The 44,633-nt window shown below is 71.4% G+C and carries 34 protein-coding genes and 1 pseudogene (1 of these 35 running past the window's edge); 23 read left to right on the forward strand and 12 right to left on the reverse strand.

All coding sequences use genetic code 11. The features are described 5' to 3' along the window. From ACTJI1_RS18630 to ACTJI1_RS18645, 4 genes and pseudogenes are all read left to right on the forward strand, one after another. A protein-coding gene (locus ACTJI1_RS18630) for a carbohydrate ABC transporter permease (protein ID WP_440743773.1) crosses the window boundary here: on the forward strand, positions 1-462 show its 3' portion. Its footprint begins 468 nt before the window's first position; the window shows 462 of its 930 coding nt (coding positions 469-930); the start codon falls outside the window, past its left edge; it ends in the stop codon at positions 460-462. Then, a pseudogene (locus tag ACTJI1_RS18635) lies at positions 459-1,458 on the forward strand (carbohydrate ABC transporter permease). Before ACTJI1_RS18630 ends, ACTJI1_RS18635 begins: the two are co-directional and overlap by 4 nt. Before the next feature lie 16 nt (positions 1,459-1,474). After that, positions 1,475-2,674 (forward strand): glycoside hydrolase family 3 N-terminal domain-containing protein, encoded by a 1,200-nt coding sequence (locus ACTJI1_RS18640; protein WP_440743774.1) that lies wholly within the window; start codon positions 1,475-1,477, stop codon positions 2,672-2,674. Between the two features lie 108 nt (positions 2,675-2,782). Next, entirely contained in the window at positions 2,783-3,334 is a 552-nt protein-coding gene (locus tag ACTJI1_RS18645) for a YceI family protein (protein ID WP_310129072.1), read from the forward strand. A 123-nt stretch (positions 3,335-3,457) separates the two neighbouring features. On the opposite strand, the gene ACTJI1_RS18650 is transcribed toward ACTJI1_RS18645, so the two are convergent. The 3 genes from ACTJI1_RS18650 to ACTJI1_RS18660 all read right to left on the reverse strand — a co-directional run bounded on the left by ACTJI1_RS18650 (position 3,458) and on the right by ACTJI1_RS18660 (position 6,816). Then, positions 3,458-4,846, reverse strand: coding sequence for an NAD(P)/FAD-dependent oxidoreductase (locus ACTJI1_RS18650; protein WP_440743775.1), 1,389 nt, complete (start codon positions 4,844-4,846; stop codon positions 3,458-3,460). Between the two features lie 69 nt (positions 4,847-4,915). Beyond that, entirely contained in the window at positions 4,916-6,331 is a 1,416-nt protein-coding gene (locus tag ACTJI1_RS18655; protein WP_310129074.1) for an aspartate aminotransferase family protein, read from the reverse strand. 2 nt (positions 6,332-6,333) lie between these two features. Beyond that, positions 6,334-6,816 (reverse strand): Lrp/AsnC family transcriptional regulator, encoded by a 483-nt coding sequence (locus ACTJI1_RS18660; protein ID WP_310129075.1) that lies wholly within the window; start codon positions 6,814-6,816, stop codon positions 6,334-6,336. 88 nt (positions 6,817-6,904) lie between these two features. Here ACTJI1_RS18660 and ACTJI1_RS18665 point away from each other — a divergent pair, with 88 nt between their 5' ends. Together ACTJI1_RS18665 and ACTJI1_RS18670 are read left to right on the forward strand one after the other, a co-directional pair. After that, complete coding sequence (locus tag ACTJI1_RS18665; RefSeq protein ID WP_440743776.1) at positions 6,905-8,341, forward strand: gamma-aminobutyraldehyde dehydrogenase; 1,437 nt, start codon at positions 6,905-6,907, stop codon at positions 8,339-8,341. 89 nt (positions 8,342-8,430) lie between these two features. Beyond that, the gene (locus ACTJI1_RS18670; RefSeq protein WP_440743777.1) at positions 8,431-9,969 is read left to right on the forward strand and encodes an APC family permease; all 1,539 of its coding nucleotides are present in this window, start codon (positions 8,431-8,433) and stop codon (positions 9,967-9,969) included. Positions 9,970-10,042: 73 nt separating this feature from the next. Here the strand turns inward: ACTJI1_RS18670 and ACTJI1_RS18675 are convergent, their stop codons facing one another. From ACTJI1_RS18675 to ACTJI1_RS18685, 3 genes are read right to left on the reverse strand one after another with little or no spacing between them, the layout of a single operon-like run. Continuing rightward, entirely contained in the window at positions 10,043-11,455 is a 1,413-nt protein-coding gene (locus tag ACTJI1_RS18675; RefSeq protein WP_440743778.1) for an aldehyde dehydrogenase family protein, read from the reverse strand. Beyond that, a complete protein-coding gene (locus tag ACTJI1_RS18680) occupies positions 11,452-12,615 on the reverse strand; it encodes an acyl-CoA dehydrogenase family protein (protein ID WP_440743779.1) in 1,164 nt (387 codons plus the stop codon). Before ACTJI1_RS18680 ends, ACTJI1_RS18675 begins: the two co-directional genes overlap by 4 nt. Positions 12,616-12,636: 21 nt before the next feature. Further along, the gene (locus ACTJI1_RS18685) at positions 12,637-13,803 is read right to left on the reverse strand and encodes a CaiB/BaiF CoA transferase family protein (RefSeq protein WP_440743780.1); all 1,167 of its coding nucleotides are present in this window, start codon (positions 13,801-13,803) and stop codon (positions 12,637-12,639) included. Positions 13,804-13,869: 66 nt separating this feature from the next. Between ACTJI1_RS18685 and ACTJI1_RS18690 the strand changes: the two genes are divergently transcribed. The 10 genes from ACTJI1_RS18690 (at position 13,870) to ACTJI1_RS18735 (ending at position 30,272) form a co-directional block, all read left to right on the forward strand. Next, positions 13,870-14,655, forward strand: a complete 786-nt coding sequence (locus ACTJI1_RS18690) for a FadR/GntR family transcriptional regulator (protein WP_440743781.1) — start codon at positions 13,870-13,872, stop codon at positions 14,653-14,655. Next, complete coding sequence (locus tag ACTJI1_RS18695) at positions 14,648-15,361, forward strand: cache domain-containing protein (RefSeq protein WP_440743782.1); 714 nt, start codon at positions 14,648-14,650, stop codon at positions 15,359-15,361. Before ACTJI1_RS18690 ends, ACTJI1_RS18695 begins: the two co-directional genes overlap by 8 nt. 49 nt (positions 15,362-15,410) lie before the next feature. Further along, positions 15,411-16,646, forward strand: coding sequence for an FHA domain-containing protein (locus ACTJI1_RS18700; RefSeq protein WP_440743783.1), 1,236 nt, complete (start codon positions 15,411-15,413; stop codon positions 16,644-16,646). After that, positions 16,643-17,479 (forward strand): PP2C family protein-serine/threonine phosphatase, encoded by an 837-nt coding sequence (locus ACTJI1_RS18705; protein WP_310129085.1) that lies wholly within the window; start codon positions 16,643-16,645, stop codon positions 17,477-17,479. The genes ACTJI1_RS18700 and ACTJI1_RS18705 overlap by 4 nt, the downstream gene beginning before the upstream one ends. 136 nt (positions 17,480-17,615) lie before the next feature. Beyond that, positions 17,616-19,046, forward strand: a complete 1,431-nt coding sequence (locus ACTJI1_RS18710) for a serine/threonine-protein kinase (protein ID WP_310129086.1) — start codon at positions 17,616-17,618, stop codon at positions 19,044-19,046. After that, positions 19,043-24,952, forward strand: coding sequence for an Ig-like domain-containing protein (locus ACTJI1_RS18715; RefSeq protein WP_440743784.1), 5,910 nt, complete (start codon positions 19,043-19,045; stop codon positions 24,950-24,952). Before ACTJI1_RS18710 ends, ACTJI1_RS18715 begins: the two co-directional genes overlap by 4 nt. Positions 24,953-25,049: 97 nt before the next feature. Beyond that, positions 25,050-26,021, forward strand: a complete 972-nt coding sequence (locus ACTJI1_RS18720) for an AAA family ATPase (protein ID WP_310129088.1) — start codon at positions 25,050-25,052, stop codon at positions 26,019-26,021. After that, a complete protein-coding gene (locus ACTJI1_RS18725) occupies positions 26,018-27,358 on the forward strand; it encodes a DUF58 domain-containing protein (protein ID WP_440743785.1) in 1,341 nt (446 codons plus the stop codon). The genes ACTJI1_RS18720 and ACTJI1_RS18725 overlap by 4 nt, the downstream gene beginning before the upstream one ends. Next, positions 27,358-29,667 carry a transglutaminaseTgpA domain-containing protein gene (locus ACTJI1_RS18730; RefSeq protein ID WP_440743786.1) on the forward strand — a complete coding sequence of 770 codons (2,310 nt, stop codon included), beginning with the start codon at positions 27,358-27,360 and terminating at the stop codon, positions 29,665-29,667. The genes ACTJI1_RS18725 and ACTJI1_RS18730 overlap by 1 nt, the downstream gene beginning before the upstream one ends. Further along, complete coding sequence (locus ACTJI1_RS18735) at positions 29,664-30,272, forward strand: zinc-ribbon domain-containing protein (RefSeq protein ID WP_440743787.1); 609 nt, start codon at positions 29,664-29,666, stop codon at positions 30,270-30,272. Before ACTJI1_RS18730 ends, ACTJI1_RS18735 begins: the two co-directional genes overlap by 4 nt. A gap of 35 nt (positions 30,273-30,307) precedes the next feature. Here the strand turns inward: ACTJI1_RS18735 and ald are convergent, their stop codons facing one another. Continuing rightward, positions 30,308-31,423 (reverse strand): alanine dehydrogenase, encoded by a 1,116-nt coding sequence (ald, locus tag ACTJI1_RS18740; protein ID WP_440743788.1) that lies wholly within the window; start codon positions 31,421-31,423, stop codon positions 30,308-30,310. A gap of 381 nt (positions 31,424-31,804) precedes the next feature. On the opposite strand from ald, the gene ACTJI1_RS18745 reads away from it, so the two are divergent. The 4 genes from ACTJI1_RS18745 to ACTJI1_RS18760 are packed head-to-tail and all read left to right on the forward strand — an operon-like array spanning position 31,805 to position 35,986. Then, positions 31,805-33,019, forward strand: coding sequence for an ABC transporter substrate-binding protein (locus ACTJI1_RS18745; protein ID WP_440743789.1), 1,215 nt, complete (start codon positions 31,805-31,807; stop codon positions 33,017-33,019). Beyond that, positions 33,019-34,218, forward strand: a complete 1,200-nt coding sequence (locus tag ACTJI1_RS18750; RefSeq protein ID WP_310129095.1) for an ABC transporter ATP-binding protein — start codon at positions 33,019-33,021, stop codon at positions 34,216-34,218. The genes ACTJI1_RS18745 and ACTJI1_RS18750 overlap by 1 nt, the downstream gene beginning before the upstream one ends. Beyond that, entirely contained in the window at positions 34,218-35,138 is a 921-nt protein-coding gene (locus tag ACTJI1_RS18755; protein WP_310129096.1) for an ABC transporter permease, read from the forward strand. The genes ACTJI1_RS18750 and ACTJI1_RS18755 overlap by 1 nt, the downstream gene beginning before the upstream one ends. Next, positions 35,135-35,986 carry an ABC transporter permease gene (locus ACTJI1_RS18760; RefSeq protein WP_310129097.1) on the forward strand — a complete coding sequence of 284 codons (852 nt, stop codon included), beginning with the start codon at positions 35,135-35,137 and terminating at the stop codon, positions 35,984-35,986. The genes ACTJI1_RS18755 and ACTJI1_RS18760 overlap by 4 nt, the downstream gene beginning before the upstream one ends. 107 nt (positions 35,987-36,093) lie before the next feature. Here ACTJI1_RS18760 and ACTJI1_RS18765 read toward each other — a convergent pair whose 3' ends face one another. Both ACTJI1_RS18765 and gabT read right to left on the reverse strand, forming a co-directional pair. Beyond that, complete coding sequence (locus ACTJI1_RS18765; RefSeq protein WP_440743790.1) at positions 36,094-37,107, reverse strand: asparaginase; 1,014 nt, start codon at positions 37,105-37,107, stop codon at positions 36,094-36,096. Beyond that, the gene (gene gabT / locus ACTJI1_RS18770; RefSeq protein ID WP_440743791.1) at positions 37,104-38,465 is read right to left on the reverse strand and encodes a 4-aminobutyrate--2-oxoglutarate transaminase; all 1,362 of its coding nucleotides are present in this window, start codon (positions 38,463-38,465) and stop codon (positions 37,104-37,106) included. The genes ACTJI1_RS18765 and gabT overlap by 4 nt, the downstream gene beginning before the upstream one ends. Positions 38,466-38,502: 37 nt before the next feature. Between gabT and ACTJI1_RS18775 the strand changes: the two genes are divergently transcribed. Beyond that, complete coding sequence (locus tag ACTJI1_RS18775; protein ID WP_440743792.1) at positions 38,503-38,976, forward strand: OsmC family protein; 474 nt, start codon at positions 38,503-38,505, stop codon at positions 38,974-38,976. Between the two features lie 23 nt (positions 38,977-38,999). Here the strand turns inward: ACTJI1_RS18775 and ACTJI1_RS18780 are convergent, their stop codons facing one another. Genes ACTJI1_RS18780 through ACTJI1_RS18790 form a run of 3 tightly spaced genes read right to left on the reverse strand, consistent with a single transcriptional unit; the run spans position 39,000 to position 41,662 of the window. Continuing rightward, on the reverse strand, positions 39,000-39,758 hold the full coding sequence (locus ACTJI1_RS18780) for a lysophospholipid acyltransferase family protein (protein WP_440743793.1): 759 nt from the start codon (positions 39,756-39,758) through the stop codon (positions 39,000-39,002). A 58-nt stretch (positions 39,759-39,816) separates the two neighbouring features. After that, positions 39,817-40,671, reverse strand: a complete 855-nt coding sequence (locus ACTJI1_RS18785) for a hypothetical protein (RefSeq protein ID WP_310129103.1) — start codon at positions 40,669-40,671, stop codon at positions 39,817-39,819. A gap of 10 nt (positions 40,672-40,681) precedes the next feature. Next, positions 40,682-41,662, reverse strand: a complete 981-nt coding sequence (locus tag ACTJI1_RS18790) for an FKBP-type peptidyl-prolyl cis-trans isomerase (protein ID WP_440743794.1) — start codon at positions 41,660-41,662, stop codon at positions 40,682-40,684. An 83-nt stretch (positions 41,663-41,745) separates the two neighbouring features. Here ACTJI1_RS18790 and ACTJI1_RS18795 point away from each other — a divergent pair, with 83 nt between their 5' ends. Next, on the forward strand, positions 41,746-43,083 hold the full coding sequence (locus ACTJI1_RS18795; RefSeq protein ID WP_440743795.1) for an aminotransferase class III-fold pyridoxal phosphate-dependent enzyme: 1,338 nt from the start codon (positions 41,746-41,748) through the stop codon (positions 43,081-43,083). Positions 43,084-43,121: 38 nt separating this feature from the next. Next, a complete protein-coding gene (locus ACTJI1_RS18800; RefSeq protein ID WP_440743796.1) occupies positions 43,122-44,204 on the forward strand; it encodes a 1-deoxy-D-xylulose-5-phosphate reductoisomerase in 1,083 nt (360 codons plus the stop codon). The last annotated feature ends 429 nt before the right edge of the window (positions 44,205-44,633 follow it).

A 44,633-nucleotide genomic window follows, 5' to 3' on the forward strand; every position in this document is an offset into this window, starting at 1 on the left:
GGCATCCCGCCGCAGCCGTGGATCCAGTCGGCGGCGCAGGCGATGCCGTCCCTCGTCGTCGAGGCGACCTGGGCGGCCGCGGGCGGGACCATCATCATCTACCTGGCCGCGATCACCGGTGTGGCGCCCGAGCTCTACGACGCGGCGGAGGTGGACGGCGCGGGCATCTGGCACAAGATCTGGCACGTCACCCTGCCCCAGCTGCGCAGCATCCTGCTCATCACGCTCATCCTGCAGATCATCGGCACGGCGCAGGTGTTCCTCGAGCCGTTCCTCTTCACCGGCGGCGGGCCGGTCGACTCGACGGTGACCATCCTGCTGCTGATCTACCGCTACGCGTTCCAGAACTCGCTCGGCGGCGACTACGGCGCGGCGACGGCGCTCAGCCTGATGCTCGCCGCCTTCCTCGCCGTGCTGTCGCTCGTGTACTTCCGTCTCACCAAGTCCTGGAGCCAGAATTGACCACCACGACGTCGCTCCCGCCCGAAGTCCGCACCGTCCTGACGGACGTCATCGAGGACGGTGCGTCGCCCGAGCCCCCGCGGCGCCGGCGGCGCGGTCGCCGGGCCGCCGAGTCGGCCGACCGCGGCATCCTCTCGGTGTCGGACCGGCGCAAGGCCGGGGTGCGCTGGANGGACCACGCGCGTGGTCCACAGCGTCCTGCTCGTGGTGCTGGTGATCGTCGGTCTCGGTCCGCTGCTGTGGCTCGCCAAGTCGGCCATCACGCCGACCGAGGACACCCTCCGGACGCCGATGGCCCTGTTCCCGCACGGGGTGGACTGGGCGAACCTGTCGACCGCGTGGTCGACCGTCCACATCGACGTGCAGTTCATGAATACGATCTGGGTCGCTGCCGGCTCGTGGGCCGCGCAGCTGATCGTGGCGACGACCGCGGGCTACGCGCTCAGCGTCCTGCGGCCGGCGTACGGGAAGGTGCTCTACGGGCTCATCCTCACGACGCTGTTCGTGCCGTCGGTGGTGCTGCTCGTGCCGCTCTACCTCACCATCCTGAACCCGCCGCTGCTCGGGCAGTCGCTGATCAACACCTTCTGGGCGGTCTGGCTGCCGGCGGGGGCGAGCGCGTTCAACGTCGTGCTGGTGAAGCGGTTCTTCGACAACCTGCCGCGCGAGGTGTTCGAGGCGGCGCGGACGGACGGCGCAGGCCCGTTCCGCCTGTTCTGGTCGATCGTGCTGCCGATGTCGAAGCCCATCCTCGGCGTCGTGTCGGTGTTCGCGATCATCGCGGCCTGGAAGGACTACCTCTGGCCCCTGCTCGTGCTGCGGGACCCGGGCATGCAGCCTCTGTCGGTGCGGCTGCCAACCCTGCAGGCGGCCATCCAGCTCGACGTCTACCTGGCGGCGCTGGCGATCTCCACGCTCATCCCGATCGCGCTGTTCCTCGTCTTCCAGGGGCTGTTCCTGCGCAGCGCGGGACTCGGAGGCGCCGTCAAGGGCTGACGGCTAGCATCGAGGGATGCGCAGAGCCGGGCGGAGGACGACCGCGATCGTGGCCGCCGCCGTGACGGCGGTGCTCGGCGCGACCCTGGCGGGGTGCGCCTCGGCGGCGCCGGCCGCGCGGCCGAGCACGAGCGGGCACACCGGTGCGGCATCCTCGTCGCCCTCCGCCCGAGCCACGGCGACGCCCGCGCCCGACCCCGTCGCCGACTACGCCCGGCAGCGGCTGGCCAACATGACGCTGCGCCAGAAGGCGGCGAGCCTGTTCATGCTGCACCTGCCCGGTACCGACCCGGCGGCGCTGCGGGGCTTCGTCGACCGCTACGGGCTCGGCGGCATGATCCTGATGGGCGACAACATCCCCGAGACGCCCGCGGCGCTGGCCGCCGAGACGGCGGCCATGGGCGCCTCGGACCCGGGCCTGCCTCCGCTGATCGGCATCGACGAGGAGGGCGGCGACGTCACCCGCCTGCCGTGGGACGACCAGCCGGGCGCGGAGGTGCTCCGCGGCGAGGCTCCCGCCGCGACCCAGGCCGCGTTCGCCCGCCGGGCGCAGCTGCTCAAGGAGGCGGGCGTCTCGGTGAACTTCGGGACCGTCGCCGACGTCACCGCCGACCCGGCCTCCTTCATCGCGGACCGGGTGCTCGGGACCGACCCGGCGGCGTCCTCCGCCCGGGTCGCCGCGTCGGTGGCGGGGGAGCGCGGTACGGTCCTCAGCACTCTCAAGCACTTCCCGGGTCACGGCGAGAGCGAGGCCGACTCGCACCACGCCATCCCCTCGACCGGCGTCAGCGAGGCCGAGTGGGCGGCACGGGATGCGCCGAGCTTCCGCGCCGGGGTGGATGCCGGCGCCGAGCTGGTGATGTTCGGGCACCTCGCCTACACGCAGGTGGATGCGGCCCCCGCATCCCTCTCCGCCGCCTGGCACCGCGTGCTCACCGACCGGCTCGGCTTCCGGGGCGCCTCCATCACCGACGACCTGCGGATGCTGCAGGACTCGGGTCTGCCGCAGTACCAGGACCCGGGTGAGAACGCCGTGCAGGCGATCGCCGCGGGCAACACGATGGTGCTGGATGTGCTGCCGGCCGGCTCCGATCCCGCGGCCCTGGTGGATGCGGTGGTCGCCGCCGTGCAGCAGGGCCGCATCCCCGCCGCCCAGCTCGACGCCGACGTGCTGAAGCTGCTCCAACTGCGGCGGTCGCTCGCGCCGAAAGAGTGACGCGTCAACATTTTTTCCGGAATCGGGAATGAAGCGGGATTCGATGCGCTTGCATGTATTCGACGCAGGGTGGAAAGGCCGCCCGCGCACGACTTCGAGGAGACATCCGTGACCATCGAGATCCCCGGCTACAAGGCAGGCACCTGGACCATCGACCCCGCCCATAGCGAGGTCGGCTTCAGCATCCGTCACCTGATGATCAGCAAGGTCAAGGGCGTGTTCGAGAACTTCGACGCCACCTTCGTGACCGCCGAGAACCCGCTCGAGTCGAAGGTCACCGCCAAGGCCGACGTCGCCTCCATCAACACCAAGGACAAGAACCGCGACGCGCACCTGCGCACCGGTGACTTCTTCCTGGCCGAGGAGCACCCGACCATCGACTTCGTGTCGACCGGCGTGCGCCACGAGGGCGGCGAGTTCCTCGTCGACGGCGACCTCACCATCAAGGGCGTCACCAAGCCCGTCACCTTCGAGTTCGACTTCGGCGGCTTCGGTCAGGACCCGTACGGCAACTACAAGGCCGGCGCGACCGCCAAGACCAAGATCAACCGCGAGGACTTCGGCCTCACCTACAACGCCGCGCTCGAGACCGGCGGCATGCTGCTCGGCGACGAGGTCACCATCACGCTGGAGCTCCAGGCCGTCCTCGCTCAGGCCTGATCGCAGCCGCCTGAGCCTCCGCGCTCCCTCGACGACGCCCCGTCGTCGAGTCCGCACTTTCTGCACGCTGATCGCCCCGCGAGCGTGCAGAAATCGTGGACTCGACGGCGGGGCGTTCGCCGTTCAGTGACCGATCAGCGGGCCGAGGGCGCGGGAGACGACGGAGGGCTGGCGGGTGACCGACTCCTCGAGGTCGGCGGACTCCATCGCCACGAGGCCCGCGTTCGCGCCGGCGAAGCGCAGCGGCTCCGGCTCCCAGCGCGGGGAGCGGTGCCCGACCCACGGCAGCGCGGTCAGCTCAGAGCGGGTGCCCGTGAGCAGGTCGGCGAGGGTGCGGCCGGCCAGGTTGGTCGTGCTCAGCCCGTCGCCGACGTAGCCGCCGGCCCAGGCCTCGCGCGCCTCCTGGTCGTAGCCGACGCTCGCGTGCCAGTCGCGGGGCACGCCGAGCGGGCCGCCCCAGTGGTGCGTCACCCGGGCGCCCGCCGCATCCGGGAACAGGTCGAACAGGGTGCGGATGAGGTGCTCGCGTACCCGCGGAGACCGGTCGTACTCCGGCCGGATGGCGCTGCCGAGGTGGTAGCGCGCGCCGCGTCCACCGAACGCGAAGCGGTTGTCGGCGGTGCGCTGCCCGTAGACGATGAGGTTCCGGAAGTCGGTGAACGTCTGACCGTGCTCGATGCCGATGCGCTCCCACGTCGCGTCGGGCAGCGGCTCCGTCGCGATCATCAGCGAGTAGAGCGGCAGGATGCGCCGTCCGATCTGGGGGAGCTGCGAGCCGTATCCCTCGGTCGCGTTCACCACGGTTCCGGCCCGGACGACGCGGTCCGCGCCTCCCGAGCGCACCCGGACGGTCCCGCCCTCCCAGGACTGCACCGTGGTGCCCTCGGCGATCGTGGCGCCCCGCCGCTCCACGACCCGGGCGAGGCCCCGCACCAGCTTCGCCGGGTGGATGCGCGCGCACGCGGGCGTGAAGGTCGCGGCCACGGCGTCCGCCGCCCGGAACCGGGCGCGCACCGTCTCGGTGCCCCACAGGGACACGTGGTCGACGCCGAAGCGCTCCGACTCCTCGAACTCGGCGCGCGCGGCGGCCACCTGCGGGGCGGACCGCGCGAAGGTCACCGTTCCGCCGCGCGTGTAGTCGATGTCGATGCCCTCGGCTTCGGCGACGCGGCCCACCTCGTCCACGGTCCCGACCATCGCGCGCCGTGTGGCCACGGCGGCGTCGAAGCCGTACCGCTGCTCGAGCTTGGACGCCGACCAGGGGAAGAGAGACGAGCACCAGCCGCCGTTGCGGCCGGAGGCGCCGAACCCGGCGACCTCCTTCTCCAGCAGCACGATCCGGAGCGCCGGGTCGCGCTCCTGCAGGTAGTACGCCGTCCACAGGCCGGTCAGGCCGGCGCCGACGATGGCGACGTCGGCCTCCAGGTCGGCGTCGAGGCCGGGGCGGGGGCGGAAGCCGTCCTCCGCCTCGGCGATGGAGTCGAACCAGAAGCCGACGCTGCGGTAGTCCATTGCGCTCCTCTTCTTTAAGAGACGAGTCCGGGACCGCGTGCGCGATCCCGGACTCGTCCCTCGGGTGGCCTACAGGTGGTTCGACGCCTCGGTGAGCACCGACTCCAGGATCTGGCGGATCTCGACGAACTCGCTCGGCCCGATGGTGAGCGGCGGGGCGAGCTGGACGACGGGGTCGCCCCGGTCGTCGGCGCGGCAGTAGAGGCCCGCGTCGAAGAGGGCCTTCGACAGGAACCCGCGGAGCAGGCGCTCCGACTCGTCGTCGTCGAACGTCTCCTTGGTGTTCTTGTCCTTCACCAGCTCGATGCCGAAGAAGTAGCCGGCGCCGCGCACGTCGCCGACGATCGGCAGGTCGAGCAGCTTCTCCAGCTCGGCGCGGAACAGCGGCGAGTTCTCGCGGACGCGCTCGTTGAGGCGCTCCTCCTCGAAGATGTCCAGGTTGTCGAGCGCCACCGCGGCCGAGACCGGGTGACCGCCGAAGGTGTAGCCGTGGTAGAACGACGTGTTGCCGTGCTTGAAGGGCTCGTAGATCCGGTCGCTGATGATCGTCGCGCCGATGGGGGAGTAGCCGCTGGTCATGCCCTTGGCGCAGGTGATCATGTCCGGCACGTAGCCGTACTCGTCGCACGCGAACATGTGGCCGATGCGGCCGAAGGCGCAGATGACCTCGTCGCTGACCATGAGCACGTCGTACTTGTCGCAGATCTCGCGCACCCGCTGGAAGTAGCCGGGGGGCGGCGGGAAGCATCCGCCGGAGTTCTGGACCGGCTCGAGGAAGATCGCGGCGACGGTCTCCGGACCCTCGAACTGGATCATCTCCTCGATGCGGTTCGCCGCCCAGACGCCGAAGGCCTCGATGTCGTCGCTCGGAGCGCCCATCTCGTCGGCGCGGTAGAAGTTGGTGTTCGGGACGCGGAACCCGCCCGGCGTCAGCGGCTCGAACATCTCCTTCATGGCGGGGATGCCGGTGATCGCGAGCGCGCCCTGCGGGGTGCCGTGGTAGGCGACGGCGCGGGAGAGCACCTTGTGCTTGGTGGGGCGCCCCTGCAGCTTCCAGTAGTACTTGGCCAGCTTGAAGGCGGTCTCGACCGCCTCGCCGCCGCCGGTGGAGAAGAAGACGCGGTTCAGATCGCCCGGAGCGTAGGAGGCCAGCCGGTCGGCCAGCTCGATCGCGTTCGGGTGGGCGTAGGACCAGATGGGGAAGAACGCGAGCTGCTCGGCCTGCTTGGCCGCGGTCTCGGCGAGGCGCTTGCGGCCGTGGCCGGCGTTCACGACGAAGAGTCCGGAGAGGCCGTCGATGTACTGCTTGCCGTGGGAGTCCCAGATGTGGTGGCCCTCGCCGCGCGTGATGATCGGGACGCCGTGGCCCTCCTCCATCACCGACTGACGGGCGAAGTGCATCCAGAGGTGATCGCGCGCTTTGGCCTGCAGCGCCGCCTCCTCGGCCGCGATGGGTTCGCCGAACGTTTCTACGGTTGTCGTCATGGTTATCGCGTTCCCCAGTTGTAGAACTGTTTGTGGAGTTTCAGATACACGAACGTCTCGGTGGAGAGCACGCCCTCCAGCGTCCGGATCTCGGAATTGAGCATCGTGATGAGGTCGAGGTCGTTCTCGCACACCACCTCCGCGAGGATGTCGAACGTGCCCGCGGTCAGCACCACGTAGTCCACGTCCGGCATGGCCGCCAGCTTGTCGGCGACCGCCCGCGTGTCGCCCGTGCAGCGCACGCCGATCATCGCCTGCCGGTAGAAGCCGAGCTGCATCGGGTCCGTCACGGCCACGATCTGCATCACACCCGACTCGGTGAGCTTCTGCACGCGCTGGCGCACAGCCGCCTCGCTGAGACCGACGGCCTTGCCGATCTCCGCGTACGACTTGCGGCCGTCCACCTGCAACTGCTCGATGATCGCCTTCGAGACGTCGTCGATCGTCGCAGCCTTCTGGCCGTTCGTTGCCCGAGGGGTACTCATGGACCGATTCTGTCAGCGGATCAGGGACCTGGCAAGCGATTCCGCACGTATCTGGCCATTCCGGTGACGAAATCAGTAGGCTGCGGGCATGAGCACACCCGAACTGCGGAACTTCGTCGACGGTGGCCACGTGGAGGCGCGCGGCTCGTCCGGCATCCCCCTGATCGACCCCGCGACCGAGGACGTGTACGGGACGGCGCCGGTCTCGACGGCGGAGGATGTGGCCGACGCCTACCGTGCGGCGGAGCGTGCTTTCGGCGTGTGGGGACAGACCACGCCGGCCGAGCGGCAGCTCGCCCTGTTCCGGATCGCCGACGCGATGGAGGCGCGGGCCGAGGAGTTCGCCGACGTCGAGTCCCAGGACACCGGCAAGCCGCGCGCCACGCTCGTCGAGGACGAGATCCTGCTCTCTGTCGACCAGATCCGCTTCTTCGCCGGGGCCGCCCGCAACCTGGAGGGCCGCTCGGCGGGGGAGTACATGCCCGACCACACGTCGTTCATCCGTCGCGAGCCGATCGGCGTCGTCGGCCAGGTGACGCCGTGGAACTACCCGCTGAACATGGCGGTGTGGAAGTTCGCCCCGGCGCTGGCGGCCGGCAACACGACCGTGCTCAAGCCGTCGGACACGACGCCGCTCTCGACCCTGCTCCTAGCGGAGGTCGCCGCCGAGTTCCTCCCGGCGGGCGTGCTGAACGTGGTGCTCGGCGACCGCACGACGGGGGCGGCGATGACCGCGGACCCGGTGCCCCAGCTGATCTCGATCACCGGCTCCGTGCGGGCGGGCATGGAGGTGGCGCGCGCCGCCTCCTTCGACCTGAAGCGCGTGCATTTGGAGCTCGGCGGCAAGGCGCCGGTGATCGTCTTCGACGACGCCGACCTCGAGAAGGCGGTGGAGGGCATCGTCGCGGCCGGGTACTTCAACGCCGGTCAGGACTGCACCGCGGCCACCCGGCTGCTGGTGCAGGACGGCATCCACGACGAGTTCGTTGCGGCGCTCGCGCAGTACGCCCGCGACAACGCCCGCACGGGAGCGCCGCGCGAGGCCGGCATCCTCTACGGTCCGCTCAACAACGCGAACCAGCTGGCTCAGGTCGAGGGATTCGTCGACCGGCTGCCCGACCACGCCCAGGTGGAGACCGGCGGCCGCCGTCAGGGCGACCGCGGCTACTTCTGGGAGGCGACGATCGTGTCCGGGCTGCGGCAGGACGACGAGGCCGTGCAGAACGAGATCTTCGGCCCGGTGCAGACGGTGCAGCGGTTCTCCGGCGAGCGGGAGGCGCTGGCGAACGCCAACGGCGTGAGCTACGGGCTCGCGTCGTCCGTCTGGACGAAGGACCACGGTCGCGCCATGCGGTTCGCCAAGGGGCTCGACTTCGGCTGCGTGTGGATCAACACGCACATCCCGATCGTGGCCGAGATGCCGCACGGCGGGTTCAAGCACTCCGGCTACGGCAAGGACCTCTCGCAGTACGGCTTCGAGGACTACACCCGCATCAAGCACGTGATGTCGTACATCGGCGAGTGAATCATCCTGTCCTATAGGTATCGAGCCGCCGTCTCCGCTACGCTGCCTCCACACACATCGTCGTGTGGAACAGAAGCGAAAGGCAGTCGATGTCTGCAGAGCACCCGTCCGAGCACCTCGGGGACGGCGAGCACCTCGCCGTCCTCGGATACGAGGACTCCTTCAACCGGTCGATGACCTTCTGGGCGAACTTCGCCCTCGGTTTCACCTATCTGTCGCCCCTGGTCGGCGTGTACTCGCTGTTCGCCGTGGCGATGGCCACCGGCGGGCCGCCCTCCATCTGGTGGATCGTGATCGTCGGCGCCGGGCAGCTCCTGGTGTCCCTCGTCTTCGGCGAGGTGGTCTCGCAGTACCCGATCCACGGCGGCATCTACCCGTGGGCGCGGCGGCTGTGGGGCCGGAGGTACGCCTGGATGGCGGCCTGGATCTACATCTGGGCGATGATCGTGACCATCACCGCGGTAGCGGGATACGGGAGCGGGTTCCTCGCCAGCCTGTTCGGGCTGGAGCCGACCAAGGAGGTCACGCTCGGGCTCACCGTGCTGCTCCTGGTGGTGGCGCTGGCCCTCAACTTCACGGGGACGAAGACGCTGGCGACCGTCGCCCGCATCGGGCTGGCCGCGGAGCTGATCGGCGTGATCGCGGTCGGGCTGTACCTGCTGATCTTCCAGCGCAAGCACCCGTTCTCGGTGTTCTTCGACACCATGGGCGTGCAGGGCGACGGGTCGTACCTCGTGGCGTTCCTCGGCGCGGCCCTGGCCGGCCTGTTCCTGTTCTACGGGTTCGAGGCGTGCGGGGACGTGGCGGAGGAGGTCGCGGACCCGGCGCGGCGCATCCCGAAGGCCATGTCGATGACGATCCTCGTCGGCGGCGTCTCGGCGCTGTTCGCATTCGGCGGCTACGTGCTCGCCGCTCCCGACCTCGAGAAGATCGTCGCGGGCAAGGACGTGGACCCGATCCCCGAGATCCTGCAGTCGGCGCTCGGCACGGTCGGCGCCAAGATCTTCCTCGTCGTCGCGGTGACCGCGTTCCTGTCCTGCGTGCTGAGCCTGCAGGCGGCGGCGAGCCGGCTGCTGTTCTCGTTCGCCCGCGACGGGATGATCCCGGCGCACCGGTGGCTGGCGAAGGTGTCGCCGCGGACGAAGGTGCCGGTCAACGCGCTGATCGTGGCGTGCAGCATCCCGGTGCTCATCACGCTGATCGTCTACGTCGGTCCTGACGGTCTGATCACGCAGGTGACCGCCTTCGCCGTGCTCGGCATCTACGTGGCGTTCCAGTCGGTCGTGCTGGCGTCGCTGCGGCAGCGGGTGAAGGGGTGGCGTCCCGCCGGGCCGTTCAGCCTGGGCGGCGCCGGTCTGGTCGTGAACATCCTGGCGCTCGCGTACGGCGTGTTCGCGATGGTGCTGCTGGCGTGGCCGACGGCGACGGGCAGCGTGTTCAACGACTGGATCGTGCTCATCGGGCTCGGGATCGTCGCCGGGGCCGGTCTGCTGTACCTGTTCATCGCGCGGCCGGACCGTCACTCGGATGCGCCGGAGGGCGACGCGATCCGCGTCGCCGAGCTGCTGCGCGCGCGGCGCGCCGCCCCCGCGACGCCCGCGGCCCCCGCTCCCGACGCCGCCGTCTGAGCGCACGATTTGTGCCAAATCGCGGTTCTCGCCTCGGTGAGACCGCGATTTGGCACAAATCTCGGGCCGCGGGTCAGGACTCGCGGCGCGGGATCCCGAGGGGGTTGCCGTCGCGGAGTTCGGGCGGGAGCACCTCCCGGGGCGCGTCCTGGTAGGCGATCGGCGTCAGCCAGCGGCGGATGGCCGTCGCCCCGACCGAGGTGTGCACGCTCGCGGTGGTGGCCGGCCAGCCGCCGCCGTGGTGCTGCGCCCAGCCGATCGCGACGCCGGTCGGCCAGCCGTCGAAGAGCAGGCGTCCCGCGATGCCCGACAGGCGGTCGGCGAGCGCGGTGACGTCCTCCCCGGATCCGCGGTGGATCGCCGCGGTGAGCGAGTGCTCCAGGGCGCTCAGGATGCGGTCGAGCTCGTCGTCGGAGTAGCTCACCACCACGGTCACCGGGCCGAAGCACTCGGCGAGGAAGGTCTCGGGATCCGCCAGGAACGCGCCGGCCGGAACCGACACGATGGTGGGCGTCGAGACACCATCGCCATCGCTGCCGCGGGTGACCGTCACCTCCGGTCGCGCGGCCAGCGCCTCGACGCCGTCCGCGAACGCCTCGGCCATCCGCGGCGTCAGCTGCCGGCTCGCGGGCGCGTCGCCGAGGGCGGCCCGCGCCGCCTCCTCGACCCCGCCGCCCGCCGGGGCGATGACGAGCCCCGGCTTGGTGCAGTACTGGCCGGCGTCGCGGGTGAACGAGCCGACGAGTCCCGTGCCGATCTCGGCCGCGCGTTCCGCCGCGGCCTGCCGGGTGACGACCACCGGGTTGATGCTGCCCAGCTCGCCGTAGAAGGGGATGGGGTCGGGGCGCGACACCGCGAGGTCGAACAGCGCGCGGCCGCCGCGGACGGAGCCGGTGAAGCCGGCGGCGCGGACGCCGGGGTGACGCACCAGCTCGACGCCCGCGTCCATCCCTTCCACCAAGCCGAACCAGCCCGCGGGCAGAACCGCCGCGGCGAGAGCAGCGGTCGCGCGCGAGAGCTCGGGATGCCCGGGGTGCGCCTTCACGATCACGGGACACCCGGCGGCCAGGGCCGACGCGGTGTCGTTGCCGAGCACGGAGAACGCGAACGGGAAGTTGGAGGCCGCGTACACGGCGACCGGGCCGAGCGGGCGCAGGATGCGGCGGAGATCCGGACGCGGCGGCACGAGCGACGGGTCGGGAGACTCGACGACGGCCTCCAGGTATCCGCCTTCCCTCGCGACGCCCGCGAAGAAGCGGAGCTGCGCCGCCGTGCGGGTCACCTCGCCGTCGAGACGCGCTGTCGAGAGGTGGGTCTCGTCGTGGGCGATGGCGACGAGGTTGGCGCGGTCGGCCTCCAGGGCGTCGGCGAGCGCCTCCAGCCGGTCGGCGCGCCCGTCCCGCGTGGTGCGCCCGATTCCGGAGCGTGAAGCGGCCGCGACCGCGTCATCCACTGCGGTCATCGTCGTCGCAGTCCCGCCGCTCATGCGAACGCCGCCAGCCCGGTGAGCGCCCGCCCGAGCACCAGGGTGTGGATCTCGTCGGTGCCCTCGTAGGTCCGCACCGACTCGAGATTCGCCATGTGCCGCATGACCGGGAACGCGTTCGTGATGCCGTCGCCGCCGAGGATGGTGCGGGCCTCGCGCGCGATCGCGAGCGCCTCGCGCACGCTGTTGAGCTTGCCGACGCTGATCTGCGTCGGCGTGAGCGTTCCCGCCTCCTTGAGGCGGCCGAGGTGCAGGGCGAGGAGCACGCCCTTCTCGTACTCGACGAGCATGTTCGCGAGCTTCTCCTGGATGAGCTGGTTGGCGCCGATCGGACGGCCGAACACCTCCCGGCTCGTCGCCCGCGCGATGGACACCTCCAGGCAGTCGCGTGCGGCGCCCATCGCTCCCCAGACGATCCCGTAGCGGGCCTCGTTGAGGCACGAGAACGGCCCCGAGAGCCCGCGCGCCCCGGGCAGCTGGGCTGAGCCGGGGACGCGAACCTCGTCGAGCACGATGTCGCACTGCACCGACGCGCGCATCGAGAGCTTGCCGTCGATCGCCGTGGCCGTGAAGCCGGGGGTCGACGTCGGGACGAGGAAGCCGCGGACGCCGTCGTCGGTCGCGGCCCACACGACGGCGATGTCGGCGAGGGCGGCGAGGCCGATCCACCGCTTGGTGCCCGTGATGAGCCAGTCGTCGCCGTCGCGCCGTGCGCGGGTGCGCATGGCCGCCGGGTCGCTGCCGCCGTCGGGCTCGGTGAGGGCGAAGCAGCCGATCTTCTCGCCGCGCGCCATCGGCGGAAGCCACTCGGCCTTCTGCTCGTCGGAGCCGAACTTCGAGATCGCGCTCATCGCGAGCGAACCCTGCACCGACACGAAGGTGCGCCAGCCGCTGTCGGCTGCCTCCAGCTCGTGGCAGACGAGACCGTAGCTGACCGCGCCCGCTCCCGCGCATCCCTCATCCTTCAGGTGCATGCCGAGCACGCCGAGCGCACCCAGCTCGGCGACCAGCTCGCGGCGGAAGTGCTTGTCCTCGAAGTCCTGCTCGATCACCGGCCGGATGCGGTCGGCGGCGAAGGCGCGCGCGCGGTCGCGCCAGCCCCGCTCCTCGTCGCTGAGCAGATGGTCGATGCTGAACGCCTCGTCGAGCGTCGTCGTCACGGTGGGTCCTCTCGCCGGTGGTCAGTCCTCGTCGGCCCAGCGCGCGTCGTGCGCGCCGAGCAGCGGGGCGGGGGTGCGGTGCACGGCCGGTGCCGTGTCCAGGTGGATGGGCGTCGCCGGCTGCCGGGAGCGGCGGCCGGTGGCGGGGTCCACGGTCTCGACGACCGGGTCAAGGCCGAGCGACGCCGCGAACACGAACGCCTCGGCCACGCCGTTGACGAGGCCCGCCGGGACCCGCTCGCGGGTCAGCGTCGCGACCCAGTCCGCGGCGGGGCGGACGGCGAGCAGCGGTTCGAGCGCCTCGCGCAACTCCGCGCGGTGGGCGACGCGCGCCTCGTTGGTCGTGAAGCGCGGGTCCGTCGCCAGTGCGGGCCGCCCGAGTGCGGCGGCGAAGGCGGCGAATTGACGGTCGTTGCCGACGGCGACGACCAGGTCGCGGTCGGCGGCCCGGAACAGCTCGTAGGGCGCGATGCTGGGATGCGCGTTCCCGAGCCGCTCGGGGGAGCGTCCCGTCGCGAGGGTGCCCGACGCCTGGTTGGTGAGGGCGGCGAGCAGCGAGCCGAGGAGGTCGACGTCGACGCGCGAGCCGCGCCCGGTCGCTTCCCGCTGCCGGAGGGCGAGCAGGACGCCGGAGAACGCGTTCAGGCCGGTGAGCACATCCACCAGGGCGACGCCGACCTTCGTGGGCTCGCCGCCGGGCGATCCCGTGATGCTCATGAGGCCGCCGACCGCCTGCACGAGCAGGTCGTAGCCGGGCAGCGCCGCGCCGGCGTCGCGGCCGAAACCGGTGATCGAGCAGTACACGAGCCGCGGGTTCGCTGCGCGGAGCGTCGCCTCGTCGAGGCCGAAGCGCTCCATGACGCCGGGGCGGAAGTTCTCGACGACGATGTCGGCGGTCTCCGCCAGCCGGCGCGCGGCGGCGAGGCCGTCGGACGTGCCGAGGTCGCAGACGACGGACCGCTTGTTCCGGTTGACCGCGCCGAAGTAGGTGGATTCGCCCGCCTCGTCGGCCGGCGGCCGCCAAGCGCGCGTGTCGTCGCCCGTCGGGCTCTCGATCTTCACCACGTCCGCGCCGAAGTCGGCGAGCATCATCGTGGCGTAGGGCCCGGCCAGGACGCGAGAGAAGTCGGCGACGCGGACACCTGCGAGGACGCCGGCCGGGAGGCCCTCCGGGGTCGGCTCCGCCATCCGCGCTCCTTTGCTCGACGTCGATTCATCCTATACCGGATGAATCGACCGGGATATCGTGGTCCCGTGACCAGCGAGCCCCGCACCGTGCCGCAGACGACGCGCGCTGTCCCCGGTGCCCGCGACGCCGTCTTCGCCCAGCTCGCCGACGCCGGCCGGGCGGAGCAGGTCGCCCGGCGGCTCGCCGACGCGATCGTGCTCGGCGTCCTCGCGCCGGGGGAGCGGCTGCCCAGCGAGGCGGAGCTCGCCCGTCGCTTCGGCGTCGCCCTGGTGACCACCCGCGAGGGCTTGGGGATGCTGCGCCAGGACGGACTCCTGGAGACTCGTCGCGGACGTGACGGAGGCAGCTTCGTCGTGCGCCCCGGCGACCCGGACGACGCCCTGCTCACCACGCGTCTCCGCGGACTCTCGCAGGTCGAACTGGGCGACCTCGCGGTGTACGTCACGGCGATCGCGGCGGGCTGCGCCGACCGCGCCGCCGAGCGTGCGACCGCCGAGGACGACGCGCGCCTGCGCGCCTGGCTCGCGGCGGCGGACTTCTCCAAGGCTCCGGAGGCGCGGCGCAGCGCCGGAGGCTTCCTGCTCGAACTCGCCGTGCTGAGCCAGTCCACCCGGCTGGTGCGCGAGCAGCTGCGGCTGCAGGCCGAGTTCGGGCCGCTGCTCTGGCTGGGGATGCGCGACGCGGCCCTGCGCATGGCGACCCGGGATGCGGTGCACGGCGTCGCCGACGCGGTCGCGGCCCGCGACGCCGAGCGCGCGCGTGCGGGTGTGAGCGCCCTCCTCGGCGCCGTCGCCCGGTGGCTGCTCGCCGCGAAGGCGCGGATCGAGACCGGGGGTGCGATCGGTGGCTGAGACGCCGGCGACGCACGGCTCGGCGGCGGTCGACGCGGCGGCGGCTCAGGTCGAGGAGCTGTTCGCACGCATCCACGCGACCCTCGACGGCTGGCGCGAGGCGCTGCCTGGCCCGGGCGACGGGACGGTGGACGAGCGTGTCGCCGCGCTGGTGCTGCCTGCACTCGACGCCGACGACCCGCTGCTCATCGGCGCGGGCTACATCGCCGCGCCGGAGGGGCCGGAGGGTGACCTGCGGTTCGCCTGGTGGCTGGGCGCGCTCGACGACAATCCCGTCTTCGGCGCCACCTCGGGGCCGTCGAAGCTCGATCTCGCGTCCCGTTCGTACTCCGAGTACCTCCGCGACCTCCGCTCGCTGGAGTGGTACCGCATCCCGCAGTCCACCCACCGCACGCACGTCACCGGCCCGTACGTCGACCATCTGTGCGCGTGCGACTACATCGTCACCGTGACCTCGCCGGTGGAGCGTTCGGGCGCGATGATCGGGGTGGTCGGGGTCGACGTGTACGTCAAGCGCCTGGAGCGCGAGCTGCTCCCCGGGATGCTCGCCGCCGGGCGTCCGCTCGCCCTGGTCAACGCGGCGGGGCGCGTCACGGTGTCCACCGACCCCGCGGTCACGGTCGGGACGGTCGTCGCGGTGCCGGACGGCGCGCGCCACTGCGCGGGGACCCCGTTCCGCCTGGTCGAGCATCCCGTCGGTCGGTGACCGTGCCGGTTCCCGGCTACACTCGCATCGACCACGAGAGGAGCCGACGATGACTGGCGGCTTCATCCGTTACGCCCCGACGGCCGGCCCCTCGCGATGGCTGCTCGTCGCCGGGCGCCGCTTCGTCGCCGCCGTCGAGAGCACCGTCTCCGACGAGATCGTCGACGCCGTGTACTGGCTCGCCGACTCGGACCTCGCGACCATCGAGTCCGTGGTGGGTGCGTTCCCGTTGGCCGGACCCGACAGCGTGCGGTCCTTCGCCGTCGCGGAGCTCGCCGAGCCCAACGCGGCGGGCGAGGTGACGGTCACGGCGGTCGTCCGCGGCTCCGCGGCGATCGACGTGTTCTCCGTCGGGGGAGCGCGCCGGTTCTCCGCCGGGGGCGTCCAGCCGTGGGTGCTGGCGGAGTTCCGCACCGTGACGGGCCTCGTGCTGCAGGGCGACGACGCGGCGACCGGACCGGTCGCGCGGCTGGCCATCGGCTCGCTGCCGCTCGGCATCGGCGTCGCCGACGGCGAGCTCCTCACCTGGACGCTGACGCCGATCGAGCGCGCCGAGCGGAGCGCCGCACCGGCCCACGCTGAGACAGCCGCCGAGGCGCCGGACGACGGGTCCGCCGGCCCGGCGGCCGAGGAGACGATCATCCGGGACCGCAACCGGAGCTCGAGCCTGTTCGGCCGGGGTGCGGGCGCGGCGGCCGACGACCCGGAGGTCGTGCCCCCTGCCGTCCACCCCGCCGCCCACGAACTGCCGGGTGCGGTCGACATCGAGGAGCCGACCGCCGCACCGGCGCCCGGACCCGCGAGCGCCGCGCCGCGCATCCCGCCGCCGCCCGCTGGGCCGTTGGAGCGCGACACGCCGTCCGCCCCGCTCACCGTCGTGCCCACGGACGAGCTGCCCATCACCGAGCCGGTCGTCGCTCCTCCGCCCCGCGCGACCTTCGCGGTGCGCCTCCCGTCGGGGGACACCATCGCGCTCGACGCCCCGGTCCTGGTGGGACGGCGCCCCACGATGCAGCGGGTGGAATCCGGCGAGACGCCGCGGCTGGCGACGGTCGCATCGCCGACGCAGGAGGTGTCGTCGACGCACGCCCGCATCGAGCAGTCGGGGGACGCCGTCGTGGTGACCGACCTCCGTTCGACGAACGGCACCGTCGTGACCGGTCCCGCGGGCGCCCGCCGGCTGCGGCCGGGGGAGTCGGTGGTCGTGCTCGCAGGAGCGAGGGTCGAGATCGGCGACGGTAATATCATCGAGATCACCGCCCGACGAGACGAAGGACGCGAGTGACCCAGATCGGTCGCAGCAGCAGACGCCACACGGTGGCCGTCCCCGGCGATCCCGACGCGCGCATCAGTCTCTCGTGGGCCGCGCTGAGCGACACGGGATACCGGCGCAGCGTCAACGAGGACAGCCTCCTCGCGCGGTCGCCGATCTTCGCCGTCGCCGACGGGATGGGCGGTCACACCGCGGGCGACTTCGCCAGCACGGCGGTGGTGACGCGCCTCGCCGAGAAGGTGAAGGCGGACTTCGTCGGCGAGGTGACGCTCACCGAGGCCCTGCGCGCGGCCGTGGACGACATGAGCCGCGGGGTCGGGCACACCGACCTCGGCACGGGGACGACGGTGACCGGGATCGCCCTGACCCTGGTCGACGGCTCGCCCTACTGGCTGGTGTTCAACATCGGCGACTCCCGGGTCTACAGCTACCGCGACGGCACGCTGGAGCAGCTGACGGTCGACCACTCGATCGTGCAGGAGCTGCTCGACGCAGGCGCCATCACGCCGGCCGAGGCCGAGGTCCACCCGCACAGCAACGTGATCACCCGCGCGGTCGGCTTCAACGAGGACCCGGTGCCGGACTACTTCCTGCTGCCGATCGTCGCCGGCTCCCGGCTGCTGGTCTGCTCGGACGGCCTGACGAAGGAGCTGACCGAGCACGGCATCCGCTACTTCCTCGGCGAGGGCTCGTCCCCGCTCGACGCGGCGCAGCAGCTGATGGATGCGGCGCTCGGCAACGGCGGCCGCGACAACGTGACCGTGGTGGTGGTGGACGTGCTGGCGACGCCGGAGTCGGGAGCGCACCGCGACGGGGAGTCCCGCAGGCCCGCCCGCAGACACTGAAACTGTCCCCCGACTTGGGGGTAATCGAGTTGTCCCCAGTGCGGGTCCGGCCCGGCTGCGGCTCAGGAGCGGCTGCCTACAATTATCAAACGCTTTTGCAGCCGCGAACGCGTTTCGTCGACGAACCGGAGGAGCCATGGCCCGGCGTTTGCCGTCCCAGCCGCCGAACCTCCCCGGATTCTCGTACGTGCGCGTGCTCGGGTCCGGCGGATTCGCCGACGTGTTCCTCTACGAGCAGAACATGCCCCGCCGCCAGGTCGCGGTCAAGGTGATGCTGGCCGAGGTGGTCACCAGCCAGGTCAAGCAGATGTTCCAGGCCGAGGCCAACCTCATGGCCCAGCTGAGCACGCACCCCTCGATCCTCACCGTCTACCAGGCGAGCGTGTCGTCGGACGGGCGTCCCTACCTGGTCATGGAGCTGTGCTCGGCGGCGATCGGTCAGCGGTACCGGTCGGAGCCGCTGTCCGTCCCCGAGGTGCTCAGCATCGGCGTCCGGATCGCCAGCGCGGTCGAGACGGCCCACCGCGCCGGGGTGCTGCACCGCGACATCAAGCCGTCCAACATCCTGAGCACGGCCTACGGCCACCCGGTGCTGAGCGACTTCGGCATCGCGGCGACGCTCAGCGAGGCCGACGTCACGGAGGCCATCGGCCTGTCGATCCCGTGGTCGGCCCCCGAAGTGCTGCTCGACGAGACGAGCGGCACGATCGCCAGCGAGGTGTGGTCGCTCGGCGCGACGATGTACTCGCTGCTCGCCGGGCGCTCCCCGTTCGAGGTGCCGGGCAAGGAGAACACCTCCGCCGAGCTCATCCAGCGCATCACCAAGAGCCGGCCGCTGCCGATCGGCCGGGCCGACGTCCCGCCGCGGCTGGAGCAGGTGCTGCTGCGGTCGATGTCGCGCAAGCCCGGGCAGCGTCAGCGCAGCGCCCTCGAGTTCATCCGCGAGCTGCAGGCGGTGGAGGCCGAGCTCGAGCTGCCGCAGACGCCGATCGAGGTCGCGATGGACGACTGGGCGCTGGCCACGGCCGGCGACCCGGAGGACCGCACCCGCGTCAAGGGCGTCGTCGCCGTCGATCCGGGCGCGCGCCGCCGCCGTCGCCGGACGGCGCCCGCCTCCGCGACGGTCACGCGGGCCGCGACGCACACGGTGGTCCGGGAGAGCGCCGGCAGCGCGCAGACGCCGCAGCAGGCGCCCCCGTCGAAGGTCTCGCGCGCCCTCGTCGCATCGCTCATCGCCTGCGCGGCGCTGGTCGTGGTGCTGGCCGTGACGGCGTCCGTCGTGCTGGTGCGCGCCGGATCGAACGGCGACATCCCCACGGTCCGCGACCTGAGCGGCCGGGTGACCGGGAGCACGATCGTGTTCAGCTGGAGCGATCCCGGACTACAGAGCGGCGACACGTACCAGGTGACCGTGCAGGACCAGCCGCCCAGCAGCCAGCACGCCACCGAGTTCCGGGTGGATGCGAAGCCCGGCGAGACGGTGTGCGTCACGGTCACCGTGAACCGCGACGGCAAGACGGGCACGCCCAGCGGCCAGAAGTGCGTCGAGAGGACGGACGGGACGTGACCCCGCTCGCGCGCCTCGGGTCCTGGCTGGCCGCTCACAAGTCCGTCGCGGCGACGGCGGTCAGCGGCACGGCCATCGCGGCGCTCGTGACCACGCTGGCGGTCGTGTCCGGGGGATACAGCGCGCAGCACCTGCACCTCGACGACGCGGCGGTGTGGGTGGCCAGCGACGCGAAGAAGTCGCTCGGCCGGGCCAACACCGAGATCGACAAGCTCAACTCGGTCGTCGCGGGCACCGGCGAGGCGCTCGACGTCGTGCAGGACGGCACCGATGTGCTGCTGATCGACCGCGAGGCCAACACGATCGCGGTCGTGGATCCCGCGAAGGCGGAGGCCGGCAAGTCGGTCGCCCTCCCTCCGCGGTCGCCGCAGGTCTCGCTCGCAGGAGGCCACGTCGCCCTCCTGTCCCAGACCACCGGGCAGCTGTGGCTGACCTCCGTGGCGCAGCTCGACCGGTTCAACTCCGGCTCGGCGGCCACCGTCGACCTGGGCGGCCGCGCCGTCTCGGCGATGGATCCGTCCGGTGTGCTCTTCGCCTACCAGCCGGGCACGCGCTCGCTGGTGCGCGCCGACCTCAACGCGGCCGAGCCGTCGACCACGACCACCCCGGTCGCGACGCGGGGCGACGGCGCGAACGTGTCCCTGACCGCGGTCGGCGGGCACTGGGCGCTGCTCGACCCCGACCAGCGCACGCTGTGGGTGGACGGACGCGCCGTCGACCTGAGCGCGCTCCTGGCCGTGGGGGCCGAGCCGGTGCTGCAGCAGCCGTCCGCGGACGGGGACGCGGTCTGGATCGCCACCGGGACCGGGCTCGTGCGGGTGCCGCTCGACGGCGGACGACCGACCCGTCCGGTCGCGCAGGTCAGCGGTACGCCGGCCGCGCCGGTGACCGTGGCAGGGTGCACCTACGCCGCCTGGAGCGCCGGGACGGCGTGGCGCTCCTGCTCGAGCACCGGCGCGGGGGAGCGCTCGACGCTCCACCAGGTCCCGGCCGGCGCCACGCTCGACTTCCGGGCCAACGGCGACCGGGTGGTGCTCAACGACGGGCGTTCGGGCGTCGCGTGGGCCGTGCAGAGCGGCAACACCCGCATCGACAACTGGGACGAGCTCGTCTCCAAGAAGACCACGCAGGAGCTCGTCAACCAGACCAAGCAGGACACGGCGCCGCAGTACGAGAAGCAGGAGCAGCCTCCCGTCGCGGTCGCGGACACCTTCGGCGCGCGCCCCGGCCGCGTCACGCCGCTCCCGGTGCTGCTCAACGACTACGACCCCAACGGCGACGTGCTGACGATCGACTCGTTCACCGCCGTGCCCGCCACGCAGGGGACGCTGCAGCTCACCAACGCGGACCAGCAGTTGCAGCTGTCGCTGCCGGACACCGCCACGGGCTCCATCGGCTTCGACTACACGATCTCGGACGGCCGCGGCGGGACCGCGACCGCCCACGTCACTGTGACCGTCCGCAGCGCCGGGGAGAACGCGCCGCCGGTCTGCGTCCGGAACGCGAAGGCGGTGGTCCAGGCCGGCGGCCGCGTGACGTCGGCGGTGCTCGGCGACTGCTACGACCCCGACGGTGACTCGTTCTACCTGTCGGCGGCGTCCATCCCGGCCCCCGACACCGTCACGTTCACCCCGCAGGGCCAGGTCGCCTACTCGGACCACGGCGACGGCACGGGCGTGAAGGATGTGGCGCTCACCCTCTCCGACGGCCGGGCCGAGTCCGCCGGGCTGCTCGCCGTGACGGTCCGTCCGCCGGGGCAGGTGCCGATCATCGCCGACCCGTTCGCCGTGCTGGCCTACCAGGGCCAGGAGGTGACGGTGTCGCCGCTCGACCACGTGCGGGGCGGCAACGGAACCGTCCGGCTCAGCACCGTGCCCACCAAGGCCGACGCGACGATCACGCCCGACTACCAGGGCGGGACGTTCCGCTTCGAGTCCGACCAGGCGGGGACGCACAACATCGAGTACTCGGTGACCGACGGCGTCATCACGTCGACCGGCGTCGTGCGCGTCGAGGTCAAGGCTCCGCCCGGGGCCAAGACGGCGCCGATCGCGGTGCCGCACACCGCGTTCATCCGCGAGCAGTCCTCGCAGGACGTCGACGTGCTCTCGACCGACATCGACCCGTCGGGCGGCGTGCTGCTCGTGACCGGGGCGACGGAGCCGGAGGCGTCGAGCGGCGTCCGCGTCCAGGTGCTCCAGCAGCGCACCCTGCGGGTCACGCTCAGCCGGCCGCTCGCGGGACCGGTCGATTTCCACTACCGGCTCAGCAACGGCCTCGCCGACACCGTCGGAACGGTCACGGTCGTCCAGCTGCCCCCGCTGACGGTCCACCAGCCGCCGATCGCCGCACCCGACTCGGTCTCGGTGCGCGTGCGCGACGTGGTCGACATCCCCGTGCTGGCCAACGACGTCCAGCCCGACGGCGACACGCTGACCCTCGATCCGACGCTCGCGACACCGCTGCCGAACGGAGCGGGCCTGCTGTTCGTCAGCGGCGACCACCTGCGCTACCTGGCGCCGTCGAAGCCCGGCAATTACACGGCGGCGTACAAGGTCTACGGCGCCGACGGCCAGTGGGCGACCGCCGAGGTCACCATCGCCGTGCGCGAGCGCGACGCCGCCACGAACAATCCGCCGGTGCCGAAGACCGTCACCGCGCGCGTGCTCGCCGGCGACACCGTCCGCATCACCGTCCCGCTCTCCGGCATCGACCCGGACGGCGACTCGGTGCAGTTCATCGGCCAGGAGACCAATCCGCAGAAGGGCGCCGTGATCGCCTCCGGGCCGGACTGGATGGACTTCCAGGCCGGCGACTACTCGGCCGGCACCGACACCTTCACCTACGCGGTGGTGGATGCGCTCGGCGCCCGGGCGACCGGGACCGTCCGCGTCGGCATCGCCGCACGCGCGGAGGGCGCCCGCAACCCGATCGCGGTCGAGGACGACGTGACCGCGCGCCCAGGCCGCACCCTCACGGTGCAGGTCCTCGCCAACGACAGCGACCCCGACGGCAGCCCGCTGAGCGTCACGGCCGTCGCTTCGCTCGACGGCAAGGCCAAGGCGAAGGTGGCCGATGACCTCGTGACGGTCACGGCCCCCAAGACGCCGGGCGCATACGGCTTCCTCTACACGATCCAGAATGAGCGCGGCGGCACGAGTCAGGCCTTCCTCCGGCTGACCGTCGACCCGAAGGCGCCGCCCGCGCGGCCGGTGGTCTCGGACACCACGCTCGGGCTGTCCGACATCCTGGGCAAGGAGCGGGTCGACGTCAACGTGCTCGCCAACGTCTTCTTCGCCGACGGTCCCGTCTCGACGCTCAAGCTGTCGCTCGTGCCCGGCTACAGCGCGGACGCGCAGGTCACCTCCTCGAAGCGGCTCCGGATCGCCATCGGGGCGAAGAGCCAGATCGTCCCGTTCCGGGTCGCCAACCCGGAGGACGAGTCCGTCGTCGCCTACGGCTTCGTCCACGTGCCCGGGTACGACGACGCCCTCCCGCAGCTCAAGCGCGGCGCCCCGAAACTGACGGTGGTGAGCGAGAAGACGCTCACCATCCACCTCAACGACTACATCGTCGCGGTCGGCGACCGGAAGGTGCGGCTCACCGACGCGGCCACCGTCCGGGCCACCCACGCGAACGGCGACGACCTGGTCGCCGGCAACGACACCCTCCAGTTCACGTCGTCGCCGCGGTACTTCGGCCCGGCGTCGATCTCGTTCCAGGTGACCGACGGCGCGAGCGCGACCGACCCGTCCGGCAACGTCGCCACGATCGTCCTGCCCATCGAGGTGACGCCGCGCGAGAACCAGCCGCCGGTGTTCACGGGTGCGCTCATCGACTTCGAGCCCGGCCAGACCAAGACGATCGACCTGACCAAGATCACGAAGTACCCCTACGCCAAGGACCAGGGCGAGCTCGTCTACTCCATCCAGAACCCGCGTCCCGAGGGCGTGAGCGCGTCGCTCGACGGGCAGAAGCTGACCGTGACCGTGGCGACCGGCACGGCGAAGGGGTCGACCCCTTCGCTCTCGATCGGTGTGAAGGATGCGGTGAACGCCGGCCAGGCCGGACGCATCGACATCTCCGTCGTGCCGTCGACGCGGCCGCTGGCGAGCCCGCAGCCCGACCGGGTGATCGCACCGCGCGGGCAGACCTCCTCCGTCGACGTGCTGGCCAACGACGGCGCCACCAACCCGTTCCCGGGCAAGCCGCTGACCGTCGTCGCGGTCCGCGGCATCGGCAGCGGGCTGCCGGACGGCCTGACCATCACCCCGAGCGCCGACAACTCGCAGCTGCAGGTGTCGGTCTCCTCGACCGCCGCGGCCGCGGACACGACGCTCCAGTACGAGGTGGCGGACGCCACGGGCGACCCGGACCGGTACACCTGGGGCACGGTCACGGTGTCGGTCCAGGACCGCCCGGCTCCCGTGTCGAACGTGCAGATCGGCACCATCGCCGACCGCAGCCTGACGCTCAGCTGGATCCCGGGCGCGTTCAACAACTCGCCGATCACCGGGTTCGAGGTGACGATGGCGAGCGCGTCGACCGGGCAGGTGCTCTCCACCACCCCGTGCGCCACCACCACCTGCGCGATCACGACGCCCGGCAACGGCCCGGCGAACGCGGTCACCCTGAGCGTGCGCGCCCGCAACGCCCTCGGGCTCTCCGATCCGACCGCCTACGCCGAGCCGGTCTGGTCCGACGTCATCCCGAACGCGCCGACGGCGCTGTCGTCGTCGCCGCTCGACCAGGGGCTGCGCATCACCTGGTCGAAGCCGGCGGACGCGCCGGGAGCCAGCCCGATCACCTCCTACGTCGTGTCGCTCGGCGGCGTGACCAACGCGCTGCAGGTCTCCGGCTCCGATCCGGTGGGGACCAGCTACGCCCTGAACATCACCGATCCGGGCATCGCGAACGGCGCCGCCATCGCCTACACGGTGTCGTCGCGGAACGAGTTCTACCAGGGCCGCACGACGTGGAACCAGAGCCAGGGGAGCGGCGTCCCGGCCGGTGCGCCCACCACGACCGGCATCGCCCCGGTGGCGACCCCGGACACCAAGGGCGGCACGAGCGCGACCCTGAGCTGGTCCAACGTCTTCGGCGACAACGGCAAGGCCATCACCGACTCCTACGTCGCGGTGTTCCAGGGCGGAAACCCGACGAGCTGCCAGGTGACGGGCGTGCAGTCCGGCCAGCCCACGCTGTCCGCCAACAATCTCCGCCGGGTGCAGGGCGGCAGCACCGTCTTCACCGGGCTGAGCCCCAACCAGAGCTACAACTTCATCGTCTACGCCTACAACGGCCAGGGCTGCACGCCGGCCGCCATCGTGAGCGCCACCCCGCGGCAGTCGCCCGGCGACGTGACCGGGATCGCGGTCGGCCCGCGGCAGCAGGACGGCACGACGGTCGACTTCCCCGTCACCATCTCCTACAACGCCGGCGGCGGATCGAACCCGCGGTTCGACTACCAGCTCCTCAGCGGCGGCGCGGTCGTCGACTCCGGGACGTTGGCGGGCACGAGCGGGGTTCTCTCCGGCTCGGGCAACCACTACGGGGTGCCGCTCACCGTGCGCATCACCCGGGTCTGCGAGGGATACCCGGACGGCTCCTCACTGTGCACCGACCAGAACGCGACGCAAGACCTGGGCGTCGCGGTGAGCCTCGCCATCGACGGCCAGCGGTACGACCCGGCGAGCCACGTGTTCACCTGGACCGGCTGGCCGACCGGCGCCTACGACGCCGTCACCTACAGCTGCGACGGCACCACGGAGCTCCCGATGCCGCCCGCCGGCCAGACCGCGTCGTGCACCGCCCCGGCGAACGATCCGTCGCCCACGCTGGTGGTCCGGGTCGTGTCCGGCGGCGACACGTACTCCGCGTCGTACCCGGGATCGGGGATGCCGTGAGCAGCGGACGCCATACTGAGGTGAGCCGCATCCCGCGGCACACCATCCCACCCCTGCGGCCCGACCGGCCGCGCCCCGAACCGAAAGAGGCCGGAGCATGACGATGACCCCCGAGCAGGCCGGCTGGTTCTCCGGAGTGTTCGAGCGCCTCGTCGCGAACATCGACCGCGTGCTGCTCGGCAAGACGCACGTGATCCGCCTGGCGCTCACGGCACTGTTCAGCGAGGGGCACCTGCTCCTCGAGGACTACCCGGGAACCGGCAAGACGTCGCTCGCCCGCGCGATCGCCGAGAGCGTGCGCGGCACGACCAACCGCGTGCAGTTCACCCCCGACCTCCTGCCCGGCGACATCACCGGTGTGAACATCTACGACCAGCGCACCGGCGCCTTCGAGTTCCACCGCGGGCCCGTCTTCGCCAACATCGTGCTTGCGGACGAGATCAACCGCGCCAGCCCGAAGACCCAGTCCGCGCTGCTGGAGGTCATGGAGGAGCAGCAGGTCACCGTGGACGGCGTCCGCCACTCGGTCGGCGCGCCCTTCATGGTCATCGCGACCCAGAACCCGATCGAGCAGGCGGGCACGTACCGGCTGCCGGAGGCGCAGCTCGACCGCTTCCTGATGAAGGCGTCGATCGGCTACCCGGACCACGAAGCGACCCTGCGCATCCTCGAGGGCTCGGAGCGGAAGGCGCACGAGGTCGTCGTCCCCGAGGTGATCTCCGCCGCGACCGTCGTCGAGATGGGCACCATGGCGCGCGGAGTCCACGTTGACCCGACGATCAACGACTACGTCTCCCGCCTGGTCGAGGCCAGCCGCACCGCCGACGAGATCCGGCTGGGCGTCAGCGTGCGCGGCGCGCTCGCCCTGCTGCGCGCCTCCAAGACGCTCGCCGCCGCATCCGGCCGGTACTACGTGACCCCGGACGACGTGAAGGCTCTCGCCGAGCCCGTGCTCGCCCACCGCCTGGTGCTCGACCCGGAGGCCGAGTTCGAGGGCGTCAGCGCGTCCAGCCTCATCGGCCAGCTCCTCATCGAGACCCCGCCGCCGAGCGATCGGGCCGCCGTGTGACCACCGTCACCCGTTCGCAGACCGAGCTGACCAACGCGCGCGCCCGGATCGTCGGCGAGCGCGAGGGGTTCCTCGCCGACGCGATCGTGTGGGTCGTGCGCAACTCCGCCGCAGCCGGCCGTGCGATCGCCGCGGTGGCGCACCGGGTCGGCGCGGTGGTGACGGCGCTCGGCTGGTCCATGCTCGTCCTCGCGGTGCTCGCGCTCACCGCCGGGTACGCGTGGGGCTGGGTGGAGGCGGTCGTCGCCGGGTGGACCGCGCTCGTGCTGCTGGTGGTCGCCTCCGGCTACCTGATCGGCCGCACGGCCTACGAGGTCGGGCTGTCGCTGCCCGCCAACCGTGTGGTCGTCGGCGACCGTGCGCCCGGCGAGGTGGCTGTCCGCAATCCGCTGCGGCGGAGGCTGCCGGGCGTCCGCGTGGAGGTGCCGGTCGGGCACGGGCTGGCGGAGTTCGCCGCTCCGTCGCTCGCGCCGTCCGAGGAGCACTCGGACGTCTTCGTCGTCCCGACCACCCGGCGCGGGATCGTGCCGATCGGCCCGGTCCGCACCGTCCGCGCGGACCCGATCGGGCTGCTCCGCCGCGAGGTCGTGTGGGCCGACTCGCTCGACCTGTTCGTGCATCCCCGCACCATCGCCATCCCGAGCATGAGCACCGGGTTCGTCCGCGACCTGGAGGGCTCGCCGACGCGCGACCTGACCTCCAGCGACATCGCCTTCCATGCGCTGCGGGAGTACGTCCCCGGCGACGAGCGCCGCTACATCCACTGGAAGTCCACGGCGAAGACCGGCAGCTACATGGTGCGCCAGTTCGAGGAGACGCGGCGCAGCCACCTGCTCGTGGCGCTCAGCCTCTCGGCAGCGGACTACGCCACCGACGAGGAGTTCGAGCTCGCCGTGAGCGTCACCGGCTCCCTGGGCGTGCGGGCCATGCTCGACTCGCGCACCGTGTCTGTGGTGGCCAGCGCCGAGACGCCCGAATTCGCCAAGCGGATGGTGTTCAGCGCCCGCCGCCTGAGCACCGTCAACCGCGGCCGGCTGCTCGACGACCTCTCCGGGGTGGAGACGGCGGACTCCGCGCTGCGGCTCGCCGAGCTCGCGCAGGTCGCGTCGGAGGACTCGGCCGGCATCTCGATCGCGTTCCTCGTCTGCGGCTCCACGCCGACGGCGGCGCAGCTGCGCGGCGCCGCCGCGCACTTCCCGCTCGGGGTGGACGTGGTGGCGATCGTGTGCGACGAGGGCGCCGTGCCGTCGCTGCGCCGCGTCGCCGACCTCAGTGTCCTCACCATCGGCTACCTGGAGGACCTGCAGCGCAGCCTCGCGAAACGGCTGGCCACCTGATGCCCGCCCGCCGCTCTCTCCGCGCGCTCGTCGACGTCGCGTTCGCCCTCGTCGCGGTCGCACTCGGCGCCTGGGCGTTCTGGCCGGTCTACCAGTCGAGCGCCTTCGTGGTCATGCTCGTCGCGACCCTGCTCCTCGGCACGGCGATCGGCGTCGTCGGATGGGCGTGGCGGCTTCCCAGCATCGCGGTCGCGGGGCTGGTGGTCCTGGTCTACCTCGGCACCGGGGTGCAGCTGGCCGTGCCGTCTGAGGCCTCCACCGGCGGCCTGCTCCCGACCCTGCCGGGCTTCGTGGACCTGGTGCAGGGCACGTGGCTCAGCTGGAAGCAGCTGGTCACCATCAGCGTGCCGGTCGGCTCGTACCAGGCCCTGCTCGTCCCGGCCTTCCTCCTGACGCTCCTGGCGACGGTGGTGACCGTCTCCACGGCGCTGCGATGCTCCCGGCCCGAGCTCGCGGCCCTGCCGCCGGTGCTGCTGCTCGTCGCGGGCATCCTGCTCGGCTCCTCGGTCGCACCGGTGCCGTTGCTACTGCTGTTCGCCCTGTTCGCCGTGCTGCTGGCGTGGCTCATCCGCTTCCGCCTGCTGCGGCGTTCGGCGGCCGTCCGCTCGCTGCGCGAGCAGAGCGGCCAGCTGGTCGAGTCGCGCAGCGAGCGGCGCTCGACCGCGCTGCTGACCGCCACCGGCGCGACCGTCATGCTCGTGGCGGCATCCGCGGGCGGCATCGCCGCGGCGGCCCTGCTCCCTCCGCCGGGGGAGCGCGAGGTCGTCCGGACCGCCGTCGAGCAGCCCTTCGACCCGCGCCACTATCCCAGCCCGCTGAGCGGCTTCCGGTCGTACCTGGAGCCTGCGGAGGCGGAGAAGACGATGCTCACGGTGGCCGGTCTCCCCGCCGACCGCCGCCTGCGCATCGCGACCCTGGACACCTACGACGGAGTCACCTACTCCGTGGGGAGCGGCGACGTCACCAGCGCGTCCGGTTCGTTCGCCCGCGTCCCGTACCGGCTCGACCAGGGCGCGACGAACGGCAAGCGGACCACGACGACCGTGGTGGTGGGCGCCTATCGCGGTCCGTGGCTGCCCGGAAGCGGTCAGCTCGAACAGGTGGAGTTCCGGGGCGCCGATGCCGGGCGCCTCGCGGACTCGTTCTTCTACAACGACGTGACCGGCACCGGCGCCGTCACCGCGCCGCTCCGCACCGGCGACATCTACACGGAGCAGTCCGTGGTGAAGCCCCTGCTGACCGCCGGCCAGCTCGAGAAGGTGCAGCCCGGGTCCGACTCCGTCCCGCGCCCGTCGGTGATCCCGGACGAGCTGCAGTCGGTGCTGCAGAAGTACACGGCGGGCGTCTCGGGCGCCGGCCCGAAGCTGGCCGCTGCACTGCGCGGGCTGGCGCAGGACGGCTACATCAGTCACGGCATCAGCCCGAAGGAGCCGGCCAGCCGGTCCGGCCACGGTGCGGACCGCATCACGGAGCTGCTGACCGACGTCCCCATGCTCGGCGACCAGGAGCAGTACGCGGTCACCGCGGCGCTGATGGCCCGGCAGCTCGGCTTCCCCGCCCGGGTGGTGATGGGGTTCGTCGCCCCGAAGGACGTGACCACTCCGATGGTCGCCTTGACCGGGTCGGACATCTCCGCCTGGATCGAGGTGCAGACCAACTCGGGCTGGGTGACCGTCGACCCCACGCCGCCGCTGCGGCCGGTGCCGCCGAAGCAGCCGGAGCAGCCCACGCAGATCTCGCGGCCTCAGACGAACGTCCAGCCGCCGGTCGACGACAACCCGCAGCGGAACGACGAACCGCCGCAGGCGCAGGTCGACCCCTCGAACCAGCCCAAGCCGAACCCGGTGCTCGAGACCCTGCTCGCGGTGCTCGTGGTGGTGGGATGGACGCTGCTGGTGCTGGCGCTCGTCGCGTCGCCGTTCCTGGCGGTGCTCGCCGCGAAGTGGCGGCGGCGCGTCCTGCGGAGGTCGGCGCCGACGGCCCGGGAGCGCATCGTCGGCGGCTGGCGCGAGTTCGCCGACGCCGCCGTCGATCACGGCTACGACCCGCCGCCCGCGGCCACCCGGGTGGAGTTCGCCGGCACCATCGGAGGCTCGCGGGCCGCGGCCCTCGCGAAGGTCGCCGACCGGGCGACGTTCAGCGGGGTCGCGCCGACCCCTGCGGAGGCGGAGTCGGTCTGGAAGGCGGTCGACGACCTGCGCGGCCAGCTCGCGAAGCGCGACACGCGCTGGAAGCGGCTGCTCGCGGCGGTCTCGCTGCGCTCGCTCGGCTACCGTGGAAGACGAAGCGGGAAAGGACGGAACCGATGAACTGTCGCGTGTGCGGAGCAGAGCTGGCCGAAGGCACGCTGTTCTGCCCGATGTGCGGCAGCTCGGTGACCTCCTCGCGGCTGCGCCCGCCGGAGATCGCCGATCAGCGTCCCTCGGACACGTCGATCATCTCCGACCGCCTCGCCGAGCGTCCGTCGGCGCCGGCGATCGCCGGACGGTTCCCGGACCAGCTCGAGCTCGACGAGGACGGGCTCCCGCCCACGCAGGCGATGACGATCATCCCCGTGGAGGAGGCGCCGCCGCTCCACCCGGTGGCGCACCGCTCCTACACGCTCAGCTTCTCCACCGGCGACGTCGTCGAGGTGTCCGGCTCCGGGCTGATCGGACGCCGCCCCATCACGCAGCCGGGGGAGCACGTGGACCAGCTCGTGGTGCTGTCCGACCCGACGCGCAGCGTCTCCAAGACGCACGTGGAGTTCGGGCTCGAGGGCGACGAGCTGTGGATCTGCGACCGCTACTCCGGCAACGGGACGGTCGCGCATCCACTCGGCGGCGTCGCCCGGCAGTGCGAGGCGGGCCGACGCTACCGCGTGACGCGCGGCACCCGCGTGGAGATCGGCGACCAGTGGTTCGACGTCTCCTGAACGCGGGCGCCGCGCGGCGCCGCTGACAGCAGCGGTTACGCCAGCGCGTCGGCCACGGCGACGGCCTCGAGGCCGTGCGCGGAGGCCACGCCCTCGTTCGTGACGCGCCCGTGGTGCACGTTGAGGCCGAGCGCGAGGGACGCGTCCGCGCGGAGCGCCTCCTGCCAGCCGCGGTTGGCGATGGCGCGCGCGTAGGGGAGCGTCGCGTTGGTCAGCGCGTAGGTGGAGGTGTGGGGGACCGCACCCGGCATGTTGGCGACGCAGTAGAACACCGACTGGTGCACCGTGAAGGTGGGGTCGGCGTGCGTGGTGGGGTGGGAGTCCTCGAAGCAGCCGCCCTGGTCCACCGCGATGTCGACGAGCACGCTGCCCGCCTTCATCCGGGACACCATCTCGTTGGTGACGAGCTTCGGCGCCTTCGCACCGGGGACGAGCACCGAGCCGATGACGAGGTCGGAGGCGACGACGGCCTTGTCGATCTCGAAGCTGTTCGACGCGATCGTCTTGATCCGTCCCGCGTACAGGGCGTCGAGCTCGCGGAGGCGCTGGATGTTCGTGTCGAGCACGGTGACCTCGGCGCCGAGTCCGACCGCGACGGAGATCGCGTTGGTGCCGGCGACGCCGCCGCCGAGCACGGTCACGACGGCCGGGTGCGTGCCGGGGACGCCCGGCACCAGCAGGCCGGGGCCGCCGTTCGGCTTCAGCATCGTGTTGGCGCCGACGATGGGCGCGAGCCGTCCGGCGACCTCGCTCATCGGGGCGAGGAGCGGCAGGGCGCGGGTCGGCAGCTGGACCGTCTCGTAGGCGATCGCGGTGACACCGCTGTCGACGAGCGCGCGGGTGAGCGCCTCGTCCGCGGCGAGGTGCAGGTAGGTGAAGAGGACGAGGCCGCGGCGGAAGTAGCCGTACTCGCTCTCGATCGGCTCCTTCACCTTCAGGACGAGGTCGCCGGCCTCCCAGGTCGATCGGGCGTCGGGCAGGATGGTCGCTCCGGCCCCGGCGTACAGCTCGTCGGGGATGGAGGAGCCGACGCCCGCCCCGGTCTCGACGAAGACCTCGTGACCCGCCCCGACCAGGTCGTGGACTCCGGCCGGCGTGATCGCCACCCGGAACTCGTTGTTCTTGATCTCGCGGGGGATCGCGACCTTCATGGGGCTCCTTCGACACTCGACATGGGGTTCGCATTCACCATAGCCGGGTTCACGGAGGATTTCGATAGGTATTACGGCACCGCGATGCTGATTTCGCGGGCCGACCGGGCCGTGGCAGACGATTTCCGCACTCGCCAGGTGCGCCCGACCGGTCCGGTCTCCCGCTGTCGCGGCAGAACGGCCGGTCTGCGGTTTCCCGGGCGATTCGACCGATCCGGCACGGATTTCGTAAAGATTGTGTTTCCGAATGGATGATCCGACCACTTTTTGCTGCGGATCGCGACGGTTGTATGTCAGGATCGGTCCACCGCGACGGCACGACGACGTGCCGCCGAAGCGCCGTCGCCCGTGGTCCGTGTTCGATCCCCGAGGAGCACCACAGTGAAACCGAGCAACCTTCCGCAAGACCCGATGATCCGCCAGCTCGTGCAGTCGGCGCGTGCCTCCCAGCTGACGCGCCGCGGCCTTCTCGCCGGTGCGGGAGCCGGCGCGGCCGCCCTCGCCCTCGCCGCGTGCTCGACCGGTGGAGCGTCCAGCAAGCCGACCGCCGCCAAGGACCAGTCCGCCTCGGACAAGACGCTGACCTGGGCCAACTGGCAGGCCTACCTCGACCAGGACGACGCCGGCAAGTACCCGACGCTGGAGGCGTTCGAAAAGCAGAGCGGCATCAAGGTCAAATACGACGTCGCCGTCGACGACAACAACACCTACTACGCGAAGGTGAAGGACCAGCTCGCCCTCGGCAAGGACATCGGCGCCGACACCGTCTGCCTGACGGACTGGATGATCGCGCGCTGGATCCGCCTCGGCTACGTCCAGCCCTTCGACGAGTCGGCCATCCCGAACAAGAAGAACCTCGTCGCCAACCTGCAGGACGTCGACTTCGACCCGGGCCGCAAGAAGTCCCTCCCGTGGCAGAGCGGTTTCGCCGGCATCTGCTGGAACAAGGAGAAGCTGCCCAGCGGCCTGAAGTCGGTCGACGACCTGTGGAAGCCGGAGCTCAAGGGCAAGGTCGGCGTTCTCAGCGAGATGCGCGACACCATGGGCCTGATCATGCTGCAGCAGGGCGTGGACATCTCCAAGGACTTCAGCGACGCCGACTACGAGAAGGCGATCGACAAGATCACCAAAGAGGTGAACGACGGCCAGATCCGCAACATCAAGGGCAACTCGTACCTCAACGACCTGAAGTCCGGCGACACCCTCGCCGCGATCTGCTGGTCGGGCGACATCACCCAGCTGAACGCCGAGGCCGGGGACAACTGGGAGTTCGCCATCCCCGAGGCCGGCGGCACCCTGTGGAGCGACAACTTCGTCATCCCCATCGGTTCGACGCGCAAGGCCAACGCCGAGAAGCTGATCGACTACTACTACCAGCCGGAGGTCGCCGCCGAGGTCGCGGCCTGGGTGAACTACATCACCCCGGTGGAGGGCGCCAAGGAGGAGGCGACGAAGATCGACCCGTCGCTCGCGGACAACCAGCTCATCTTCCCGGACGAGGAGACGCTGTCGAAGGTCAAGATCTTCCGTTCGCTGAGCCCCGCGGAGGAGCAGAAGTATCAGGCGTCGTTCCAGAAAGTGATCCTGGGGGCCTGATGCCGAAGGGAGTCTTCGCCGAATCCGGCGCCGATCTGCGGCTGGACGGCATCACCAAGCGGTTCCCGGGCTTCACCGCCATCGAGGACCTCAGCCTCACCATCCCGGCCGGCTCGTTCTTCGCCCTGCTGGGGCCGAGCGGATGCGGCAAGACCACCACCCTGCGCCTGGTGGCGGGGCTCGAGGAGCCCACCGCCGGCCGCATCATGATCGGCGGCGAGGATGTGACGCGCACCAAACCGTTCCAGCGTCCCGTCAACACGGTGTTCCAGAGCTATGCGCTCTTCCCGCACATGACGATCCTCGAGAACGTCGCGTTCGGGTTGCGCCGCCGCCGCATCGGCGACCCGGTCGCCAAGGCGCACGAGGCGCTGCGGCTGGTCGAGCTCGACCACCTGGCCGCGCGGCGGCCCGCGCAGCTCTCCGGCGGCCAGCAGCAGCGGGTGGCGCTCGCCCGCGCGATCGTCAACCGGCCGGCGCTGCTCCTGCTGGACGAGCCGCTCGGCGCGCTCGACCTGAAGCTCCGGCGGCAGATGCAGCTGGAGCTGAAGTCCATCCAGACCGAGGTCGGCCTCACCTTCGTGCACGTCACGCACGATCAGGAGGAGGCCATGACCATGGCCGACACCGTCGCGGTGATGAACAAGGGCCGGATCGAGCAGATGGGCTCGCCCGAGATCCTGTACGAGCTGCCGTCGACGGTGTTCGTCGCGAACTTCCTGGGCCAGTCGAACCTGTTCGCCGGTCCGGTCCGCGACGCGTCGGGCGAGCTGCTCGGCGTCGACGTCGGGGGAGAGCGCATCCAGGTGCCCCGGGCCCGCGCCCAGCGCACCAGCGGCTTCGTCACCGTCGGCGTGCGCCCGGAGAAGCTGACCCTGCACGAGACCCCGGAGACGATCCCGTCCGGCGCGAACCGCCTCGGGCCCGGACGGGTCACGGACGTGTCGTTCAGCGGTGTGAGCACGCAGTACCTGGTGGATGTGCCCGGTCTCGGCACCATCGTCGTGTTCGCGCAGAACACGGCCAGCGGACCGATCGCCGGTCTCGGCGCCGAGGTCTGGGTGGCCTGGGACGCCGGGCACACCTTCGTGCTCGCCGACGAGCCGCCCGCGGACGGGCGCTTCTCCGACGACGCCGACACCCAGGCGATCGCGGCCCAGGCCCGGGAGCGGATGCTCACGGAGCTGGAGGAGGCGTAATGGCCCTCGCCGCGTTCACCGGGGCGCCCCCTGTCCAGGACCAGGAGCCCGCGGTCCGCCGCAAGAGCGGGATCGCGCTCGTCCTGCTGCTGCCGGGCGTGCTCTACCTCGTGCTGTTCTTCCTCACACCGCTGATCTCCCTGATCATCACGTCGTTCCAGGCGCCGGTCGTCGACGGGGACATCGGGCAGTACCAGACGGCGTTCCAGTGGCAGAACTACGTCGACTCGTTCTCGGAGTACTGGCCGCAGATCATCCGGTCGTTCGGCTACGCGCTCATCGCGACCGCCGCGGCGCTGCTGATCAGCTACCCGCTGGCGTACTTCATCGGCGTGACGATGCGCGGACGGCCGCTGGTGCAGAACCTGCTGATGACGCTGGTGATCGCCCCGTTCTTCATCAGCTTCCTGCTGCGGACGCTGGCGTGGAAGGCGCTGCTCAGCGACGACGGCTGGATCGCCAGCTCGCTGAAGGCCCTGTCCATCCTGCCGCCGGATGCGCACATCACGGGGACGCCGTTCTCGGTGATCTTCGGGCTCACGTACAACTTCATCCCGTTCATGTGCCTGCCGCTGTACTCGACCCTGGAGCGGCTCGACACGCGGCTGCTCGAGGCCGGACAGGACCTCTACGCCAGCCCGTGGACGACCTTCCGCAAGGTCACCGTCCCGCTGTCGATGCCCGGCATCGTGTCGGGGACGCTGCTGACGTTCATCCCCGCCGCCGGCGACTACATCAACGCGTCCCAGGACTTCCTCGGGGCCGCCGACACCTCGATGATGGGCAACGTCATCGAGAGCAACTTCCTGGTGCTGCAGAACTATCCGGCGGCCGCGTCCATGTCCGTGATCCTGATGGCGGTCATCCTCGTCATCGTCGGGTTCTACGTGCGGCGGAGCGGGACGGAGGAGCTCCTGTGACCACCATGATGACGCCCACCGACACCACGACGCCGCCCAGCGCCGCGCGCGGCCGGCGGCGGTACAAGGGGCTCGGGCTCGGGGTCTACGCCTTCCTCGCCCTCGCGTTCCTGCTGATCCCGATCGTCTACACGTTCATCTTCTCGTTCAACGACGCGATCAAGAACAACATCGCCTGGCGCGGATTCACGCTGCGCAACTGGACCAACGTCTGCGACGCCGCGGGCATCTGCGACGCGTTCATGGCGAGCATCATCATCGGCATCATCTCGACGGTCTGCGCGACCGTGCTGGGCACGATGATCGCCATCGCGCTGATGCGGTACCGGTTCCGGTTCCGCTCGCAGACCAGCCTGCTGCTGTTCCTTCCCATGGCGAGCCCGGAGGTGGTGCTCGGTGCGGGTCTCGCCGCCCAGTTCCTGAGCCTCGGCGTCAACAAGGGGTTCGGCACGATCATCATCGCCCACGTGATGTTCTGCATCAGCTTCGTGGTGGTCACGGTGAAGGCGCGCGTCGCATCCCTCGACCCCGCGCTGGAGGAGGCTGGGCGCGACCTCTACGGGTCGCCGAACGCCGTCTTCTGGCGGATCACGTTCCCGCTGCTGCTGCCGGGCATCCTGTCGGCCGCGTTGCTGTCGTTCTCGCTGAGCTTCGACGACTTCATCATCACGAACTTCAACGCCGGTGCGGTGACCACGTTCCCGATGTACATCTACATCGCGGCCTCGCGCGGCATCCCCGCGCAGGCCAACGTGATCGCCTCGGCCGTCTTCATCCTGACGCTCCTCGTGGTGCTCGTCTCGCAGCTCACCGCCGCCGCCCGCGCCCGCCGCCTCGCCCGCCAGTAGTCCCGCGCGCTCGCGCCCCTCCGTCGAGTACACGAAAAGTGCACGCTTCACGGTGAGAAAGCGTGCACTTTTCGTGTACTCGACGAGGGGAGGGCTCGGGGGAGGGGTCAGGCGTAGGAGGCGCGGATGGCGCCGACGGGCTCGCCGCGGCCGAGGACCGCGAGGTCGAGCTTCGGGGCGACGCGGTCGACGTCCTCGTGGCTGAGCGCGCCGGCGTCCGCCAGCAGCCGCAGGGCGACGATCGAGGCGGCGCGCAGGCTGCCGTCGAGCACCTTGAGCGTCACCGTCGTTCCGTCGGGGGCGGCCATGACCATCACGCCCTCGGCTCCGCCCTTGGCGAAGACGCCGAGCTCGTCGATCACGACGGTGTTCGCGCGTCCCGGGCCGTCGATCGCCCAGCCGTCGGCGAGCACCGCGTTCTTGAGCAGCGCCGCGTTGCGGAACAGTGCGAACGGCGAGCCGTCCGACGCGGTGGCGATGCGCTGGATGCCGCGGGCGAGCGCGATCAGCGACATCGCGTGCACGGGAGCACCGCATCCATCGACGCCGGTCGCGACGACCTTCTCCCCGGTGAGGCGCTCGATCGTGTCGCGGATGTGCTGCTGCACGGGATGCTGCGGGTCCAGGTAGCTCTCGGTCGGCCAGCCGTTCACCCGGCAGGCCAGCAGCATGGCGGCGTGCTTGCCCGAGCAGTTCATGAACACGGGGTGCTTGTGCTCCCCGGCCCGCACCAGCTCGTCGCGCGCCGCCGTGTCGAGGGGCCAATCGGCCGGGCAGTGCAGCGCGTCCTCGGTGAGCTGGGCCTGCGCCAGCAGACCCCGCACGACGGACAGGTGCGCGGGCGTCCCGGCGTGGCTCGCGGTCGCAAGGACCGCGTTCGCGCCTTCCAGCGGCACACCGGCGCCCATCACGGCGACCGCCTGGAACGGCTTCATGCTCGACCGCGGGAAGACCGGCCGGTCCGGCGCGCCGAGGGTGCGCACGATCGTGCCGTCGGGACCGAGCACCACCGCGGAGCCGGCGTGCCGGGACTCCACGAAGCCGCTGCGCTCCACCACGGCCAGCTCGACGGACTCGTCGACGGAGAACACCTCGGCGCCCACGGAGACCTCGGGGCTCACAGGGCCGAGATGGCGTCGTCGATCACCGAGACGGCGTCGGCGATCAGCTCGTCCGAGACGGCCAGGCTGGGCAGGAAGCGCAGGACGTTGCCCCACGTCCCGGCGTTCAGGAACAGGATGCCCTGCTGCGCCGCCGCCGCGACGATCGCGTTGACCGCCTCGGGGTTCGGCTCCTTGGTGGTCTGCGCGGTGCCCGGCTTGACCAGCTCGATCGCGATCATGGCGCCGATCCCGCGGACTTCGCCGATGATGTCGTGCTTCTGCTGGAGGGCTTCGAGGGCCGGCTTCAGCGCCTTCTCGATGCGCTGCCCCTCGGCGAGGAGGTCGTTGCGCTCGATGGTCTCGAACACCGCGATCGCGGCCGCCGCGGCGACCGGGTTGCCGCCGAACGTGCCGCCGAGGCCGCCGGGCTGTGCGGAGTCCATGATCTCGGCGCGGCCCGTGACGGCCGCGAGCGGCAGGCCGCCGGCGATGCCCTTGGCGCTGAGCACGAGGTCCGGGACGACCCCGAAGTGCTCGCTGGCGTAGTACGCGCCGGTGCGCGCCATCCCGCTCTGGATCTCGTCGGCGATGAACACGACGCCGTTGGCCGTGCACCACTCCTGCAGCGCGGCCAGGTAGCCCTCGGCCGGGACGATGAAGCCGCCCTCGCCCTGGATCGGCTCGGCGACGAGGCAGGCAAGGTCGGAGGCGCCGACGACCTTCTCGAGGTACGCGATCGTCCGGGCGGCCGCCTCGGCGCCGCTCAGGCCGTCGCGGTACGGGTAGGAGTTCGGCGCGTGGTAGACGTCGCCGGCGAACGGACCGAAGCCGGTTGCGTACGGCATGGCCTTGTAGTTCATGGCCATCGTCAGGTTCGTGCGGCCGTGGTACGCGTGGTCGAGCACGGCGACCGCGCGGCGGCCCGTGTATTTGCGGGCGATCTTCACGCCGTTCTCGACGGCCTCGGCGCCCGAGTTGACGAGCACGGTCTTCTTGGCGTGGTCGCCGGGCGTGTGGGCGGCGAGCAGCTCGGCGACGCGCACGTACTCCTCGTACGGGGTGATGGTGAAGAGCGTGTGGATGACGTCCTGCAGCTGCCCGGCGGCGGCCTCGACGACCGCGGTCTCGGTGTGGCCCACCGTGGTGACGCCGATGCCGGCGCCGAAGTCGATGAACTGGTTGCCGTCCACATCCACCAGGATCGCGCCGTTGGCCCGGGCGATGTACACGGGCAGCGCAGAGGAGACGCCGGTCGGCACGACGGCCAGCCGGCGCTCGTGCAGCTCCTGCGACTTGGGGCCGGGAATGGCGGTCACGATGCGGCGTTCTTGTGGAACGGAGTAGACGGGCGCGGGGGTGCTCACGGTGTCAGTCATGGTGATCCGAGTCTAGCCGCGGTGCGAGAATCGGAGCATGAAGCTCGAGCACTCGTACGCGATCGACCTGCAGTGGACCGGCAACCGGGGGACGGGCACCAGCGGATACAAGGACTACGGCCGCGATCACGTGGTGAGCACCGAGGGGAAGCACTCGATCGAGGGCTCGGCGGACCGGGTGTTCTTCGGCGACCGCGACCGCTGGAACCCCGAGGAGCTGCTGCTCGCGGCGCTCTCGCAGTGCCACATGCTCAGCTACCTCGCGGAGGCGGCGGGGGCGGGCGTCGTCGTGGTCGGCTACACGGATGCGGCCACAGGCACCATGGTGCAGACGGGCGACGGCGGCGGACACTTCACCGAGGTCACGCTGAGGCCGCGGGTCACGGTCGCCGACCCGGCGCAGGCCGAGCTGGCCGCGTCGCTGCACGCGCCCGCCTCGCGCAAGTGCTTCATCGCGGCGAGCGTGAACTTCCCCGTCCACCACGCCCCGGAGCTCCTCACCCTCGCCTGACCGAGGGCGCAGGGCGCGACGACTCAGAGGCGCTCGGGGCGGAGGGCGCGCTTGACGCGCTCGACGGTGTTGGCGGGCGGCGCCTCGTTGTAGACGCCGGCGAGCTCCTGGCCGGTGAGCCCGTGGATGGCCGCCATGATGGCGTCCGTCGCCTGGCGCCGCGCGCGTCCCGAATCCGCCGGACCGAAGGTCGACACGTCGATCGGCTGCCCGAAACTCACCGTGATGCGGTGGATCTTCGGGATGCGCGCGCCAACGGGCTGCATCTGGTCCGTCCCGATCAACCCGACCGGGACCACGACGGCGCCGGTGGTCAGCGCGAGCCAGCCGATGCCCGTGCGACCGCGGTAGAGGCGCCCGTCGAGCGACCGCGTCCCCTCGGGGTAGATGGCGAAGGCCGCACCGGTGTCGATGATGCGCTTGGCCTGGTCGAGCGCCTCCTGCGCCGCGGCCCCGGCGCCCCGCTTGACGCCGACCGCGCCGATCGCCGTGAAGAACGCGCGCGAGACGCGTCCCTTCACACCGGTGCCCTCGAAATAGCTCGACTTCGCGAGGAACTGCACGCGCCGCGGAGCCGTCATCGGGATCACCACCGAGTCGATGAACGACAGGTGGTTGCTGGCGAGGATGACCGCGCCGTGCTTCGGGACGTTGCGCTTGCCGATCACGCGCGGCCGGTAGACCAGCTTCAGCAGCGGCGCCATGAGGATGCGGCCGGCGAAGTACAGCGCGCCGGGCCTCTTCACCTCGGCGACGCCATCGTCGGGTTCGTCGATGCTCATCCCTTCGAGGGTAGGCGCGGACGTATGCCGGAGGCGGCATGCGCGCCGGTCCGGCGCGTCACGGCTCCAGCGGTGTGCCGAGCGTGCAGCCGAATCCGCCCCGGTAGACGAGGCAGCCGTCGACGAACCCGGTGTAGCGGACCGCGAGCGGCGAGCCGAACCAGGCGCTGTAGAGCCGCGAGAAGTTGAGGTTGCCGTAGGCGGAGCACGCCCCGCCGGGACCCTTCGGCGCCTTCAGCGTCTCGCCGTTCGGCTGGTAGGGCGTGTAGTTGTACAGGTTCGCGGTCGCCTGGTTGAGGATGGTCACCGTGCTCGCCCCGCAGGCCGCATCCGGGTGGTACTGGATGGTGTTGCCGCCGATCTTGTACCGCCAGTCACGGGGGTGCACGGTGTACTCGCGGAACTGCCACGCCGCCCGGTACACCTGGTTGAAGAACCCGAAGTAGCGGGTGTCGCAGGCGGCCGTGTCGGGGCACGCGTACCCGGTGGCCCGCTGGTAGCCGGAGGCGCTGGGCGTCGTGAGCAGCGACTGCTCCTTCTGCAGCAGCACGAGCAGCACACGCGGGCTGACCGTGCAGGCGTGGGCGACTCGCGCGATGATGCTGCTCGCGCGCTCGTTGCGCTTCGGCGCGATCGCCGTGCACCGCTCGGCGGAGGCCGGCTGCGCCGGCACGTCCATCCGGAAGTCGGACAGGCAGGGTGAGTCGTCCTTCGGATGGCACGAGCGCTGCTCCAGGAAGTCCTGGATCTGCGCCGCGGTCATCGCGTCCGGGTTGAAGAAGCTGTCATCGCTGATGATGTAGCCCGGGTAGAACGGCGCCGGCGGCTCCGCGACGGCCGCCGCGGGCACCAGCGCGAGCGCCGCCGCCGCGGCGGACGCGGCGGCGATCAGCCGCAGGCGGGGGAGCCGCACCGGTCGGGCCTCAGCGCGTGGTCTTCAGGATGTCGATCACGAACACCATGGTGTCGGTGGCCTTGATCTCTCCGGAGCCGGCCGAGCCGTAACCGTCGGCGGGCGGGACGATCGCGATCACCTGCGAGCCGACCTTCTGGCCTTCGAGCGCCTTCTTGAAGCCCGCGACGACGCCGGTGGTCTGGAAGGAGGCGGGCGCGCCGCGGCTCCAGCTGGAGTCGAACATCTCGCCGTTCCGCCACAGGACGCCCTTGTACTGCACCGTCACGGTGTCGCCCGGCTGCACCGTCTCGCCGTCGCCCTGCTTGAGGAGCGCGATCTTGGTCTCGGTCGGCGGGTCGGCCTTCGGGATGGTGATGGCCGGCTCGCCGGTCTTGGCGTTGAGCTTCACGGTCGGGAACCCGGCGGTCGGGGCGACCGGCGTGCCGTCGGCGCGCGTCGGGGTCAGCGAGACCACGTCCGCGACGAAGACGACGCTGTCCTTGGTGGTGAGGCCCAGCTGCGAGAGGTCCTGGTTGCCGAAGGCGTCCTTGGCCGGTGCCGTGAGCACGACGCGCGACCCGGTCGGCAGGCACTCCACCGCGCGGACGAGGCCGGGCACGTACGCCTTGTCGTTCACCTGGATGGTCGCAGCGGCGGAACCGTCGAAGCCCTGCGACGCCGTGAGCTCCTTGCCCGTCGTCCCGTTGTAGGCGGCCAGCGCGATGTCGACGCTGGAGCCGCCCTTCGCCTCGGCCCCGTGACCCGTGATGACGACGGTGCGCTCCACGTCGGTGGTCTTGAGCGGCGCGTCGAACGTGACCTTGGGGGTCGCGCGGTAGTCGCCGGTCACCTTCACCGACTTCGACGCCGTGCCCGACTTGACGTTCTGGCACGCGTTCGCGGCGGGGGTCGACGTGGCGGCGGGAGCGGCGGAGCTGCAGGCCGCGAGTCCGGCGACGAGGAGGGCGGCCGACGCGGTCGCGGTCAGGGCCTTGAGAGAGGTACGCACGGTCGTCCATCCTGCCCTATCAGCCTCCGCCGAACCTGAGCGGCGGGAATGGGTCGGCTGGATGCGCCGCCTACGATGGATCCATGACCCGCGAATTCACCGTGCCCCAGTCCCGTCACCTGGTCACCGAGCTGCCCGGCCCGCGCTCGGTCGAGCTGCAGCAGCGGCGGGTCGCGTCGGTCAGCCGCGGCGCGGGCACGCTGGCCAACATCTACATGGAGTCCGGCTCCGGCGCGATCCTGGTGGATGTGGACGGCAACCGCCTGATCGACCTGGGATGCGGCATCGGCGTCACCACGATCGGCCACGCGCACCCGGCCGTTGCGGCGGCCGCCGCCGAGCAGGCGTCGAAGCTCACGCACACGCTCTTCACGGTGACGCCGTACGAGAACTACGTCGCGGTCGCCGAGAAGCTCGCCGAGATCACGCCCGGCGACTTCGAGAAGCACAGCATCCTGGTCAACTCGGGTGCGGAGGCCGTGGAGAACGCGGTGAAGATCGCCCGCAAGTTCACCGGCCGCCGCGCGATCGCGACGCTCGACCACGCCTTCCACGGCCGGACCAACCTGACCATGGCGATGACGTACCGCCCCTGGCCGGAGCGCGCCGGCATGGGACCGTTCCCCGGCGAGATCTACAGCCTGCCGATCAGCTACCCGTTCCGCGACCCGGAGGGGATGACGGGCGAGGAGGCCGCGGAGCGCACCATCGACTACATCCGCACGCACATCGGGGCGACCGAGCTCGCCGCCCTCTTCGTGGAGCCGATCCAGGGCGACGGCGGCATCATCATCCCGGCGCCGGGCTACTTCGCCCGGCTCGCCGAGTTCTGCGCCGAGAACGGCATCGTGTTCGTCGCCGACGAGATCCAGGCGGGCATCGGCCGCACCGGCACGTGGTACTCCATCGAGCACCACGGCGTCGTCCCGGACCTCGTCACGAGCGCGAAGGGCATCGCCGGCGGGTTCCCGCTCGCGGCGGTGACCGGCCGCGCGGAGATCATGGATGCGGTCCAGCCCGGCGGCATCGGCGGCACGTTCGGCGGCAACCCGGTCTCGACGGCGGCGGCCCTCGCGGTTTTCCAGGCGTTCGAGGACGAGGACCTGCTCGCCGAGGCCCGGCGCGTGGAGAAGGCGCTGTGGGCGCGCATCGGCGACTGGGCGGACCGCTTCCCCGTGGTCGGCGAGGTGCGCGGCAAGGGCGCGATGTTCGGCGTCGAGCTGGTGAAGCCCGGGACGAAGACTCCGAACCCGGAGGCGCTGAAGGATGTGCTCGCGCACGCCACCCGCAACGGTGTCATCCCGCTCGACGCGGGCAGCTGGGACAGCGTCCTGCGGCTCCTGCCGTCCGTCGTCATCAGCGAGGAGCTGATCGACGACGCGGCGACGGTGCTGGAGGAGGCGCTCGGCCGCCTGGGCTGAGCAGCCCCGCCGGGCGACGGCTCTCGTACGATGGCCTCGTGCGCAGAGTCATCATCCTCGGGTCCACCGGTTCCATCGGGACGCAGGCGCTCGACGTCATCGCGGCGAACCCGGACCGCTTCCGCGTCGTCGGCCTGAGCGCCGGGCGGAGCGCCGACGAGCTGGCCGCGCAGGCGGAGCGCTTCGGCGTGGTCGACACGGCGCTGGGCGCGGCCGACTCCGAGCTGCTGGTGCGGTCGGTGGAGGCGGACGTCGTCCTCAACGGCATCACCGGCTCCGTGGGCCTCGGTCCGACGCTCGCCGCGCTCGAGACGGGGGCGATGCTGGCGCTGGCGAACAAGGAGTCGCTGATCGTCGGCGGCGGGCTGGTGAAGCGCGCCGCGGCGCCGGGTCAGCTCGTGCCGGTCGACTCCGAGCACTCGGCCATCGCGCAGGCGCTCCGCGCGGGGTCCGCCGGGGAGGTCCGGCGCCTCGTGCTGACGGCGTCGGGCGGCCCGTTCCGCGGTCGCTCCCGCGAGTCGCTGCGCGACGTCACCCCGCAGCAGGCGCTCGCGCATCCCACCTGGGACATGGGGCTCGTGGTGACCACCAACTCCTCGACCCTCGTGAACAAGGGCCTCGAGGTGATCGAGGCCCACCTGCTCTTCGACGTGCCGTACGACCGGATCGACGTCACCGTGCATCCGCAGTCCGTCATCCACTCGATGGTGGAGTTCGTGGACGGCTCGACCATCGCGCAGGCGTCCCCTCCGGACATGCGCCTGCCGATCTCGCTCGGCCTCGGCTGGCCGGACCGCGTCCCCGAGGTCGGCGTGCCGCTGGACTGGACCGCCTCCCACACCTGGACCTTCGAGCCGCTCGACGACGAGGCGTTCCCCGCGGTCGCCCTGGCGAAGCGCGTCGGGATGGCCGCGGGCACCTACCCGGCCGTCTTCAACGCCGCCAACGAGCAGGCGGTCGCGGCCTTCCACGCCGGGGCGATCGGCTACCTCGACATCCTCGGGACGGTGGAGCGGGTCGTCGACGCCCACGTGCCGGCGGGCGAGCTCACCCGCGAGTCGCTCGCCGAGTCGGAGCGCTGGGCGCGCGCGAAGGCCGACGCGCTGATCGCGGCGCGCTGAGCGCGGGTCGCTGAGAGCGGCGCGCTGAGAGCGGCGAGTGAGCACGGCGCGCTGGGCGCGGGTGGCCTGGGCGGGGGTGGCCGCACCAAGGCGCACCGACCGATCCTCGGAGAAGGGCCTCCAAATCTCCGACACAGCGCTCTCTGGAGGGAGATCCGGAGGGATTTGCGCTGAATCTCCGACGGTCGCGCGCAGATCTCCGACGATAGGGGACCGGACGGAGGGTGCAGCCTGCGCTTGCCCGGACGCCGGCCGTAGGCCGCCTCGACCTTTCCCCACCGGCCGATCGTCGGAGAAGGGCCTCCAAATCTCCGACACAGCGCTCTCTGGAGGGAGATACGGAGGGATTTGCGCTGAATCTCCGACGGTCGCGCGCAGATCTCCGACGATAGGGGACCGGACGGAGGGTGCAGCCTGCGCTTGCCCGGA

The organism is Leifsonia sp. 22587, assembly GCF_052044215.1.
GTDB lineage: Bacteria > Actinomycetota > Actinomycetes > Actinomycetales > Microbacteriaceae > Leifsonia > Leifsonia shinshuensis_C.

Coding starts and splice junctions, on each gene's coding strand:
- ACTJI1_RS18775 (WP_440743792.1), top strand. CDS start 38,503: ATGAAGCTCGAGCACTCGTACGCGATCGACCTGCAGTGGACCGGCAAC.
- ACTJI1_RS18640 (WP_440743774.1), top strand. CDS start 1,475: ATGCGCAGAGCCGGGCGGAGGACGACCGCGATCGTGGCCGCCGCCGTG.
- ACTJI1_RS18660 (WP_310129075.1), bottom strand. CDS start 6,816: ATGAGTACCCCTCGGGCAACGAACGGCCAGAAGGCTGCGACGATCGAC.
- gabT (WP_440743791.1), bottom strand. CDS start 38,465: ATGACTGACACCGTGAGCACCCCCGCGCCCGTCTACTCCGTTCCACAA.
- ald (WP_440743788.1), bottom strand. CDS start 31,423: ATGAAGGTCGCGATCCCCCGCGAGATCAAGAACAACGAGTTCCGGGTG.
- ACTJI1_RS18735 (WP_440743787.1), top strand. CDS start 29,664: ATGAACTGTCGCGTGTGCGGAGCAGAGCTGGCCGAAGGCACGCTGTTC.
- ACTJI1_RS18780 (WP_440743793.1), bottom strand. CDS start 39,758: ATGAGCATCGACGAACCCGACGATGGCGTCGCCGAGGTGAAGAGGCCC.
- ACTJI1_RS18720 (WP_310129088.1), top strand. CDS start 25,050: ATGACGATGACCCCCGAGCAGGCCGGCTGGTTCTCCGGAGTGTTCGAG.
- ACTJI1_RS18700 (WP_440743783.1), top strand. CDS start 15,411: ATGACTGGCGGCTTCATCCGTTACGCCCCGACGGCCGGCCCCTCGCGA.
- ACTJI1_RS18650 (WP_440743775.1), bottom strand. CDS start 4,846: ATGGACTACCGCAGCGTCGGCTTCTGGTTCGACTCCATCGCCGAGGCG.
- ACTJI1_RS18675 (WP_440743778.1), bottom strand. CDS start 11,455: ATGAGCGGCGGGACTGCGACGACGATGACCGCAGTGGATGACGCGGTC.
- ACTJI1_RS18750 (WP_310129095.1), top strand. CDS start 33,019: ATGCCGAAGGGAGTCTTCGCCGAATCCGGCGCCGATCTGCGGCTGGAC.
- ACTJI1_RS18755 (WP_310129096.1), top strand. CDS start 34,218: ATGGCCCTCGCCGCGTTCACCGGGGCGCCCCCTGTCCAGGACCAGGAG.
- ACTJI1_RS18685 (WP_440743780.1), bottom strand. CDS start 13,803: ATGGCGGAGCCGACCCCGGAGGGCCTCCCGGCCGGCGTCCTCGCAGGT.
- ACTJI1_RS18795 (WP_440743795.1), top strand. CDS start 41,746: ATGACCCGCGAATTCACCGTGCCCCAGTCCCGTCACCTGGTCACCGAG.
- ACTJI1_RS18730 (WP_440743786.1), top strand. CDS start 27,358: ATGCCCGCCCGCCGCTCTCTCCGCGCGCTCGTCGACGTCGCGTTCGCC.
- ACTJI1_RS18655 (WP_310129074.1), bottom strand. CDS start 6,331: ATGACGACAACCGTAGAAACGTTCGGCGAACCCATCGCGGCCGAGGAG.
- ACTJI1_RS18665 (WP_440743776.1), top strand. CDS start 6,905: ATGAGCACACCCGAACTGCGGAACTTCGTCGACGGTGGCCACGTGGAG.
- ACTJI1_RS18710 (WP_310129086.1), top strand. CDS start 17,616: ATGGCCCGGCGTTTGCCGTCCCAGCCGCCGAACCTCCCCGGATTCTCG.
- ACTJI1_RS18670 (WP_440743777.1), top strand. CDS start 8,431: ATGTCTGCAGAGCACCCGTCCGAGCACCTCGGGGACGGCGAGCACCTC.